Here is a 43,391-nt window from a genome sequence, read left to right as displayed (position 1 = left end):
GTGGTTAATTGCGGATAGAGGGTTCGCCATTCCGAAGACTGATAAATACTCCTCGCATTAGCATCTTTTCTAAACCAGCTAGTGAGATACTCACCAACAGCTTCTGAGCGGTGAAGTCCACCTTCGTTGAGCAAGCTGTTACAAAGACTATGGAGTGCAAGCAATCGACGTATTTCAGCAACTGGTTTACGGTCGTAAATTTTGATCGGGAATCTTTGATTGTTGGCCTCTTCGTTGGATGCAATGTAGTAGGCAAGTTTGGTATAGGTGAAGAAGCCTGACAGCAAGTAGAGGTTGTTGCGATATCGATAGCACATGAGTGGAGACTGCTCAGCTAATACGTGCAAGAGAGCAGCGTTCCCTTCATACAGAAGAGAAGACATCTTTGTAATGCCGACTGGGTTTGCCGTTTGAACAATTTGTAAAAGCTCATCATCGAGGGAGATATCTTTCAGACAAGCTTCAGAATGAGTAATACCAATATTAAATTGCTTCATTCAATCCCTGTTTAGAAACCCCAGCTGACTAAATGTTAACCAATTTAATTTTATATTAATAGTGAAAATTTACTTTTAATATTTAAAAACGAAAAGGTGAAATTAAAAAATCATTTAAAACAATAGGTTATGCGTTAATGGCGGAGCTTTAACTCTGCCCATAAATAAGAAACCGCCAAGAGCTTAAATTAGGAGAAATCAAGCATGGCATCCATGATGGCGTGAAGTAATTATTACTAGCACAGCAGTCATTGCAGTAAAGTAATTATTACTAGTTCAGTCCGATAGAAAAAGTACACTCTTATTAAAATATGCCCATGTGTTTGCATTTATCCTTCCTCAGTTAGTTGCAAAATAAAAGGCTCTAAGTTTGGGTACTTAGAGCCTTTATAAGCGATCTGTTGGATCGTTCAGTCGCTCAATTGTCTCTTAACTGAGCGGCATTGCCCCAACTAGCCAGTTTACTGACAAACTTTAGTTCAAATAAAATCTGAGAGATACTGACTTGGGTTATTCGATGCCGTCACATAAAGCCCTTTAATCGCTCTAGTGGCTGCCACATGAAGCAAGGCCCTCTCATTGAAGTCATAGTCACGGCGCTCAACAGGGTCTTCAGTTAACGCTTTCTTTAGCGGTACTACATCTTTGTTAACGCCAACAATGAAGATGTATTTAAACTCAAGTCCTTTTACGCGGTGCATCGTTGCTACGCGAAGGCCAGCTTTCTCACTGTCCGAACTGTCAGCAGATAGCGCATACGTGTCCACACCTTTGTCATTTAACGATTTTGCATAGCTATCCCGGACATAATTTGTTCTTGCCACCAAGCAGATATCTTTCAACGGGACGTCGTTACTCAAAAGCAAATCTAGTTGTTGCTTAACGAAATCAACTTCCTTTTCATACGATGGCAGCACTTTAACGATAGGTAGGTCGCCATGAAAAAGGGAGAGATAGTCTGTAGATTTATCAAACTCCCCATCTAAGTTATCTACTTGCACATTGTTCAGAATCGACGTTGCAAAACGTCTGGTCTCTTCAGTTGTGCGGTAGTTAATCTTCAGTTTTTGGGAACGACGGCCACGAACATTGATGCCGCAGCGTCCAAGCACAACTTTATTTCTGTAAATACGCTGATGCCCATCTCCAACGATAAACAGATCATTCTCTTGCTCGGGAACAATTGCTCGAAGTAAAGAGAAAGCCTGACTTCCCATATCTTGAGCCTCATCTACAATTATTGATAAATAAGGCAATAAGACCTTCTGCTCTTTGATAATGTCAATGGCATCCAACATGGCATCATTCATATCCCGCAAGCGCTTACGGTTCATTTGGTTTCGGAATTCATCAAATACGGGCCATATTTTTGCACGCTGAATACGGCTCAATGGCGTTCCCCTGCCAACACGACTCACATTAAAATAGTCTGCTTTCGTTTTAATGGCATTAGGTTGAACAATATGTCGCCATTCCTCTTCATAGAAAGATTCAGGGAAGAAAGGCTCAGTTGGCGCTTGATCAATAGCATATTTCCAGCACTGCTTACGCTCACTATTCTCTTCGTAAACCACCTTGTAGTCGTAATTAAAACGCTTCAGAAATCGAGAAATCCATCCATCAATATTGGTAACCTCAATTTTCGCCAATTGTTCTTCACTGGCAATTTTCTTCAAGTTAGCCTTGATGTCAGAAGCTAGATTGCGGGTAAATGTGGTGAAAAGAACTTTCGTTTTAGCATCCGTGATCTGTTGAGCTAAATAAACAGCTCTATGCATCGCCACAACTGTTTTGCCCGTGCCTGCTCCGCCAAGAACTCGTGTAGGGCCTTTGGCCTCGCGAGTAACTAGCTTTCTTTGGCTTGGGTGTAAGAATACTCGCCACTTCTCAAGTGGAGCATTCAACATTTTCTGGAGCTCAAGGTCATCAGTAACCATGCGGAAGTTACGTTGAGATGATGTTCTTTCCAGAGCCGCTTCAAAGTCAGTTACATCTACAGTCTCGCCAAGTGACTCATTGTAGGTAGCAACCAGCTCATCGAAATCCTCGCCAGCCGCTAGCAAATAGAGAGGCTCATAAGCTTCAGAAGGTAATTTTTTCTCCAGCGACTCCAGCTCTCTTTCAGAGACAAGAGAAAGCACAGCATCTACAAAGTCACTAGGGACACCTAGAGCGAGTATTTGCTCTCGAGTGAAGTCCGCGAATAGTGCTTTTTGGATTTGAGTCTCAAGCGTTTCAACTCGCGGTTGTTCTACAACATTACTGATTTCTACTATCTGGATTGCACCAGTAGATGGATGAATAAGGCAGTCATGGCGTCTCGCCCAGTCATAAGCATCGTCATGATGAGCAACCCACATAAGCATGTAAAGGTTGCTTTTTTCGGGCTTCAACACGATTCCACGATAGGTTTGATCTATACGAACAGAGTGAACATTAGAACTTTTTGCATCGCGAATCTTTTCATAGTTAATGCCAGAGCTCGTAGGATTTTGGCGAAACTTACTGATAAATTCTTGAACTTTTTTCTGCTGCTGTTTAGGAATTCTCGCAAAAGACATCAGGAAGTCTCCTGCAATAGCTACCTTTGGCATTTCAACTGCTGTCATATTAGTTATTACCCATAAATTGTTTTATTTCCTGCAATGTCTGATCCGTCAATTCGCCAACTATCACTCGCCAACCTTCGCCTGCAAACTGCTCTTTAAATGCACCCATCTCAGGCAACAACACTGCAACTTTTTCTTCTAACCATGCAAGTTCAGCCTCTGCAATGATCTCTCCTTCCTCACTAACCAAAGAAAAACCAACCTCAGGAGCCGAAATATCATGCTCAATCATTGAGAAGGCAATGGACTCATCGATAACTTCCAGTTCAATCAGTTCAGCCCATTCATCAGGCAATGTTTGCAATCCGCTTATTTCAGCTTCGGGTTCAACATTTTGAGCTTTTATTACACGATTCACGCTACCACTTTCCAGTAACTTACGTGACGTAAAAGAAAAATCACTCATAAACTGAGCTAGGTTCACCAGCTTCCAATAACCATAAAGTGCTTGTTCATAGCCATCATCCTCTGGGTATCTATCATCAAAGCAAGCATGTAAGCGCGTCATTGCCTCGGCATACACAAAAGGTGTTTGGCCTTGCACTTTATTCGCTACCGCATTTATATAGACCTCAACTGGCATTACTGCCGCTAATTCAATGCTTCGTTGAGAAGTATTAATCGAGTCTAAAAGCCCACCAAAGAAATACGGAACATCCAAGCAAAGTTCGGGCAGTCTTGCTGAATCTGAATTCTCACGCATTTCATATTCAAACTTATTTTTCTTCGCGACGTCTTTAGATGCTGCTATTGCCAACCAATAGAAACTGTTCGCAAACATGGCTTGTTGGAACAAGGAAGATGTTGTTTGTGGGTCATGGAGATATCTTTTTAACAAAGAGAAGCTATTTTGATTCTCATAGCTGCTTCGTAACATTTGGTAGTTCTTTGTTAAGAGCCTGCTGTAATGCCCCTTTTGATCTTTAAGTGCAACATCCTGACGATTAAGGCCAATTACATCTTTGACATGCTTATCATCCGGCTTTGCTAAATCATTCCAGCAAAGTGTCCAAACGTTGTATTTTTGACTATCTAGAACTGCGTTGCGCTTCTCAGCATCATCATGAACGATGTTGTAGTGATGAACAAAACCGTCCAAATAGACTGCAATCGGTTTAACCTGCTTTAAATCAGATGACGGATATAAAATGAAGTCTGGACGTGTATCAATATACACCCCCTCTTTTTCTCCGAGATTTTCCTGAGGTACAAGATGCCAAGTAGCGTCATTGTTTAGCTTCGATGACACAATCCAAGCAGCTTTCCCTCTCAGGTACTCTTTAGTCACGACAAATTCAGAAACGCTTTGCTGTAGAGTCTCTACGAATAGCTTCTCTAATTCAGATTCAAGCATCTTATTGATTGAAATGTCAGACAATGAATTCACTTTTACCAATGCACTTTCATCGTCAAGTATCGATTTTAACAATCCGCGCGCATGCTCGCGAGAAATCGACCTCATCTTGCCACGATCTCTGTACGCATAGACGCATTGATAACATCCGTCTTTACCTTCGGAAGCACAGCCACAATGCTCGATAACTTCCAATGCTAGATTTAACAGCGACAATAAGTTAGCTGGCTCCTGCATGAGCTCTTTTAACGCACCGGTTCCACCAGGTACTGAGTCGTAAATAACCAAGTAATGTCGGTAGCTCTCACCTGCATCTTCAGGTTCACGGTAGATTGTGCCTTTGATATGTTCAACGCTACCTTTGAAATAGCGCTTCATGCCCAATTGCAATGCAGCACTTAAAGATGCCTCTGTGACTTGTCCATTGCCATATCCACTTACAGGCAGAAGAATACGAATAGCCTCTGATTCAAGCTGGCGATAAAGGAAAAGAAAATCTTCGTACTTTGCTTCCATTACCGTGCCACGGTATTTACAACTTATATCGTGGTTTTCAGGCCCTTTACCTTTTTGAACAAACCCACAATCTGCGCACACTTTGAAGCCGGATTTTTTCTTCTTTTCTCCAGCCACATAAAACTCGTTAGCCTCCTCGATTGGGCTACCAAAATTAATGTCACGCATGGCGACTTTGCGAATATATTCAAAGCCAAAAGGAATAGATTTGTTTTGGACTTGATAAGCAAATTCGACGTCTTCAGGCCTAAATGAGACTAGCATCTGCCTTTGGAAAAATGCGGGCGTCCTCGTGTCAGCATCATCCGTGATTTTCGAATCCCTAACACTAGATCGTGCATAAACCTGGCGCAGTTTAAGCATTCGCATTTTTTGCTCTGAATCTGACCAACCAGGGTGACCGCATTTAGGGCAAGTTGAGAACTGGTCACTCTCTAAAAGTTCACTGTGGTTGCAGTGGCTGCAAACCCTCCAAGTCTCTGGTTCAGAGACTTTCATATCAATCTGCTCTACTTCTACTTTATGCCCACCTGCATAAAAGTAATTGGTAGGAGCAAGTTCCGAAATAGCAGCCGCAGCAGGTCTCTCATATTCAAATGTAGATGTGACGTACTGGCTCTTACCATCTTCAAGTTCAATGGTGTCTTTTTTGCGCCAAAGAACTGAACGCAAAGTAATACCGGCTTCTGGGAATGCATAGTTAGGCAGCAAACCCTCATCTGTCATGAAGTTCAGCGTGCTTTTACCATTGATCTCTCTTAAAAGTGCTAGTAGAGCATTTCGTTCATTTTCGAACTCGCTAAGATCACTCGCGTAGTTTTGATCTTTAATAGGTGAAGACTTGAGCTTATCGATGCTTCGCTTTAACTTTTCTGCGCGATGTTTAAGAGATTTACGGTCTTTGACCAGCATCTCAAGCGCTTCCTGTATTTTCGGTGCCAATCCATACTCTTGACTCGAGCCAATAATAAACGTTTTAAGCTTGTCGTAGGAAGAAGGAGAAAGCGCATGGAAAACTTGGGTAAATTGCGTAAATAGTGATTCCTTCTCAGAATCTACAAAATCCAAGAAGTTGTATGGATATTGATCTCTTAGGCCCGCCTCTGTCGCGTCAAGCATCTGTTTCACACGTTTAGAAATGGCACTGCCATCGATACCCGTTTTGATCCAACGGTCCATACAGAAAGCCGTGAGTTGCCGTTCCAGAATTGCCGACGCATCAAGGAAAACACCAGGCGCGTTAACGCTGCCAGCCATCATTTCCACAGGCTCTTCAAAATAAAAGAGATCGTGCGGGTTACCTTCCGCAACTGTCATATTGAACGCATTACCGTCCTTTCGGCCAGCACGTCCGATTCTCTGCAAATAGTTAGCCTGCGCTGGGGGGACAGAACAAAGCAATACTGATGACAGGTCGCCAATATCAATACCCATCTCAAGGGTTGGGGTAGCCGACAACAGATTCACTGACCATGCATCGCCACCGTTAATGAACGCATTCTCAGTTTGTTCTCTCACTGTACGTTCAAGCAAACCAGTATGTTCAGCCGCATTGACTCGGCAAACTTGCGAGTGTGACCACTCTTTTTCTGGCAGCGACTTTTCTATGGAAAGATGACCAATACAAGACTCTCGCGAACAAGGTTGACCTTTCCAGTAATCAACTGAAGCCTCGGCTACAATCATTTGCTCCGAACAGGTATCACAACCCAAAGCAACCGTCGTAGTTGATAGCCTTAGAGCAGAAGGCTCTATCCCCCACACTTTGCAATGCTTCGCATCACACTCGCGAAGAATTCCTCCTCTTCTCAAGGCATCTAACGTGAGTTTGTAAATTGTTTGCGTATGATTGGCGATCATGATGTTGTCATGCTTACCAAAGCACTTTATTAACCAGTTCTGGTACCAGGAGTGCTTAGACTTGCTGCCAACGATCTGATCAAAACGCTTGTTTTTCTCAAACGTCAAAAAAGCTGGAGTTCTTGTTTTGTTACCCCAGTTAGGCATGTATTTTGATGTCTGTTTATCAATCTTGGTGAGATAATAGGTTTCTCCACCATCAGAGATATAACGACTAAGTGAGTCGTGAATAACAGCACCCTTGTGGCGCATCCTCTGAAGAACACCCAAGCAAAAATGAAGTACATCTTCATCATTGACACCATGTATTTCAGCACCCAGCTCATCAATCAACGCGGCGTGTAATCGTGACACCAATTCGATAAGGTGCTGACTGCATACATCGGTCGTATATTCACCCGTTTTTTCGAGTGTTCGCCCAAAAGATGCTCTCAATCCAAACTCACTGAATACTTCCCAATTTAAGCGTTTTTCAATCAGTGTGGGTAACAGGCTACCAGCAGGCAACGGTTTCCCACTTTCCACCATTTCGCGGTAGTCATTTAACCATTCCATATTCGGTGCAATAAACGTTGCTGCAAATGACTCGGAGCTGCCGCATTTATCTTTAGCTGCTTGCACTACTTTTTGCGCAAATTCGTAGAGACTCATTCCCTCTGCATGCTGGGCTACAGTTCCCATATGACCACGCATCATGAGCGGCCAAGTTCGAGACGCAAAGAAGCCGGCCCGGTGAGCGGCATCCTGTACAGAGTCAGAAAAAGTAATTAGCTTTTTGTTTTCATTGTATCGACTACTGTATAGCTGATTAATGGCTACTGCAGATAAGGTCGCAGACTGTGCACCAACAATAGAAAGTCCATTCTTACTTTGGCAGTAAGGGCAATCATTACTGAAATGGGGTCCTTTTTTCTCGCTAATTTTGACTAAGTCCGGCAAGAAAACCCTCACTAATTCCGAATGATCGCAATGTTTGCAACCCGCGGTTTGGGCGTCACTGTTTAAAGACAAACACTTTGTGCAAAGCCGCCTGATTTGGCCTTTGTTAGGAGTGTCTCTGTCTTCTTCAATAGGAAATGCGACTCGAACACTGTGATTACCACCGAAGAATAAGCGATAAAAAACATCCAGTTGACTATCCAGTTGTTCAACCTGTCCTTTGACAAAACCACCCCAGCCTGTGGCGTGACAATCTCGGCAATTAATGACGGGTAGAAATTTTTCCCTCATATCATCTGAGATATCATCACCAAAGTTTAAGTGAGGCTCTGGATTCACACTTGCGACAAGTCGACGCAGCTCTCGGAACCACAATTGATGGCGCACCTGCAGGAAAGGCAAAACAGGCCTTGGTTTACCTTCAGCCAATCTTTGTTCACGTTTATCATTCGCTTCTTCAACTGCATTTCGCGCAATAGAGACTAGAGAGCAAAAACTTTGTATGACAAGACCTGCATCGGCCTCTGAAATAGAAAAAGCAGAGCCGATATCAGAAGAAAGTGTACGAAATGAAGCGATTTTTCCATTCATCATTTGAAGCAAGGAATGGAAAAAACGATGGGAAACAATCGCTTTGCCAAGCTCAATTCGAGATAATCTTCCAGCATCACTTTCTATATCTTCAGGCAAATGAATATGCGCGTCAGGAAACCATACGTCCAGTTGCGCATTCAGGTACTCAACTTCCGTTAAATAGGCCGAAGCACACAACCTCTCTAGCTCATCAAAGCTTGGATAAGAGAAGTAATCTACTGAAGCACCTTTTAAGTATTCTTCGTAGAGATATCTGTCTTCTCTAACCACAGAGCTTTCATCAAATTTGCTATCAAAAATATTACTTGCATACTCAAGTAGAGATTCGACGTTGTCACCCACCGTTGCCGATGTCCCTACACAGGCGAAACCTTCATTATCAACTGATAGATGGTACTTTAAGCGACGAATCAAACAGGCTAAATCAGAACCCTGCGCGCCATCAAAAGTGTGCAGTTCATCCACGACGAGATACTTCAAGGTTCCTGGCTCATTGTGTTCCCAGAGACTTTGATCTTCAGGGCGCATCAACAAGTAATCCAGCATCTTGTAGTTAGTTAACAAGATATCGGGCGGATTCTTTCTCAAGTGATGCTTGCAGGTAATCACTTCCTGAGGCCCCATATTAGTTACCGCGGTATCCCGCTGCTCTCCACCAACAAAAAGCCCAACTTGTACGTTGCCTTGTAAATTCTTGTCTTTATATATAGTTGAAGCAAAACGCTTGGCCTGGTCAGTCGCCAATGCATTCATGGGATAGATAACTATCGCTTTAACGCCTTTGTTTTTTTGTCCCGCACAATAGTTGAGCAATGGGTAAAGAAAACACTCTGTCTTACCGGAACCTGTTCCGGTTGCTACCAAGGTAGGTTTTGGCATTTCAGTTGACAAGCGTTGATAAGCAATCGCTTGGTGCGCATAGGGAGGAAATGGCAATTCAAGATTTTCAAAAAAATCCAGTGGAAGATGACTTTGTCTGAATGGTAATTGGATCGAGAGATATGGCCCTTTCACCAGATTTTCTTGTTCACTCAGGAATCTATCCATCATTGAATGCCCCTCACTTTCGAAGTAAGGGTTATTCATGTTGAAAGCCGACTTAACGTACTTTCTTAAGCTTTTAACGACCTGTTCACTGACAACAGAAGGCAACATGTCTTTTTATCCTAATCTAGCTAACCGACTAATTTTATTGTTAAAGGAATCGATAAGACAGCTTAATTATGCAAAAGAATACTAGCTGTCGTGTTTTATAGCCAAGAACATTGAAAAATGAGTATCGGGACTCGGCTGTTTTAAGAGTAAATATGGAATAAAGGCCTCGTATAGAGGCCTTCTAACTACCGAATCCATGCAAACGCATGTTTTGTATCACTCAGAAACTCCTGCACACTGATGGCATACCAACCATTTTCATTGGCTTGCACAATATCACTGGCAGCAATTCCCACACCGAATTTACGGTTTGGCCATGCCAGTTCTAACAGGGCGACAATTTCCTGATTCGTGTTTTGAATATCGTACCCAGGCTCAGGCATTCTCACTTTCGCTTTTTGGCAGTGGTGCAACACACCATGTACCGCAGGGTCCGTAAACTCAAACACGTCATCCCAACTACCTAACTCTTCTGTCAGTGATTGTTCTCGACGTAAGCCTGCTATCAACTGTCTTACATCATGCATGACGTAAGATTCCTTCGCGGTCCTCTCTTTGCTCAAACAGTCGGCACATACCCCCACTAAATTTGACGGTGAGTTGTCATGCTTAATACCGTTGATATGATGAACATGGTAGTGGACCTTGTGCTTGCTTAGATCAACCCCGCACTGCTCACAGCAATATTTATGTTCGACTTTATATTTCGCACTGAGTTTGCCCCAATCGTCAGTAAAATCTTTACGCGTATCGCCAGACTTTCGTTGTGGCATGTGCGGGAAGAATGAGCTGTACGTTGAAAAGAAGCGCGCCATATCAAAGCCATTGAAAACTGCGTCTTTCTGCGCGGCATCACCCGTTGAGTAACCTTGATAATTCAAGGCTCTAATACAAGATTTGCACACATTGAGCCTAGCTCGCCCCTCAATGTCCCGCCCATCAATGTAGTGAGTACCAGTGATTAAGAACTCACCGCTCACATCATTCGTGACCACATATCTCTCAAAAAGTCCTTGGGTACGCATGCCTTTCAGCTTTGCGCAATCTGCAACATGGTATTTAGGGCCGCTTTTATCTGGATTATTAAGTGCCGCAACAACAGAGGTGCCAACATCCTGAATATACAGAAGTACCTGGCGCCCCTTGTAACTTAATAGGCCGGTGTCTGTATCAACATCTTTCAGTTCAACAATCTTGCCTTGACCCAATTCAATATCGATCGGGTCAATGTTGCTGGGGGTGTATTGCAAGTTAAACTGCCCAAGTTTGTCCGGCGGCATCATATCAATTGCCGCTTGCAGGGCTGCCATGTCAAAGGAGAGCTTCACTCCGCGCCCCCAAGGATTTTACGAATCTGCTCCTCAGCGTTTGTGATCACTCTAAAAGATACACGTCTTGAGCGTTGTGCTAATTCCACGCCATGTTTGTTCTTAAGAACCTTTGAGGACGAATAACCGACAGCTGCAACATACTGCTTCACCCATGAGTAGGTGAACGGGTCTTTGATCACTAAATCTAAATTCATCACATAACCCAACACCGCCCTTGTCCGTGACTGTGACAAATTCATGTTGTTGAAATATGCCTCGTAATCCGTTGAGTCGTGATTCCAGCGACTAGAGGTATGACCTTCGATTTTTATCTCTTGGATTGATGGCTTGTATTCATTAAGCACTTCCAAGTATCGAGGAAAGAAATCACTCAGAATCAATTCAAAGGTATTAGTAAGATCTGACTTACCATTGGCAAACAGAACATCGGGTGCTGTGAAATTCAAGCTCAGCGAATTACGATCAATCTCTGCGCCCCACTTTTCGAGGTCTTCAGAAAACTCCCTCACCAAAGCCAAATAAATCGCTTCTTGGGTTTTCTCGTAAGTCACTGCGACTTCTTTTATCTTGTCTCGCTCGTTCATCGCATCACGCATCAAGGCCACTGAGATGAACAAGAAGACCATCATCAGACCCGCCATCAGGTCTGATACGGACATCCAATGGTCACCGCCATCTGAGGCGGAAGACCTTTTCCCAAATACATTACTCATGCTTAGCTCGCCAATTTCGTTACGTTGCTAACCACGGCTTTCATTTCGTTGGTGAGTTTTCCATAATCACGCGTGAACTGTTGGGTAACGGTCGCCAAGCCTTGCCCCATTTCGTTGATGACACGGTTAATCTCCTGCTGCATCTGAAGGTCAAGTACTTCTACTTGCTTCTCAACGGCTTGGCCTGTTTGAGCAACGCTATCGATCACCTGCTCTTCCAAGCTTTCGAAAGTACGTTTCACTTCACGCACCTGCGCCTCAAACACTTCTTCCAGTACACCTTCAAGGCGATTTTGTAATTCCTTTATTCCCTGAACCATATGCTGTTGAGTCTGCTGCGTATTCTGGCCCAGATCCATATTCCCCTGGATAAGGATCTTCATGGTTGCTTCTGAGTTTTCTTTCAGATCAATGACCATCTCGCGCACGTTTTCGTTAAGGTCTTCCATGGTCAAGCGCAAGTGTTCTTTGATTTCTTCTGTTTGATAAGTCAAGTGATCAACAATGGACTGCAAACGGCCAGAAGCGTCGCCTACGTTGCTTGTAATTTCATCTGCACTTTGCGCAAGCTTGCCACCAATTTCCAGAGCACCTTGTTTTAGCTCATCTGACATAGCAACGGCACCAGCATCCATTTCATACTTAATCGTATTCAAGCTGCCATGTACGGTAGCAGAGTAACTGTCCAACGCGTTCGTGAAGTCTCTTCCGTACTGCTCAATAAGCGATTGTGACGCTTCGTTCATCTGCTCAAAAGTATCAACAGATTCCTCAACCGTGTGAGAGACCTTGCCTAGAACTTTTTCTGTGTTTTCAATCAAAGACTGGCCTACGAAATCAACCGTCTCCGTCACTTTCGAAGAGAAGGAATCCAGCGCGGAGCGCGTTTCATCTCTCGCGATCTCCAAATGCTCGTTAGCAGCTTTCAAGGTTTCTTTAGCTGAGGTCGTATATTGCTCGATGGTATTGTTGGTTTCAGTTGCAAGACGCTCAAACGTCGTGCTTGTGGCATCAACCGACGTTGTCACTTTGCCCATGCTATCTTCGACAGTAACAAGAAGCTGATTACCTGTTGACTCGATAGTCTTACTGATAGATTCGTTCATGTTGTTCAATGCCGAGCCCAGCTCTGTTGTCATGGTCTCAATACCTTGACCAGTAGACTGCGTAAACTGCTGAGTTGCCTGCTTCTGCTCATCACTGAAGCTTTCAATCATTGCCTTGGATTCAGCCAACATGGTTTCGTAATGTGCGGAAGCCGCATTCACTGAAGTACTGATCACCGACATGGTGTCATCCAGCTGGCGTTTAATTTCCGGCATCGCCTCCACCGCTTTATCGCGAAGGTCTTTGAATGCATCCAGACGCTGCTCTAACTCTGTAACCTGTCCATGTCCTAGCTCCATTACCGTGTGGAGTTTTTCCATGGTTTGAGGAATGCTTTCGGTGCGCTCACTGATATGGGCAACAGACTTCTCAGTAGACGAGATCGCGTCGACACCCAACTGATACTTGTGTGCCATCTCTTCGAGTTGCTGACGGTAGTTCTCCTGCCAATCGACCAGTTTTTTCACTGACTCGTCCAGACGCTTGAAGTTCTCACCAAACTGTTCGGTAAGGTTATTATTGAAGTCCACAATCACTTCTTTCAGCGCGTTGATAACCTGCTCAGTGGCTGATTTAGAGAGCATGTCGCCAAACTCATCCATTTTGATCCACAATCGCTCGCTGAATACCACATGTGACTGTCTCATCTGATCTAGGTGTTCCAAGCCTTGTTTGTTTTGCTTGTTGGCTTCCGTTAACCATGACTGGATAAACTTCATACCGTCGTTAAAGTCTGCCCTCATTAATCGAGTCTGAGATGTCATCGATGAGTCTTCATCACCACGAATTGATTCAACCAACGATTCTGAAACTTTTAGTTGTTGGCTCATCACAGCGTGAATTTCATCTGGCCCAACACCTTCTACAGCCATCTCTTTACTAGGGATGAACGGCTCAATAGCTTTGAACAATATGTTTGCGCACATGCCTACCAAACTGGTTAAAAAGGCCGTCTTCAAACCTGCCAAAAGCAACTCGATGCTGCCATCAATGTTTTGAGGGTCGAATTCCATCAAGCCAACAACAATACCAACAAATGTGCCCAAAATACCCAAAGAGGTCATTAGGTTAGGGGCACCACTTACAAACCCTTTTCCTTTGCCTTTTACCGCCATGAAAAAACTAGCAGCAAAGACAATGCCAATAAGGTAAATAAATAGATCTGAAAATGTGTTTGCAGATACAGAGGCAATAATGCCAGACAGAAATTCGCTCATTTTTTATACAGCATCATTTTGAATTATTTAAAGGGCAAACATTATATCGAGTGAGGAATAGATCAGAAGATAAATGTCAGAATTTAACCAGATAAAACATTATGAAAACATTTATGAAATAGACTTAATAAAAATTACCAAATGTTTTTCAAGGCATTCACTTCATAAGCTTATGAAGTAATGAATCGATACATTCACGAAGACAGAACATTTAAACGCTTGTCAGCTTGCCTTGTTAGCGTCCAGTAGTTAGCACAGATACATTTGATAACGGTCGCCCACTCTAAATCGGTCACATCCTTTCCAGTTAGGTCAATTGCATCAGTGCATAGAAATTCAATGTAACTCTCGCTGCTTAGCAGGTCGTTAATCATATCCTTCTGGTGCTCTATTGACTTGGCTATCTGATTAAATCCAATTAATGACTCTAGCTCGTTAGGTGTCTGACCCAATTCACGCCAAGCATACAAAAGTATTCCGCATTTGAGCGTTTCTGAGAGTACCTGCATTTCCTGCTTGTATTTCGCGCGGTCTTTTGCTGCTTTTAGAAATTTAGCCTCTTCTTCATCTCTCTGTAATTGAGTCAGTTCCTCTTGTCTCTTTAGGTCTGCTGATTCCTTTTTCTTTGCAGAAATCATGACACAAAGCACAACAAAAATAGCAATAAGAATAAGTAATTCCAATTTGTAACCTCTCATTTTTGGATGAATTTAAAACGCGACCGAGATTGGCCATATCTGGAAGTTAGAATATCAAATGATAATTTGTACAAGGTGTTTTTTAAGCTTATGAAGTATCACGTAGACAAGATTGAACATTGGCGCAAATCATAACCAACTATCGAACGCGGCGATGTGGCTTCACATACACTGTGGACCCATTTTTCAGGCGACGATAATGACCTGAAACGTATTGAACACCTTTGAAATTTTCACTATGGTCGTAGAAACTCGCTGCTCTTGAAGTGGTAAATGATGAGTAGTAAAAGTTTCGGTGTTTTTTTTCTGATACCTTTATAGCCTTTGAGTAATCCGCAGTATCTTTATCGAAATTATATTCAGGCCAACCAATAGTAAATGGGCCACCTTTAATATCACCATGAAACCTGATATTTTTATCGCCCTCACATAAATTATTTAACTTAGGCTTTCCATTGACAAATAAGAATTCCGGCCAATTAAGAACAAAGTCATTACCAATACCAACAGCATCGCAGCCAAATAAATAATCCGGCCATTCGATAATATACTCTTCATTACCTGGGAAACCGAAACTGTCCTTACGCATTGAATAATTCGGCCACGAAATTACAAACTCTCCACACTCCATTACATTTCGCTCACTATGGAGTTCAAAGTATCTAGGGAAACTAATAGTGAATTTTGAGACGTCCATCTACACTAGTCACCTTGAGGAATAGATGAAGCTGCTTTATAGATTAACAATTGAACTTCCTTAGTAAATATCTCCGACAGGAACACTTTCTCAAGGGTTTCGCAGAAGTCATTTTTATTTTCGCAGGTATACTCATCAACCTTGAGATGACGATACATCTCATCAGAAATGATTTTGACTCGTAAAGGGTAGTTATACCGTGAAAAGTAGAGCGTTATAACTCGAAAGGAATACAATCTTACATACTTACTTTCTAGGCGACATGTCGTTATGTTCTTGTCTCCCCTCTTGAAACAGCTTACATGAAGCTCTGCCAATCCTTGAGTCGCCTCACTAAAGGTTGAAATAGCATGTTTTAAAACATCATCAGGACTTTCTAAACTCATTAGCAACCTCAGAAATACAACAACCTACGAACAAAAAAGAAACCAGAGCACGTAGGCTCTGGTTTTCGCGGATTATATTAGAAGTCAGTGAATACAACCAACTTATATTTTTGTTATTTACTGCTTAAAACGACGCTCAAAATCGGCCCACACCACATCGTAGTCGCGTTCACGGTCACACTTGTCGAATGGGACGATGTATTCGATGGTGCGCTCTCCTGGGCCTGATGAAACTTATGAAAGAGCCGGAGCTTCAATACTCCGGCTGAAATGATTAATTACTAATCTGATTGGCAACGGACCTGTTTACATCACCAGAAGTGTGAGAAAAACCATCTGCTAAACTTGTTCAACAGCAAAACAATCAATTACATGTTCTGGAACCTGTTCTCTATCCCCAATTACTACAAGTTGTTTTCTAGGTCTCGAAACCGCCACGTATACGCTATTTCTATCAACCTGACTGTTCCAATCAACCCTTTCCATTCCGACAAGAACGACGGTATCAAACTCCAACCCTTTGATATTTTGAGGGCTCGAGAAATGGACCAAATATTTTTTGGATAAATCCACTCGTTCAGCGACATAAGATTGTCTGAAATTTTCAGCAGCGAGGACATCACGTAGTCGGCTTTCTAGTTCAACAGCCATCTCATTTGTTGGGCAAATGACGGCGATAGTTCTACCTCTAGGCAGCTTTTTAATCACCTGAACGACATCATCATCACAACTTTCGAACGTGTTATCGATAAACTCTTTAGCACCGCCAACTCTCGACAATCGGCGCATTTCATCAAGGTTAGAAATTGCCATTCTGCCATCATCTTGCACCAATGCTCGGAAAAGATGAGATGTCGCCAATAGCTGGGGCTGCTTTTCTTGGCGTTTATTTTCTTTCAATAAAACAGAATCGACACTGGTTTGATAAGGGAAACAACTTTGAATATTTCTCACTTTCCCACTAAGTAGCTGTTGTTGCATATCACCTACCATGGTGACCGCATTGTAATCTGGATGAGCTTGAGCCCCCATCAAGAAGATCTGGATTTCAGTGAAGTCCTGAACCTCATCAACAAACACTGAACGATAGTAGGTGGGCTCAGCCAGCCTTGAAGGTAAATTTTTAATTGTATCTATGTTAGCACTGCGACTCATAACATGAGCGAGAGCAAGGATAACGTCGATATCATGATCCGCCAGTTGCTTGTTATTGATGCGCTTAGCAGGCAGTGATACAGCTTCACCCGATTTTTCGGCTAACGCCAATGCTGCTGCATATAAATCAGAGAAATGCAGATTGTTAAAGAGTCGATTTTTAAGCTGCCTACGGAGCTCTTTAGCCAAAGTGGTTTTTGTTACACCCGCTTTTGCATTTTTTTCAAGCACAGCATGGAATGGGTTGCTCGTTAGCGCTGGACGAATCTGGCCTTCAACCTTAACCAAAAGCTCATTTTTTACAGCGTAAAAATCGATGTCTTCTTCTTCAACAATAAATACTGCATATCTCTTACCACCCTGCTCACATGAAAAATGCGGTACGGCGGATTTAGACACCTCATTATCTTTACTCTCAGACCATGCAATATCGCTTTGTGCCTCTTCAATGGTAACGCCAAATTGATCCTTTACGACATCACTAGAACGAATAAGGTTTTTTAGATCAGATGCATTAGAAACAACAAAGTTTTGAATTCTCTCTTGCTTGCTGTAGCGAATAAATGTCCCATTGACACTTCTAAGCTTTGACAACGCTTGCTTACGAGACTGAACTTTTTGCCACTTGCCTTTTCCAGTTGATATCCATTTACTCTGAGGATCAAACAGTTGATTTTCTAAACGTGAAATCACTGCATTTAGCTCTAGCACTATTTTATCCAGACCTAAAGCACTGGTATTACTTTGGATATGCTGGGCCAACATACTCACAGATTGTAAATAAACGTCTTTGCACATATCGACAAGTGCTGAGGCGTCTTCATAGGGGAGCTGTGGCGTCAAAACTAACGACTCTGGCATACGCAACGAACTGGCAACCTTTATCATTCGTTCAGCAATAACTTGTGTTGCATAGCCATCAACCAGCTTAAGCCACTCCATGGTGGTCTCTGAATCAAAAGAGTAATCAAGTGATGTCAGGTAGCGGTACTTTGATTGGGATGTCTGCTGATCTCCTGACTTCCGCGATGACCATTGTTCCACATCTCGCAGTTGTTGAAGATCATGCTGTAACTCTTTGTATTCACAGATGGGTAACTGCGCCAATCCAAGTTCGAGACATGTTGCTTTTAAATACTGCACCAACTCGCCCGTACGAACGAACCCCACACTACTTTCCTGAGAAAAGAAAGTGGTAGACTCAATGACTTGATCACTCGCACCATAAGCTGCATCACACAGTGTTTTTGCTCGCCCCAAAGCCGCACATGTCTTGCCTGACCCCGCAACCCCCTCGATAAGCATGGGTCCTTTAGAGACAGAGCTACACATTACGTCTAATTGCTCTTTCGTAGGATTCAAGTAGAAATAGTTACTCAAACCATAGTATTCATCAATCTGATCGTCCTCCATTGCGTTAACGGAGCGATAATCATCATCTTCACCTAACAACTCATTGGAGGAATCAAAATTTTCAAAAAAGTCGAAGCTTTCAAAGGTATCAAATTCAACACCGCTTTCTATTTCAGCGTTGTCATCATCTGTAGATGCTTGGTTGCTATCGGAAGATTGGTCTCTTGAAAACCAATTATTGAGCGACTTCGATAGGTTACTAACATGGAACATGTTTTCATCAGTGCTGTATAAATCTGGAAATACGCTCCTCTCCATACTTTTGTAGTTGAGAATGTTATCTTCTGCTTCCTGACCAAAAAATCGCGAAAGCGTTCGAACTTCTACGACTTCATAGGTTCCCCAAGCCGGACTCTTACCCTCAAACCCCAAATAAGCCTGACGGCATAAGTACCCCACTGGAGAAAGCGGTGTCGCCAAGTTGCCACTTGTCATCGCGAAATCGGAATTGGCCTGAGATACACGAAAAGAGAGCTTTCCTTCTTTCTCTGTTTCAACCGTAATGACTTTACCAACAGCGTGTCGCCTAAATTCTTCATAACCTTGAAGGCGGCGCTGGGCGTCAATGCCAAAAGCCCCCCGCTTGCGAAGTTCATCAATTTTGCTAATCATCTCTTCCAGTTGGCAAAGTTCCTGCTCTACTGCCCCCTTAGTTTCCTGAGCAGTAGATTCCGACACTTCATTCATTTGCGATGGCAATAGCCACTCTTGGCGCATTCTTTTTCCTCTCGGGTTCACAATCTGTTGGTCTTTTACGACGAATTCAGGCCCTGTAGAAACAGGGGAAGCAAAAAAAACCTTCTCAGATATATGTTACTGAGAAGGCCTCAAAGAATTAATTTTTACTGCTTAAAGCGACGCTTAAACTCGGCCCACACCACATCGTAGTCGCGTTCACGATCGCACTTGTCGAATGGAGCTACATATTCGATGGTACGCTCGACTGGGCCGCCTGGTTGGGTGTCATCCATATAGGTTTTGTAAACCTTGCCGGATTTCAGTTCGCGGATATCTTCCCAGCCCAGTTGCACGCTAGTGTCTGTCAGCGGTTCGGTTTCTGAGCCCAAACCTTGGGCACGATTATCATATACACCGTTTTCAATCGTGGTGGTAAAACCGTTTTTCTTATTGAACTTACGGTCTAAACCTATGCCGACCAAACCTTTTGATGCGGTAAACACAATACGTCCGGTTTGGTCGTACCAAGTATCGGCCTCGTACTGGCGCATCACTGGGAACTGAACACGGTAGATGGTTTTTAACTCTTCCAAGGTCATACCCAATGCCATTGCAACCAGCACATCAATTTCTACCAATGCTTGACGACGAGCGTAATCAGTGCGTAGTGCACAATCACGGTGCCATTTTGGGGTTAAGTTTTGGAAGAAACTGCTTGGAAGACGGGGATCGCTTTTTGCCCAAGTTTCATTTTTAAACTGCGCTTTAAAGCATTCACCCCACAACTCTTGATAAGCTGTTGTCAAAGATACCAAAGCTAAAGCACGAGAATGAATAGCTACTCGATAAATGTCATCAGAGAGCACCGGAAGCTGATTGATCAACGTTGTATTAGCATGCCCCATTCCCGTGCTTTTTACACGAAAATCAACTGGAATAGACAATGTCATACCAAAATAATCCAACAGGTCATCGTGCCGTTTAAATACCGTCCCTAAACATGTATTGATATGGGCAGCCCCCTTGGGAACTATTATAGATATCAGCGTCCTTTCACCTGACTGGCTCAACATCTCCCTATTAACGAAACGATAATAATCCGTCACCGGACGAGGCTCAGGCTTCTCTGCTGGATTAGCACCATTTGCTTGCCAAGCCGCCAAATCAGCCTCATCAATCCAAGGCAACTTCGGTGTTCGGCGCAGATATTCTTCGGCATCACACGCTGGTACATAGTTGGTGCGTGGGAGGTAGTTGTCTGGGATAGTTTGTAAATCAACCGTATCATAATGACCTTTCTCCGTGCAGATCGCTCTAGGTGTTTTGTAAATTGGAGCACCTACATAGAAATGAGGGCCTGACAATACCCACTCTGATGCATCATTAGGGAATTGAGTATCCCTTTTTATAGTTTTATCTTGCTGAGCATAAGTCTCATCAAACATCACTGTTGATGTATAGCTATTGAGTAGGTTGCTTAAACGTTTTGGCTGCTCCGCAAACTTTTCAAGTACTGAAATTAGCTGTGATGAATGTAAAGCAGGCAGACGTGCTTCAAGTGCAGGCGTTCCCTCTGAATCGTAGAGGGACGCAAATAGACTTAGTCTGTTCTCGTCAATTCTTAAGATACGCTCTTTATGGCCAGATTCATCCCAATCACCGTCATCATTTTTAATACCACCAACACTGCCATTCCCGTCATGCTCAAATGATAGTTCAATTGTTTTTGGCAAAAATAAATTTGCTATATTTAAAAACTGGGCCTTATCTTGCTTACATGACTTGAAGATATTCAAGCTATATTTATTACGATGACCAATTGGAAAAAGCATGTGTTGATTTTGGAACTGCGCATGAAGCTTTAACCTAGGATAGATTTCCGATCTTAATTTCCCGCCTTTAGGATCATCATAAACCCCTTCTGGATGTAAAAAACCACACATCGCTCGTCGCCCACCGATTCGCCATGCTTGAGGCAAGAAACATTTGAACAAGTTGGTCTGAATACCTTTCAGCTCTGGATAGTTGACCAAACCATTGAGGAAGTTTTGCGTAGCTGACGCTTCTTCATATTCAGAGAAATAGGCTTGCTCCAACGCAGGCATACGCAACAGCGTTTCTTCACGTAGCGTATTCAACTTGGATGCAGAGAACTTACGGAGCACAAATTGCGGCTCATAGTCACCCATAATGCCACCTTCTTGCCATTCCACTTTCAACCAAGGTGGGTTACCGAGGATCAGATCAAAACCGCCGTTGTCAGTGAAAATGTCAGCAAACTCAAGCTCCCAATGGAAGAATTTATAGCGCGCTGCTAATTCATCTACTTTACGCAAGCGTGGGAACACACCATACAGGAAGTCCTTATTGACTATTCCACCACGGCTGGTTGAAAACAGATCTTGGGTTTGTTGACTGCCTTCAGCGAACATCGCCATTTGGCCTGAACTTTCCTCGGTGACTACAGTTTCTGTCACTGTGTAGCCTTCCAGCACCTGTTCGATTTCACCCAGGTATTCGGCGCGGCTTGGCAGATCATTAGCGTTGTCGATTGGCCAGAACCAAAGTGCACACCAATAGTCCATCACCATTTTTAGTCGTGGGTAAACGGCAGAGCCTTCATGCTGAGATTTTTTCAGCAGTGCATCTTTACTGTGAGTTGAGCTTAACTGCTCTGAGTGTTCAGACTCTGGCCACACTTTTAGGCTATCTGTGACAATGTCACGCTCCTTGCGGCGCTGTACCGTATGCTCTTGCCACAATTCATCGATTTTGCTTGAGATGCGCAGCACTTGGGCTTTTTCATCTGGCGTGAACGATTTGACGAACTCTTTGCGCCAATTAGTGATGGTTTTGATTTCACTCTCTTTGAGCGATTTCACCACTTTATCGCTGTAGTCCGCCATGCCGTTGTCTGGCAGCAGGTAGTGGTACACCTCTTGGTCTTTACGTGAATCACTGTGACCTAAACGTTTTGGCTCTATGTTTAGCCAACTTGGGTCTTTGGCTTTTTTGTAAGCAAGATCGCCGGTTGAGAATACCTGACGGCGCGCACCAATCAGGGAGTTACCGTTATAGAGCTGATAACCAAACCAAGGCACAAACGCTTCATCACTAATGGCATTCAACCACAGTGACACTTCGGCCAGTTCTACCGCAATCGGGTTTAAATCGACGCCGTAGACGTTGTTGTCGGCAATGAACATTTTCACACGTTGCAGTTCACGGGTGTATTGCTCTTGTGGAATGCGTTTGTCTTCAGCAAGCTGTTTCAGTTCAAGGTACTTTTCAGCAAGTTGGTTGATCGCTTCGTTCAAGAACGCTGCGCTGCCCATTGCTGGCTCGCAAACTTTCAAGGTGAGGATCTTGTCTGCTTTTTCACTTGCGCTTTCAAGCGGTTCAATCTGCTCTTTGTACAGCTCTTTCAGTGCGTATTTCACCAAAGATTGTGTGAGTACTTCTGGCGTATAGTAAGAGGCCGATTTTTCGCGGTCGCGCCCTGCCATGCGGTAGATAAAGCTGCCGCGCTGGTGGCATTTCAGTGAACCGTCTTTGTTGAATACTTTTTCACCTTCTTTGTAGTCCGCAAGCTGCTCGGCAGTCACAAAGTAGCCTGTTTCCAGCTCGTTGACTTCTTCGTTTTCTTTCTTCACTTCGTACAAGTCAGTCTTAGCGAAGAAGCCACGGTAAGAAAGCAATGCCTCATACACCGCACCTAACTGGTTAATGCCAAGCTGCGCATAAGAAATTCGGCCACGACGCTTGCTTTTGCCTTTACCTGGACGGCTTAATGACATCAACTCAATAATGCGTTGCAGGGTTTCGTTGCGGAAGATCACTCGGCCTAAATACGGCATGCGTTCATTATCAAACAAGTGACTTTCTAGTTTACGGATGCTGAAGCTATGCACGAGCGACGAGTGGCTGGTTTCCGCAAACAGATCTTCATCGCGCTCGCCCTTCTTGTTGTCACGAGACGAGGTTTTCTTGCCACTGAAGCCGTTCGATACCAGACGGAATAGCATTTGTAAGCTGTCATGAATGTAGTGACCATTGCGAGATTCTTCGGTGGTGAGATCCACCATTTCCAATTCACGCAGTGCTTCAAGGCTGTAGCCTTTCAGATAGGTTTCCGAGTCTGTCGGCGCGTATTGCAGCTCTGGGCGGGCTTCAATGTAGAACAAGAACAGCATGCGGTACATATAGCGCAAACATTCCAAGCTCAACTGATTCGGATCGATATTGCTCTTACCTTCATAGGTGAAGCCCTTTTCAATCAGTTGCTTGGCCGCTTCATCACCCAATAGCTCAATTGATTCACGCAGCGCGTATTTGAGATCTTCAGACACGGCAAAAGCATGTTTGTACGAGCTTTCGTCGAGATTATCCAGCAGGTTTTGACCTTGCTCTGGGCAAATCGAATCTTTGTGCAGCAATGCTGCCGTGGCTTTTAGCGTATCGGCTTCTTTTCGACTAAGAATTTCTTCAATGTCAAAACGCAGCAGGCGGTTTTGCGCCCACTTAGTGCGGTCAAGCAGCAAGCACTGACGGTTACCGAGCAGAAGCACCCAGCGAGGGGGTTCTTGCGCGCTGAATACCTTCTTCGATACCAAATCTTGCCATGTCAGCGGTTCGCCCTGTGCGTTTTGCTTGAGTGCCTTTTGGCTTTCTTCGTTGACCGCTTCTAGCTGGCTTGCCAACAGCGGCAATGAGAGTGGATCAGCATCGTCGCCGGATTTGTCATGTGCTTCCACAATCCACAGTAATGGTTGCCCTTGTGTGTCTTGATAGGCGGATAATACCGGTAGCTCTGCGCCGTCAATCAATACGCTTGTAGGCTTCAGTACGTAGCCGAGCGCTTGCATGATTGGCGTCCAGCGACTGCGCTGGTTTGCCAGACGTTTGCTTTCACCCTTTACTGCTTTGTGCTGGTTTAGCTCACGGAAATACTCACCGGAATAACTGCGTAGCGCATCAAATGGCGTGCGGTAGCCTTTTGCTGGGTTGCCGCCTTTTTCACGATCAGCTCGCTCTGCTTCTCTGGCTTCGTGTTCTTTGTTTTGCCAGCCTTCCAGTACGCCGCGAATATCGCCAACAAAGATCTCACTGAGGTAGTGGTGAGAGTAAAAGTCGTTTTCGTTTGTAATTCCAACCAGTGCCATACTAATAACCCTCAGCGCCTGTTATTACTGCCACCAGCTGAATGTATGGTGTTTTTTCTGTTGTCATGGTGTCTTCAATCCAGTGCAGGTATTCATTGAACACTTGGTCAATTTCCCGTTCGCGTTGCGCTTTACGGTTTTGTACTAAAGTTTCGGCCTGTTTACTCTCACCAAAGTCGAGTTCGAGCTGACGCATTTGCTTACCTCGCAACGCCTCTAGCTTTTCCATTTGCTCGGACAGTTTCTTATCGAGCTCACGTTCAACATCGTCTCGAATGGATTGTAAGTACGGTAACGCTGCATCTATGGCACGACCCAATAATTCCTCTTGGCGTTCGTGACCACGTTCTCCGCCTTTGTTCGATAGCGTACTAATGTGGAAAGGATGCTTTTCAACGAAATCTTCAAAACGTTCGATGCCACTTAACTCGCCATCTTCAAAACTCACCACTAACCATGGGTTAATCACTGGGTGAGATTTGCGGTTTGGGAACAAGCCAGATAAAACAAAGTGATCTTCGTAGCTATCAAATTGTGCTGGCATTCGTAGTACAGGCGCTTGATGACGACCAAAAGCACTCATCATTTTGTCGCCAAGCCACTGTGCTACCGGGTTGATGGGCCATAGATATTGAATTGTCGGCCATGCGGTTTGTTCACCACGGCAGCGCACAATTTCGTGGTTGATGACGTTCAAATCATTACTTAAACGTAGGGTGTATTTATTTTCTTCCGTGGGCTGAATTTCAGGCGGCAGGAATTTGAAACGCTGGCGCAAATCTTTAGGCGCAAACAGCGATAACACACCTGTGCTATCGATCTCTGAGATGATGTTCTGACCTTGATGTTTAAGGTACTTCAATGCCTGTTGGCAGTACTCTAGGTCGTCACTGAAAAGACTGACCATCTCTTTCGCTTCTGATTGGTCTTCACTGATTGGAGACTCGTCAAAGAAACCGGCAAAAATATCGTCTTCATCGCTCTCGATATTTGAGTCATAGAAGTTCTCAAGGTATGCCGCTGCATCGAAGTCGTTTTCTTCGCTAAACATGACGTTTTCGACTTGGGCTTCTTCTTCTTCCTGCGAGTAAGAGCGGGTGAATTCTGAGCTGTCGCCGATGTTCTTCTGTGCCTGATCGTCTTTTTCAATCAGCACCTCCAGCACGCGCATATCACCGCGGATACGCTCGTTGTCACTTCGGGTAAGCAAGTAGCGGATCTGTGGTTGATGGGTTTGACCATAACGATCAATACGACCATTACGCTGTTGGAATACCATCAATGACCATGGCACATCGAAGTGAACCATTTTGTGGCTGAGGTGATGCAAGTTGATACCTTCCGACGCCACATCGGAACAGACCAACAAACGCAGTTTTGAGCTTTCTTTACCAAAGTCTTCGACCACTTGCATGATGTCAGTATCTGACATGCCACCATGAAGTTGAGCAATAGCCGCCTCACCTAGCTTTAGGTCTTCTTTCAGGTTTTGATAGAGGAAATCGAGTGTTTTCAAACTTTCAGTAAAGATGACCAGACGATCATCACCTTGGGTTTTCTTCCACTTCAGGTCTTTTATCACGGTGTCCAGCAAAGACTGGTACTTGCTGAAGCTTTGCTTGGTAACGTTTTTCAATGCCGCAGCGAGAGATTCCAACTCGCTGATGTCGTCGTAGAAATCTGGGTCGTTTTTCCTTTCCAGATTTTTAATGCGATTCTCTACTGTCGATAAGCAAGCCATTGGGCTAGAAAACAGTGCTTTTTCAAGTGTGACTTTAAAGAGGCGACTGCTCTTGCGGCCACTGTCCATACTTTTAAGCGATGCTGCGACAAGACGACGATAGACCTCTTCTTCTTCAAGGCTTGCCTTGGAATAGATTGACTGAATGTTGCGCTCAGGAAACTCGCCTTTCATCTGATCTTTGACGTCTTTCTTGAAACGACGAACGATCAGGTTTTTGTCTTTGAAGTCGTCATAGCTGTACTCGCTTGGGTTCGCGATTGCCGTTGCGTCCAGCATGTTCATTAAGCTGGCGAAGCTCTCTGGCTTACCGTCGTGCGGTGTTGCTGACAGCATCACTAAGCTATCACTTCGGCGGGAAAGCAGTTTAGCGAGTTTGCTGCGCTGAGAATGGGAGCCACGCTCTGCGACGTTGTGCGCTTCATCGATAACGATGATGTCCCAATAAGCCTGTTCAAGATAGTGACGGTATTCCACGTCTTGCTTGAGCGTATCAATAGAAATGATCGCCTTGTCATAGTAGTGGAATGGGTTGTGGTTGGTTGGGATGCGATTACGCACCTTCTGCAAGCCAGTTGAATCCAAACGCGTCAACGGAATGGAGAAACGGCTCCAAAACTCTTTCTGAAACTGGGTCAGCATGGATTTCACTGCCAGAACCAGGATACGCTTGCCCTTACCTCGACGGATAAGTTCAGACACCAGAATACCGGCTTCCAGCGTTTTACCTAAACCTACTGAGTCTGCAATTAAAATGCGGTGACGAGGTTGCTGCAGAACCATTTTTGTTGGGTCTAATTGGAATGGCAGTGGATCCATCGCCGCTTTGTGGCCCATGTGCACTTTTTCATCGGTCGGAACACGGCTGCGCAACATGCTTTCGATGTAGAGCTTAGACGCACTATAGCCCGGTGACTCATCTTCCATGAGCTTGGTATTTTTCGGGTCAAGGATTTCAACCTCGCCTTCTAGAGACGTAAGAAAGCGTCCTTCTTTCCCGCGGACTAACTCTGAAATACCTTCACAAGTAATAAGGTGGCCGCCATCTGAACTGTGGTCGACTTTTTGAATAACCCATTCCGCATCACGAATGACAATCCGCATTCCTGGCGCATAGTGCGTGTTAGTTTGTGACATGTTGTTCTCTGCTCAGCTAAACCGATGAACTCGATAGTTAGCTGCATATAGTAGGGAAGTTTGGGCAGGGCCTCCATGACGAAAACCCTGCTTTGTATCTATGTGATGAATTTACGTTCAGTTTTCGCGTTATTTAAAACCAACAATCATGTAGCTTGACATGCTGTCTGGTGCTACAAGGTCGTATTTCATCGCTGCTAGCTTTTCAGCCTGTCGCTCTTCTTCTTCATAGAAGTCAAAATTGTTGTAGCCATCCACTCGCCAGAAGCCAAGACCATAATCAAAAATGATGTAAGCGACTGTCCCATCCTCAAATTCAATTTCCAGCTCTCGGCCGTGGTCTACTTCACCGTGATGCCCTGCGAAGAAGCTGATCTCTCCCTCCCAGCTCTGTCCTAAATACCCTTCGTCTAAGAGAATACGGAGTACATTCTCCCTAGTGACGTTGTCACTCCAATCCTGAAAGACTCTCTGGGAGTAACCATCATGGCCTTCAAGGCTGTTCGCTGAAACCAAAAGTTTTGCATTCGCACAGTCGCCATACTCATTGATTTTAGTGAGCATCTCACCAAGCAGTCGCACTGTCGCAGGGCTCTTCAGGAAGCGGTCGTTATAAGTCACTCTTCGAATTTTTGCCAAGCTTTTAACTTTCTCAACGAACGCTGGATTGTTCTCTGACAGCGAAGACCATAAAGTTTCACCAAAGCTATCAATTGGGCCATCGAATTCTGTCGAAAACGTAATGCGGACGTCTGTTGCAGGGTTTGCCGGTTGCAGCAGCTCTAGTTGCACGGATGTGCCAACATTCGCGAGCGCACATTCAATTTGTTTTGCAGATACGGTCACGCCTTCCGACAACTGCCCCCAACCCTCAGACAAAGAAGTATTGACGCCTGACTCTGCTGCCCACTCGGTAAATTCCGAACCTTTGTCCAACCAGGCAATACGTTTGCCTCGATTAGCTTCCAGATATTTGGTATCGATGACTCGAATATCCACCACTTTTCGAGGAAGTTGCTGCAAGCCAGCAAGCTGTGATTTCACCGACTTATCTAGGCTATCAAGGTCATTCTGCGTCAACATTAATTGGACATTGCCATTGTTGTTAGCCGCATAACGAATGATATCTTCAAACAGCGGCCAGCGGTCCAATTGCCACTCGTCTGTATTCCCAGAGAGTAGAATGCCACAACGCAATACAGTGCCTTTTGACAACTCAAGTCTCAGCCTGTCGACCATTGATAGCGTCTCAAATACACTGTTTTCGCCGAGGTACTTTAAGTGGTCACTCAGTTCCAAGCGATTGACCATTTCCGCACTCACCCAACGCATCGCACCATTGTTGTCAAGCTTGTCAATGAAGAACTGGGTGTCATAGCTTAGCAAGCAGTTGTGACACGCCTTATCACACTTACAACGAAGCACATCTCTTGCTTTTTCAAATACGGCTTTCCAGCAATCCACGAGCTGAACTGCGTAACCCGCTCCACCTGCTGATTTGTCGAAGATAAACAGCGAGTACGTAAATTCACCACTCTCATCTTGTGCCTGCTGAACAGAAAGCCCCAGCTCTGAGGTTTCAATACCTAGATGGCGAGCTAAGCCTTCGCGCATCGCAACCACTAATGACCATGCCTCAGAGTCACTGCTCAAGGAAATACCATCGATATCTTTTAGCTGGATCTCGATAACATCAGTTTGCGCGCTGTAACCAAGTTGCAAGTCGGTAATGACACTGCCATGGCATAACTTCGCTTCTCGGCCATCTCCATCGTTCGTGGATTTGCCCCCGCGTAAACGATAGTGCGTGTTTTGAAGCTCAGGATTTACCAAAGTACGGGATTTTCTTCCCTCTTGAGACTGTGAATCAGTACGACCGCAGCTGAGGCAAACGGAATAACCTAGATCAAACTCGCCATTTGAGTAATGGTAAATTTCACCTTTGTTGCTGAAACGGTAGCGTCCCATTTTCGGGTCTGGAAGTGGTAACCACTGCGAAACCGGCAACAAAACTCGAGGTTGCTTAAATGGCATCTGCTTCGGTTGATTCACATCGTTATGGGTCTGATAGCGAATGTCTGTTGCAAAGCCAATGGGTTGTAAGTAACGGTTGATATCATCTTTCTTAAGCTTTTCACCGCAGTGCGTGCACGCTCTAGGCATTGTTTGCTGAGTCGCCCCTGCACCACACGAAGAACAGTGCCAGAAGAACGGCAAATGTTGGGAATCGCCTGTTAGCTCCTGCCCGCTTGCCAAAACCTTGCCTAGCATCACACCAGCACTTCGGTATACCTTGCCGCCCAGTACTACATCCGCACCTGGTGCATATTCTCTCAAGGCAGTCGGCAGATCTCGGCTTGGCATTGAAGCAAAACTGCGCGAACTCTTGCGTTCTTTCTCTGGTGCTGCAATCGATTTAGTATCAGCTTCAGCGATCTTTTTGAAGTTTAGATCTTCGATCGTTTGATAGTTAAAACTCACCACGCCCACAGGGAAACCATGGCCAGGCAAAAATGCCTTTGTCGCTAACGATGAGAACAAGTACTCCCCACGAAAATCGCGTAGCTGGAACAGCACGGCCTTTCCTGCTGGCGAGTTTTGCCAGTTCTTATCATCTTTTTTGAGTAGCTCGATGTTATCCAGCATGATCTGAAGCTGCTCTAACCAGCGCTCCTGAACGAACTCGATTGACTCAATGACTTTTGAGATAAGCATTTTTACAGGAAGATGTGCGAGCGCAGTTCCTTTAGCAATGCGTTCGGCACCTTTGGCCCAATCGCTCTTATTCCCTTCTTGAGAGAGGTCTTTTAACCAAAGTACAAACTTCTCACAATGGCTTACGTCACCCTCGAAGAACCACTCACAGTTAAGTTTTGTGGCATCGTTGGATTTTTGGTGAAGAAAACTGCCCAGTGCAAACGCATTGATATGACGCTGTGCAATGGCTTCACTCTCTAAACGTACCTGTGGTGGCTGACACGAGACAACAAACGGCCAAAGCGTGTTTTCGAACACTTCCATACCATGGGCGGTGTTTTTGCATAGTGTTACCGCTGCAGCAGCAGTTTCTCCACGACGACCGGCTCGACCAGCACGCTGTAGGTAGTTTGCTGGCGCAGGTGGCACATTGTTCATCGCAACAAGTGACATGCCACCGATGTCTACACCCATTTCCATGGTGGTAGAACAGTTAAGAACATTGACTTTGCCATCTTTAAACAAGGCTTCGTTGGATTTGTTAACCTCAGAGCTTTGTTGCGCGGAGTGCTCTTCCAGTCTGAACCAAGACTCCTTCGCCGCAATTCTGTCACTTCGGTTAGGCCACATGTTTTGTTCACGTGCTTCTAAAACCACAGGATTGCTTTCCAACCACGCTAATCGTTCGGACTTAGGAATGGTTGAATCGTCGTCATTTTTCCAATGTCTTTTTGGAATTGCAGGCATCTCAACTTGCGTTGCTTTAAAAAGATCTCGGATATCTTTATTTGGCAAGTACGGAGAATAACCACACAGCGTCACATCCAGTGCTTTTCGGGTATAAGGACAGATCCATACCTTTTTCGGTGCAGCAAAAACCACTTGTTCTTTCAGGTTCAGCTGATAACCGGACTCAAGCTCATGAAGCATAGGCTTGATAGCGTCCCACGCTTTGGACATCAATTCATTCACCGTATCGCGCCAAAATACGTCTTCTCCAATGATCTTTGGAAACGCCGCTATAAGTAGTTTGATGATCCGGTTGTAGCTCATTTTTCTGAATTTCGGCCATAGCAAATCACGACGCTGCTCTGCGACGTCAACGGCTGGACCTCGAATAATTTTTCTCGGGAAGCGAGCACCCATCCAACGCTGGTAGTGTTCGTTGTCGAAGAACACAGCACTGTTTTCACGAAGATAGAAATCGAGAATAATCTTTAAGAAGTTACGCCATTCCCCCACTTGAACATCAGGTTCAATGATCAGTTGTTTCCACTCATCTGGAACACTGATGATCTTTTCAAGTGCAGGATATTGAACCGATACCAAGCCTAAGCTTTCCAGTGACCAGGCTTTTTTAGGACGACGACCAAACTCTGTGTACAGGCAAAAATCCGCATATTGCTCTTTATCTAGGTCAAGACCTGATAGCTTGTTCAAGCGACCGCGCATTGTGTCAAAATCGGCGCGGCTATTGGCTAATTGTTGTGCCATTGCTTTCCACGGCAACATCAGCCCTGATGCTTTAGCTGTGCCTTTTAAAGCCTGTTGAAACGGCTCTAGGTACTCTGTTTTACCCCACATCGGCAACATTGATGGGAGCGATTCAAGCATCGTTCGCTCATTAGCAGGTACTTCTTCCCCATTGAGAAACTTCCTAATCACTGAGGCAATCATTGCTGTCATAGGCTGACTATCAAGTTCTTTGCAAAGCGGCTCAAGCTCGGAGATAAAGTTGTTACCATCCCCACTTGCAGATGGATCCGTCAGCTCATGATAAGTAAGCGTTCGAAGCGTATTTCGATCAGCATCTTGTTGTAGTCGCGCTGAAATTCGAGCAGTACCTTGACGAGAGTCTGTAAAAGTCAGAAGACGTTTACCCTTGCTTGGCCCCATACGTTGTTCTTTCTCTTCAGGAGCGGGAGAAAAATCCAGCATGGTAGGGATCATGTCACCTAAGAAGAAAGGGGCGCCAAGTCGGGCATATCGAAATAATCCGCCGTTCTTGGTTTCTTTTTCTCCACAACATCCACAGCGGAAATGGCTGCGAGTGTCTCCATCGTCGACTGATTGGATCGGTCGCAGCAAACCAATGTTTGTTGCACTTCCGTCCTTCGGGGACAGCAGACCAAAATTCGCGCTTTCAACACCTAGCTTGAAAGAGTCACCTCCTTCACCAATCATGCGCTCAAAGCCGCTGCCGCCAATTTCGTCATCGGCTTCGGATTCAGGCTGTTCGATATCAAGTACAAATTCATCTTCATCGAAATCCAAGACGCGAGGACGAATGTATGTATAGCCTTGATGTACCTTTTCTTCACACGCCAAATAAGACGTACCACAACCCTGACAGCTCACTAACTCAAATACGGGCGCACCACAGTCACATTGGTTTTTTAAGTCTGTGTAGACTTTCCCGAAGTGCCAATCTGTCGAGTTAAGCGTCTCATGCTTGTGCGAGCAATCCGAGTTGCTACAGGCCCAAAGCCCAGCAGTCGTTCGAAGATACGCATGCATACGAAGTGGCGTGAAGGCTTCCTCCTGCATCGCAAACGTCATGAGATCGAGAACTGACAAGACCTGCTGTTTGGTAATCAATGGCTCAATTGATTTTGCCACTCGATGCAATGTCGACAGTTGATAAGCCGGCATCGGCGTAAGTTGAAATTGCTCTAGTACCTTAGGCTCATTCGAGAATAGCTGACGCAATAGCCTAGTTAATGCGTAGGTACCCAACAGGGAGTAAAGTTCTTCTCTCGGAAGAGATTTGAAACGTTCAATCTCGCCGAATGGAAAATCAAGTTTGGCAACATCAATGGAAGGAAGTTTCGGAATGTCTCTATAACCCCTAACAATCTTCACTTTGTTATCAATTTCAGCCTCTTCAACGCCTGCTAATGCAGCTAAATACTTGGCAAGCGTTTTATTACCTTCGGGCGTGTCCTCTCCAATAGTTGCTGACGTTGCGATAAGCTGTACAGGAAAGTCTGTTCCTGGGCCTACACCGTAAGCTTGCATGACGCGGCGTAAAAGCAATGCCAGCTCTGCAGCTTGTGAACCAACATAGGTATGAGCCTCATCCAAAACGATGTATTTCAACATACCTTTTGATTGTTCAATCAATGGTTCATCTTCTTTACGGACCAGCATGTACTCCAGCATGGTGGCGTTCGTAACTAGAATTGAAGGCGGGTAATCCCACAACTCTTCCCTGCTAAGTACCTGTTCCGGATGATCCAGTTGTTTATCTTTCACTTTAGAGCGATAACGCTCTGTTTCGCCGTTAAACAAAGCAAAGCGAATATCACCATTGAAGTCTTTCGTCCACTTAGACAAACGCTCTTGCTGGCTGTTAATCAGGGCGTTAAGTGGGTACAAAAATAAAGCCTGAGTTCCGACCAGTTTGCTTTTACGCGTTTTTTGTTGGCGGACTAAATCTTCGAGAATTGGCACCATAAAACACTCGGTCTTGCCTGAACCCGTGCCGCTGCTGACTAGTGTCGACTTGCCCTCGTCCAGAATTGAATGCCAGGCGGTGAGCTGATGTTTAAAAGGTGCATCAATGCCTTTAAGCACTTCAACAAGGTGATCTGACAAAAGCCCGCCTTTCAGCGAAAGCATGGTTTCATCAGATTGCTGCCAAGGGAACATTGCTTCAAATACGGGATCAGCCATCAAGGCCCCTTCGGATCCAGGTGCCGATGACAGGGCGCTGCGAAGAAATGATGTTAACGCTTTACTTTTAAAAGCGTATTGGCTGACGACTGAACGCTCCGAACGTTTTTGTAGTTGTTCTAGTAGTGGAGCAAATTCTAGGTGTCTTTTCTGCGTCATTTATTTCACCAAGTTGTTTTGGAAATAGTTAAAAATTGGGCCAAAGTGCTCTGGTGCCTGTTGGTACGCTAAATCGAGCAATGGTTGAAGTTTTGCTAGCTGATTTGCTTTCTCCGCATCTAGCAACGTGAGTGCGGCCCATAGCATCACGTGATTCACTAAATTTTCCACTTCAATAGAATACTGTCGATTAAACCAACAACTTTTTACCGCTTTAGCGAGATCTGGATTAGAAGCCAAAGCACCGAAGTACATATCTTTGGTAAAGCCATCTATTCGGGCAAGATTGTCCACGAGTCGGATGAGATCCTGAATCGCATTGTGTACCTGAATATCTGTCGCGTTGCTCGCCAACTCAATGGGTTGACCGATAGTATTAGCCAAATATTCAAGAACGATATTTGCACCGCTACGAATACGCCAATCCCTTTGTGCGAGCGTTCTCAGAGGTAACTGCATCATTGCAAGCATTGGTACGCCAAAGCTGTGTTCGTTTTGGGTATCGAGAACAAGCTTCTCAATTGCAGCACGCCAGTCCTGCAGAGGTATACCACCCCACGTGAACCCAAGTTGGTTTTCTAAATTCCAGATTTGCTCATAGCTTCCTGTGAAAGAAGAGAGAAGCAGCAAATTAAGAAGGTGCTTATTATCTCGTTTCAATTCCTGAAGGATTGAAATGTTCTGTCCATCAAAGCTCTCTAATGAAGCCAGTGTGTTCAAAAGTTCATACCAAGCGTTCGAAGCAAATGAGCTTAGTTCTTGATCAACAAATGCTTTCGCGGCTTCTTTGTTATAGAGCGATTGGGACAGAAACGTGGGTTGTTCTACTGTGGTATTAAAGTTGTTAGCAATGATCTGGTTGGATACTATCGCCCCGTCTTTCTTACAATAAATCAGCCATGCTCCCTGTTTCCCAACCAAGTTGTGGAGGCTGATAAAGCCATTTTCTTCGATATTAAGCGCTAAAGGCTCAGCGTTCGGAGATGCCAAATTGCTGGCAAACGCAAAAACATCCTCGCTCAGGTTTTCAATTGATTCAGTCGTTAAGCAAATCCCACTTTCCAGTGAAGTCAGAAGCATGGGATATCGCCCCACGGTTATCACGCTTTCTCTGGTTCCAGCAGAAAAAGCACGCAACGAGATTGACTCTGTTGCGCTAGATGAAGCAAGTAAGCTTTGAATCGGACGCTGCATTGCGGCAAGAGAAAGCTCTTTTGTCCCCTCAGTGCCTTTCGCAATCATCGGAAACTTAATTTTTAGTAGGTTTGAGTTCGTTTGAGGATTTACCAAGTTAGTGGCTTTTTTTTCCGCTTCTACCCAGTACTTTTCATCATCACCATCAATTTGAACGCCTTCAGCTCTCATGCCGAAGAGTTGACCAATTGAAATAAGGCGACTTACTTGTTTACCCAGCCCCGTAAATCGGCTTCCCTTTGCTGGGAATGGAATGATAAGCTCAGCTGGCTCTGCATCTGGCCAAGTGATTTTCAGCTTTAAAGGCTGTTTATATAGAGATTTTGAAACCACAGAAAGATGAGATTCACCTTCAACACGGATACTCTCTGTTTCGTAAAACTCACCTTCATTGAGATCATCAACAGTCGCCGCATCAAATCCATAGAACTTAACTACGCCAGAACTTTCACTCCTTGGAACCAAGGTAATACTAGCGTCCTTTGGTAATACAATGCATTTAGAGCTGTAATTAACAACACCATCAACAATTTGACGGATTTCGACTTTGCCCAATGGTTTACGATCTGCATAGGAGAACCATTCTGGCTGTCCTGGTCGCAGCCGTCTCCATACCATCGCGTTAGTATCTAACCTCTTATAGTCCGTACCCCTGATTTGGTATACGACAGGCTCTCCAGTGAAAATTGGATATTTGCTTGTGACGTTCTTGAATGCTGTCCGTCCAAATACATAATGAGGTACGTCATCTTCAACCTGACCAGTTTTGATGTTGCATCGAACACCATCTTCCAGAGTGACAACATAGTCCCCCCTAACTGGCGTTAAGTACCTACTACAGCTGTCTATGATTTCAGGGATCCCAAAGTCACCGTCACTATCAAGCGTAATAAAGCTATTAGAAAGCGGGATTGCCAAATATACGACTGGTGACTTTGCAGAGAGGCTTCCACTACCCAATAGACGTAACCTTGTCATATCTTCATTGAGAGGCTCTAGTATCCAAGGAAGCTCATCTGACAGAGCTTCACCACCGACAGGTACATAGCTGCCTAGTTGAGCCCCTCCATCATATAGCTGAAAAGAAAATTCACTCAATGCACTTTGACCACTGATAATGTCATTGGCAGCTGCGTACTTTTCGATATTCCACATCTCATCATCATTTTTGGACAGCAAAGCGAGTGTTTTGGCTTCTCCGTCAAAAACGCAGCTGATAACTAATCGGCTAGCAGTGGTATTCGAACAAAGATTAAAATGATTCTCTAGTACCTTGCTTTTGACTTGCAAAGGCAACTTGAATGCTGTTTCACAAAACCATGTGTCCTCTTCTTTAACCCACTCGCGTTGTACTTTGATCGTGGTGCGGACACTAGACGACGCAGACGTGTCATTTGCAAAGACTGCTTTTGCTAATTCTTCAGCCTCTTTTTCTGAGAGGACAACTGGAAGCTGCTTGTACCACTGCGAATTACTGTCCTTAATTTTCGCGACAATATTCGTGCGATAAGCATCTGCTTCTGTTGCTTGTTGATGTAATACCGAGCAAAACTCGCCAGCAAGATTGAAAACAACATCGTTACGAAGTGAGGTTGGCAGATATTCGTCGTAACTAGAGGCAAGCTCATATCCGTCCACGCTCTTCTGAGTAGATTGGCGAAAAGCGTTCAAAACCTTTCTGAAGTAATTAACCAATGCTCCGTCATTTGCAGAAATCATTTTGAGTGGAAGGCCACCTTCCAGCACCAGAGTCAACAAATACGCGGGTTTGTTTCCTTTAGTCCGAAGTGGTCTTCTCCAAAACTTAAGGCCTTTTTCCGTTAGGTAGGTCAGTGTTGAATTCGTCAATGATGGCCAATCGAGAGCTTCCGTTATATCCGACCATTTAACATGGCCAGTTGTGTGGTTCCGACGCACCCACTCTGCACTGTAAAGACAGAATGCTTCATGAACATACATTGGTGCCCGCTTACCATACTTCATGAACCTGCTCTGTGCTTTGAGTAGTGCCTCAAGTTTTTCATATTGGGCATCATTGCAGCGATAGCGGTATAGCGGCACTCCACTTGGCAGGGAATGGCCGTTAATTTGAAAAACTTCACGTAACGTTGAATACAATGGGCTTGGAACCATTACCTAACCGAACCTTTTAAAATTGTTTACTTTAAGACACTTAAACTTGACTGAAACCTCTGGCCAATCCGCCTTGAAAAAGTCTCAGCAATCACGTAAATCTACTTGGAATGAAAGTGCGATTGGAAATCGTAAGCTTGTAAGAAAGAGATTCTTGGACAAGCAATTTTTGTTACGTCGTGTTTTAATTTCATTGTGGCAGGGTTAGCTCTTCATTTTATGGCTTTTCTACCATGGTTATGTGATCTTAACGTTGATCTATACGAAATTTCAGACAGATAAATTGCAGCAATTTGCGAGCTGCAGTTTATCTGCTCTTTAATCCACGCTTTATCTCGTCTTATGCAGCTTCAAGCCTCGAGATAATCGCTTCTAACGGCAGATCTTTTTCTTTGATCATGGCGACAACAGCTGCGACATCTTCGTCACGGTTGAGTGCCACCGCTTGGTTGATGTCGTCAATCAACGTCAAAGCCTGTGTTTTGGTCAGTTTTCGTAGCAAAGACACGCGGTTTGCTGTTGACATGCCCATGAGTTCCGTTGCTGAGTCTTTCTCAGTAGAGCAAACTTTTACGACTTCTGGTTGAACCTTTCTCTCTGGCTCAGCGTCTTGACGCTCTGCTTCAATGACCTCCGAAGTAACAAGTGTCGACGGCAAAGGTTGAGCGGTTTCTGTCATCAACTCTGTATTGGCTGCCGTGAGTAAGTATTTGTCTTTTTTCGCCAGTAAATCCGCGTAATACGCCATGGTTGGCATCATAAAGTTCAGGTGTTTAAGAATCCTGGCCTCAATCTCACGCATTTCTTTGGGTTTGATATAGCTCCCCTGCTTTCGGGCTTGCAGCGCAAACTTGATGGCATGTTTGGTAGCTTCCATCCGGAAATCAGTCACTTGAGAGACATTTTTTGCCGCCAACACGTTCGATTCTTCCTGTGTTTTCATCACATCCAGACGCGTTCTGAGCGATTTGACACAGGATTGAATCAGCTTGTCATGGCATTGGCGCTGAACGACAGCAGGAAGATGTATTGGCTTTTTCTCTTCTTCGACGGGGGCTAAGGATGCTTTTACTTCTCGCTTCACTTCCGCCATGAAGTTGTTGATGGACTTGCAATCCGACGGCGTTGAACCGGTATACAGCGGCTTTGGAACGCCATCTATCAATACTTTTAGGTGGTTGGTTTGCGTTCGTTCATAGGAAAAAGGTGTTTCAGAACCCAGGAAGTCGCTTAAAAATTTAATTACTCGTTTCTGATATTTGCTGTAATTGACTTGCTTACACATAACCGCTCCTAACGTGGCACTGTTCGTTTCGATAAGAGTGATAGTAAGGCAGCAGAATATTCGGGTGAGGTTTATAAGCTTGTAAAAAATATCCGTTTGGAATATATGGCACTCTGTGCTTAGGAAAACCTAATCTACTTGACTGGAAGATTAAGATGCAAAAATTCAATCAATTTGCGGAAACCATTAAACGTTTAGATTGTTTGAAGCCTGAGTGTGTTCATAACAGTGCTTTGCTGCTGGGAGAAAGCGGTAAACTATCCTGTTACTACTCTCCGTTTGAATATGTCAACAAAAACGCAAAAGTCGTGATTTGTGGCATGACGCCGGGGGCGCAGCAGTCTCAGATTGCTTTACTTGAAGCCCAGCAGCGCTTGTTCAATGGAGAGGATTTTGAGTCTATATTCAAAGGCACAAAGGAAACCGCCAGTTTCGCGGGCGCTATGCGCAAAAATTTAGTGAAAATGCTTGATGCAGTCGGTCTTCAAACTTGGCTAGACGTAAAAAGCTGTGAGGCGTTGTTTTCTTCTCTTAAAGGGCAAGTCCATTACACTTCTGCCCTTCGCTACCCTGTGTTTAATGATGGGAAAAACTACAGTGGTACGCCAAGTATGACGACTCATCCATTCTTACGAGAAATGCTCGACACCACACTTTCAGACGAGCTAAGCCAGCTGGCTTCTGACGCAATCTATATCCCATTGGGTGGCCAAGTAGAAAGTGCATTGTTGTATTTGGCCGATAAAGGGGTGATTAACCGCGAGCGCATCCTCACAGGCTTGCCACACCTTCGGGCGCAAATGCGGAACGAATCGCCTATTTTTGTGGTGATAAGGCCAGGGAAGCCCTTTCAACTAAAACTAACCCAAACCACATTGATACGCGTAAACAGGCGCTACTTCAACAAATTAGCCAGCTTTAATTCAACAGTAAGCAGCAGGTCTTTGGTGTCCTGCTGCTCTGTCTTGTCATTGTTTTACAGTAACGCTTCAAATGACTGTTAATGTCAGCTTGTTTGCACAAGCATTTACCCAATAACGCGTTTGAGCACCGTCTTTTTGGGACATGATTTCTATTGTCGATGCGGTCTGTTCAGGCAGCGCGGACTTTATCTTCTTGTTGATATACGACTTCAAAGGTTGCAGAAACTCCTTTTGCATCCCTTTGATTGAATGATGATTGCCTTCAGAAAAATCTTCTGGGGTCGAACCAAAACTTTCAAACACACGTGGATCGGACGCCATTTCTGAATATATCGCCAGAAAGCGGATACTGTGTTCGGGGTCATTATCAAAGTACCTGTCGACCACGACGCCTTGTTCACCTTTATCAAGCAGCCATAAATAGAACGCGAGTTCTTTTTGTGTCAGCGTAATCTCTACGCCCACAATCTCCAGTATTTTTGCGGCTCGATTGATCGTGACACTCAGGTTATCACTATGGCTAGCATTGAGTAGCCCTACCGACTGACTGAACGAGTAGTTCATCATGCTGTTGAGGAGTGATTTGTCGATGGAGTTTCGCATACGCACAAAGGGAATTTCCGCAAGCGTGACCGTTGCCTTACTGACATCCACTTCACCTTGCCCATTTTTGCCTGTTACCCATTTAGGCTCTTTGGTTGGGAACCAGAAGTCACGAACAAATTCGTATTCGTCATCAACGAATACGTGGCTCAAAGTGTCTTGCTCTCGCCCAAACAGTGACATGGCATAACCAAAATAGAACGCCATCGTTTTTCTGCCACCCGCTAGCGATGCATGGATAGCGCAGTTTTCATCTTGCGTCAGTGAGAACACTTTTCGGGTGATGAAATCGGCCATGTAGGTTTGATCTTCGATAGATTTGGCGTCATCAATCGGATTACCGTCATTATCTTCAATCAGCCAGATATGGCTTTCGTCTAGCACCACTGGCGGCAAATCGTACTCTTTGAATAGTGCTTGTAGATGACCGTCCCTAAACAGGCCATTCATTAAACTGGTTTTGGCGCTTTGCGTGGTGATGACAAAGACTTCATCAGGAAACGGTTTTCCGCTTTGGTGAATAGCGAATAAGGTTTCAGTGAGCACTTGTGGGCTTGCGCCTGTAGTGGCGAGAAGGATGTTTTTCATGCCGTAGTCAACTAGAGGTATTCTGAAGGGCATCAATTTTTGCATTAATCACCAAAGCAATCTACCTCTTGAACTTTTTCCTAAAAGTTAGCATTCGATGCCAAGTATATGCGCAGCAATCGATCACAAATGGATTACAGTTGAGAGAAACAAGAAAAACTTCACATTCCTTTAATTTAACATTTTAGCTTTATATCACTACAAAAGTGAAGCCACGCAAAATTTCACATTAAAAAAATCACCTCTAGCAGTATAATCAGCAGAAGATTAATTTACCGAAGTACCCCACTAATCAAGAGACTTAGCATTCTTGCAGCATGCGGCTTGATGACCCTTTAAGTATTCAAGGCGTTGGGTCTCATTTAAATTGTTAAGAGAAGGAAATATCATGGCTGGTCGTCGAGATCCAAATGAATACAAAATCATTGAAGCAGTACTCGGTTGGGACAACCGCCGGGGAGCTACTCGCCTAACCCCATTGGAAGGGCAAGGCTTTGACTGTGATATGCATATTGAATGCTCTAAAGACATTCGCAGTTTGCCAGTTGGTTCTGTTGTAAGACTTAAAGTTACCCTGAAAAACCCTAAAACAACTGAGCATCAACCTCATTTATATAGCTCTTACAAATGGTCGTATGAGCTGGTTAAGAAAAGTTAGTTTAAAGACGTTAACTGCCAGATATTACTATTCCTAAAATCTGGCAGATTGGCAGACAACGTTTAAGGCACGGATTTTCAAATCGTATCATTGCCTCCTTTGATAAGAATACCCAAATGCTAAAGCCTATTTCATTAGTCGGAGAACAACGGAAAGTTCTCTCACTCAACCACGAAGGTCCAATCCAGATTAAAGGTGCGGCGGGCAGCGGTAAAACTACCGTTGCGATTTATCGCGCATGTCACTTGATGAACACCCATGCAGATCTGTTTGAGCCCAGTAAAGTTGCTGTTTTTTCGTTCAACAAATCACTCTCTGCCTACCTCAAGGTTCTTGCCAATTCTTTAGGTGATTACGATTATTCCGACTTAACCGTCATTCACTTTCACAAGTGGGCCTATCACTTTCTTGAACAGCAGGGTTTCAAGCTAAATGGTCGGGTATTTGATGAAGACCAAGCCAAGTACAGACTGAGTGTAATAATAAATAAGATCAAAGACTCAGAACCTAGTTATGAACGTATTCTAAGCAAAAGGATTGAGTTCTACCTTGACGAAGTTTCCTGGTTAAAAGGAAAAAATATACTTTCACTGGAAGAATATCAGGAAACAAAGCGTTCCGGGCGAGGCACCACTGACCGAGTAACTTCATCAGATAAAATTGCATTGTGGGAAGTGTTTCAACAGTACCGACATTACATGCAAAGTAATGGCAAATATGACTTTGATGACTTTGCATTGTTGTGCCTTGATGTCATTGCTAAACAAGCTGAAAACTTTGGTCCGCATTTCACGCATATCGTCATCGACGAAGCGCAAGATTTAAGCAAGGCTCAAGTGTCTGTATTGTCAAAAATTGTATCCCCAACCACTAACAGCATTACGATCATCGCAGATGCTGCTCAACGCATATATAAAAGTGGCTTCGTTTGGAAGGAGGTCGGACTGAACGTACGAGGCTCTAGGACTATTGAGTTTAAGAAAAACTATCGAAATACAGCTGTTATTGCGAAAGCAGCGTTATCTCTTTTGGCACATGATAACGACACCGACGACTTTACAACAGTTGAGGTTGGTGACCGTGATGGAGAAAAAACACTTATTATCAGTGCATCAAACGAAAAGGATGAATTATCATCTGTACTTGAGCGGGTAAAAAACAAACATTTATCAAACAAAAACGAGTCCATCTGCCTGATACACAGGACACGACAAGGGGTAGTTAAATTAGGACAATTACTGCTTAAGAATGGCTTTAAAATTTCTAATATTTCGATGTCTGACAAAAATGGTTTTTCAGACGACTGCATTTATATCGCTACTATGCAGTCGGTAAAAGGACTAGAATTCGACCACGTTTTCCTGTGTTCACTTGAGAGTGAACTCTTACCTATTGCAGCTGGGTTCAGCGAACCTGATGATGATTTACACATATCAACTGAACGTCGCCTCCTATACACCTGCATGACCAGAGCCACACAAACGCTTACGCTTAGCTATTCGAACGCACCATCGAGGTTCCTATCTGAGATAAATAGCGAATTCGTCGATAGAGTCAACATATGAACATCGAACTTTACCTGAAACAACGTGGGATCATTTCGTTGTTTCATTTCACCACGATAGAAAACTATATGAGTATTTTGGAGCGTGGCCATATATATTCGCGTGCCAAAATTGAAGAGCTTAGATTAGCAAACGATGGCTATTATACAGCTGACTATACTGATTCCGTAGATAGGCATCGATTAGATGGCTTACCAACCCATATAAATTTGAGCATTTCACGCCCCAATTGGTATCTTCTGTGTAACTATATGAGAAGGCCTGAATCGCTTCACTTGGATTGGTGCATCCTCGAGCTAAATGTAGCCCCACTCCTATCTGAGCAAACTTTATTTTCCGTATGTAATGCTGCTTCAAATACAGCAAAGCACTATGGCATTAGAGGTGGTGTTAGTGGATTAAGTAATCTATTTGCTGATGAAGTTAAGACCCCAAGAAAAACGTGCACTCGTGTGGGGTTGCCATCCAATTTCACTACGGATATTCAAGCCGAGGCCCTCGTGTTCGAGGCAATATCTATCGAACACATAAGAACATGCCACCTCCCATCGGAAATTCTAATGGCGAGACATAAGAGTGCATTTAATCTTCTTGGGCTCAATAATCATCAATTTTCGGTGAATGATGATTTATTCAAAAATCCCATGCTCAGATGAGACTTTGTTGGACGGGTATAGAAGATGGAGTGTCAGATGAAATAGTCATCAATTGGCGATAGTAATCTGATGATGAAATCACCTCTTCAATCTTGCCTAGCCTTATAAATGCAAGATATAGGGCCACTGATCTAGCCTGGCAGTTAAAACTTTTAGCTGGATTAAATTCTATATCAGTAAATGCATCGTACTCCTTGATCTTTTCGACTAGGTGGGGGTTACGATGCAACGCATTGATATAGACCCAGTCATAGAAAAGTGTCTTGGGTTCTAAAGGCCAAATCCCCTCTTTTCCT

At 44.3% G+C, this 43,391-nt stretch carries 20 protein-coding genes (1 of these 20 running past the window's edge); 4 read left to right on the top strand and 16 right to left on the bottom strand.

The window, feature by feature from the left end; translation table 11 throughout:
• From LRP50_RS08480 to LRP50_RS08415, 14 genes are all read right to left on the bottom strand, one after another.
• Nucleotides 1-497 (bottom strand): hypothetical protein (locus LRP50_RS08480; protein ID WP_274164023.1); only part of this gene is annotated, 497 nt, incomplete at its 3' end.
• Nucleotides 498-976: 479 nt separating this feature from the next.
• Nucleotides 977-3,106 carry a UvrD-helicase domain-containing protein gene (locus LRP50_RS08475; RefSeq protein WP_274164022.1) on the bottom strand — a complete coding sequence of 710 codons (2,130 nt, stop codon included), beginning with the start codon at nucleotides 3,104-3,106 and terminating at the stop codon, nucleotides 977-979.
• A gap of 1 nt (nucleotide 3,107) precedes the next feature.
• Nucleotides 3,108-9,524 (bottom strand): DEAD/DEAH box helicase, encoded by a 6,417-nt coding sequence (locus LRP50_RS08470; protein ID WP_274164021.1) that lies wholly within the window; start codon nucleotides 9,522-9,524, stop codon nucleotides 3,108-3,110.
• Nucleotides 9,525-9,709: 185 nt separating this feature from the next.
• On the bottom strand, nucleotides 9,710-10,852 hold the full coding sequence (locus LRP50_RS08465; protein ID WP_274164020.1) for an HNH endonuclease: 1,143 nt from the start codon (nucleotides 10,850-10,852) through the stop codon (nucleotides 9,710-9,712).
• Nucleotides 10,849-11,568 carry an OmpA family protein gene (locus LRP50_RS08460; RefSeq protein WP_274164019.1) on the bottom strand — a complete coding sequence of 240 codons (720 nt, stop codon included), beginning with the start codon at nucleotides 11,566-11,568 and terminating at the stop codon, nucleotides 10,849-10,851. The genes LRP50_RS08465 and LRP50_RS08460 overlap by 4 nt, the downstream gene beginning before the upstream one ends.
• A 2-nt stretch (nucleotides 11,569-11,570) precedes the next feature.
• Nucleotides 11,571-13,892 carry a hypothetical protein gene (locus LRP50_RS25690; protein ID WP_337992906.1) on the bottom strand — a complete coding sequence of 774 codons (2,322 nt, stop codon included), beginning with the start codon at nucleotides 13,890-13,892 and terminating at the stop codon, nucleotides 11,571-11,573.
• Between the two features lie 194 nt (nucleotides 13,893-14,086).
• Entirely contained in the window at nucleotides 14,087-14,575 is a 489-nt protein-coding gene (locus LRP50_RS08450) for a hypothetical protein (RefSeq protein ID WP_274164018.1), read from the bottom strand.
• 154 nt (nucleotides 14,576-14,729) lie between these two features.
• Nucleotides 14,730-15,287, bottom strand: a complete 558-nt coding sequence (locus LRP50_RS08445; RefSeq protein WP_274164017.1) for a hypothetical protein — start codon at nucleotides 15,285-15,287, stop codon at nucleotides 14,730-14,732.
• Nucleotides 15,288-16,012: 725 nt separating this feature from the next.
• Entirely contained in the window at nucleotides 16,013-18,958 is a 2,946-nt protein-coding gene (locus tag LRP50_RS08440) for an ATP-binding domain-containing protein (RefSeq protein ID WP_274164016.1), read from the bottom strand.
• Between the two features lie 125 nt (nucleotides 18,959-19,083).
• Nucleotides 19,084-24,081 (bottom strand): Eco57I restriction-modification methylase domain-containing protein, encoded by a 4,998-nt coding sequence (locus tag LRP50_RS08435; protein WP_274164015.1) that lies wholly within the window; start codon nucleotides 24,079-24,081, stop codon nucleotides 19,084-19,086.
• Between the two features lies 1 nt (nucleotide 24,082).
• Complete coding sequence (locus tag LRP50_RS08430; protein ID WP_274164014.1) at nucleotides 24,083-26,959, bottom strand: DEAD/DEAH box helicase; 2,877 nt, start codon at nucleotides 26,957-26,959, stop codon at nucleotides 24,083-24,085.
• A 129-nt stretch (nucleotides 26,960-27,088) separates the two neighbouring features.
• On the bottom strand, nucleotides 27,089-33,490 hold the full coding sequence (locus LRP50_RS08425) for a DEAD/DEAH box helicase (RefSeq protein WP_274164013.1): 6,402 nt from the start codon (nucleotides 33,488-33,490) through the stop codon (nucleotides 27,089-27,091).
• A complete protein-coding gene (locus LRP50_RS08420) occupies nucleotides 33,491-36,817 on the bottom strand; it encodes an STY4851/ECs_5259 family protein (protein ID WP_274164012.1) in 3,327 nt (1,108 codons plus the stop codon).
• A gap of 340 nt (nucleotides 36,818-37,157) precedes the next feature.
• Nucleotides 37,158-38,102, bottom strand: a complete 945-nt coding sequence (locus LRP50_RS08415) for a hypothetical protein (protein WP_274164011.1) — start codon at nucleotides 38,100-38,102, stop codon at nucleotides 37,158-37,160.
• Nucleotides 38,103-38,257: 155 nt separating this feature from the next.
• Here LRP50_RS08415 and LRP50_RS08410 point away from each other — a divergent pair, with 155 nt between their 5' ends.
• Nucleotides 38,258-39,106, top strand: coding sequence for a hypothetical protein (locus LRP50_RS08410; RefSeq protein ID WP_274164010.1), 849 nt, complete (start codon nucleotides 38,258-38,260; stop codon nucleotides 39,104-39,106).
• On the opposite strand, the gene csm6 is transcribed toward LRP50_RS08410, so the two are convergent.
• A complete protein-coding gene (csm6, locus tag LRP50_RS08405) occupies nucleotides 39,092-40,216 on the bottom strand; it encodes a CRISPR-associated ring nuclease Csm6 (RefSeq protein ID WP_274164009.1) in 1,125 nt (374 codons plus the stop codon). The genes LRP50_RS08410 and csm6 overlap by 15 nt on opposite strands.
• 388 nt (nucleotides 40,217-40,604) lie before the next feature.
• On the opposite strand from csm6, the gene LRP50_RS08400 reads away from it, so the two are divergent.
• The 3 genes from LRP50_RS08400 (at nucleotide 40,605) to LRP50_RS08390 (ending at nucleotide 43,095) form a co-directional block, all read left to right on the top strand.
• Nucleotides 40,605-40,874: a hypothetical protein gene (locus LRP50_RS08400; protein ID WP_274164008.1), complete on the top strand. Its 270-nt coding sequence runs from the start codon at nucleotides 40,605-40,607 to the stop codon at nucleotides 40,872-40,874.
• A 116-nt stretch (nucleotides 40,875-40,990) separates the two neighbouring features.
• Entirely contained in the window at nucleotides 40,991-42,439 is a 1,449-nt protein-coding gene (locus tag LRP50_RS08395; protein WP_274164007.1) for a UvrD-helicase domain-containing protein, read from the top strand.
• Nucleotides 42,436-43,095 carry a DarT ssDNA thymidine ADP-ribosyltransferase family protein gene (locus LRP50_RS08390; protein WP_274164006.1) on the top strand — a complete coding sequence of 220 codons (660 nt, stop codon included), beginning with the start codon at nucleotides 42,436-42,438 and terminating at the stop codon, nucleotides 43,093-43,095. Before LRP50_RS08395 ends, LRP50_RS08390 begins: the two co-directional genes overlap by 4 nt.
• Here the strand turns inward: LRP50_RS08390 and LRP50_RS08385 are convergent.
• Nucleotides 43,088-43,391 carry the end of a DarT1-associated NADAR antitoxin family protein gene (locus LRP50_RS08385; protein ID WP_274164005.1) on the bottom strand. The gene runs 386 nt beyond the window's last position, so the window shows 304 of its 690 coding nt (coding positions 387-690); its start codon lies off the right edge, out of view; it ends in the stop codon at nucleotides 43,088-43,090. The two genes, LRP50_RS08390 and LRP50_RS08385, sit on opposite strands and share 8 nt — an antisense overlap.

It is taken from the genome of Enterovibrio gelatinilyticus, from assembly GCF_028683095.1.
Classification (GTDB): Bacteria; Pseudomonadota; Gammaproteobacteria; order Enterobacterales; family Vibrionaceae; genus Enterovibrio; species Enterovibrio gelatinilyticus.
Note: the sequence above shows the minus strand (reverse complement) of the source record. Positions and strands in the feature narration are given on the sequence as shown.

Excerpts from the sequence above, each read along its gene's own strand:
- LRP50_RS08475 (WP_274164022.1), bottom strand. The coding sequence starts at position 3,106 with ATGACAGCAGTTGAAATGCCAAAGGTAGCTATTGCAGGAGACTTCCTG.
- csm6 (WP_274164009.1), bottom strand. The coding sequence starts at position 40,216 with ATGAAAAACATCCTTCTCGCCACTACAGGCGCAAGCCCACAAGTGCTC.
- LRP50_RS08435 (WP_274164015.1), bottom strand. The coding sequence starts at position 24,081 with ATGGCACTGGTTGGAATTACAAACGAAAACGACTTTTACTCTCACCAC.
- LRP50_RS08445 (WP_274164017.1), bottom strand. The coding sequence starts at position 15,287 with ATGGACGTCTCAAAATTCACTATTAGTTTCCCTAGATACTTTGAACTC.
- LRP50_RS08430 (WP_274164014.1), bottom strand. The coding sequence starts at position 26,959 with ATGTCACAAACTAACACGCACTATGCGCCAGGAATGCGGATTGTCATT.
- LRP50_RS08470 (WP_274164021.1), bottom strand. The coding sequence starts at position 9,524 with ATGTTGCCTTCTGTTGTCAGTGAACAGGTCGTTAAAAGCTTAAGAAAG.
- LRP50_RS08410 (WP_274164010.1), top strand. The coding sequence starts at position 38,258 with ATGCAAAAATTCAATCAATTTGCGGAAACCATTAAACGTTTAGATTGT.
- LRP50_RS08420 (WP_274164012.1), bottom strand. The coding sequence starts at position 36,817 with ATGGTTCCAAGCCCATTGTATTCAACGTTACGTGAAGTTTTTCAAATT.
- LRP50_RS08440 (WP_274164016.1), bottom strand. The coding sequence starts at position 18,958 with ATGCGCCAAGAGTGGCTATTGCCATCGCAAATGAATGAAGTGTCGGAA.
- LRP50_RS25690 (WP_337992906.1), bottom strand. The coding sequence starts at position 13,892 with ATGAGCGAATTTCTGTCTGGCATTATTGCCTCTGTATCTGCAAACACA.
- LRP50_RS08390 (WP_274164006.1), top strand. The coding sequence starts at position 42,436 with ATGAACATCGAACTTTACCTGAAACAACGTGGGATCATTTCGTTGTTT.
- LRP50_RS08400 (WP_274164008.1), top strand. The coding sequence starts at position 40,605 with ATGGCTGGTCGTCGAGATCCAAATGAATACAAAATCATTGAAGCAGTA.
- LRP50_RS08425 (WP_274164013.1), bottom strand. The coding sequence starts at position 33,490 with ATGACGCAGAAAAGACACCTAGAATTTGCTCCACTACTAGAACAACTA.
- LRP50_RS08460 (WP_274164019.1), bottom strand. The coding sequence starts at position 11,568 with ATGAGTAATGTATTTGGGAAAAGGTCTTCCGCCTCAGATGGCGGTGAC.
- LRP50_RS08415 (WP_274164011.1), bottom strand. The coding sequence starts at position 38,102 with ATGTGTAAGCAAGTCAATTACAGCAAATATCAGAAACGAGTAATTAAA.
- LRP50_RS08395 (WP_274164007.1), top strand. The coding sequence starts at position 40,991 with ATGCTAAAGCCTATTTCATTAGTCGGAGAACAACGGAAAGTTCTCTCA.